The sequence below is a fragment of the Amycolatopsis sp. NPDC114478 genome (genome assembly GCF_055633805.1).
Genome location: NZ_JBVKDO010000024.1, coordinates 54,600 through 109,680 on the forward strand (window position 1 = coordinate 54,600; position 55,081 = coordinate 109,680).

The following is a 55,081-nucleotide window of genomic DNA, read 5'->3' on the forward strand; positions in this document are numbered from 1 at the left end:
ACCCCGAACAGGTGATTCAGCTTCGCCGACAGCGTCCCCACGGCGATCTCCTCCGGCATGGCGCGAGTCTACCGTTGACCGCGTCGGTCACGTCAGTTTACGATCGCGGCCGAGTTCACCAACTGATGTGAATGGGCGAGGGGGCGGTTCACATTCCGAGGAAGCACGCGAAGACGATGACCGGACGGCTGGCCGTGGTGGGGGCCGCCGGACTGCTCTACGTCCACTGCATCGGAGGCGCCGGCTGCCCTGCGGGGCAGCGAACCTGAACTTCCGACGAACCCGTGGCGCTCGCCGCCGTCTCGACGCCGGTCTGCGGAACGCCACCACTCGTGCAGTTGACGCGTATAACGGTCTATACGACGGTGCTCACCGGATCCGGTCCGCCGGTGCCGGTCGCGCTGACGCGCATCGTCGCGATCAAGCGCTTCGGACCGGGCACCTGCGACGGGACCAGCCAATAACCGCCGGTGTTCGCCGCGGCGGATAGTGTGGGCCCGTGGCCGACGCTCCTCGCAGGACCAGTGCCCCGCGGGCGACCGACCGCCCCGGGGACGTCTCGCCGTTCGCGCTCGGCCTGCTGCTGCGCCGGGCGCACTGGCGCGCCGCCGCCGTGATGACCGAGGCGCTGCGGCCGCTCGGGATCGAGCTGCGGCACTTCGCCGTGCTGATCGTGCTGGCCGACCGCGGGCCCACCATGCAGCGGGACCTCGCGGACGCGGCCGGCTCCGACAAGGCCGGGATCATGCGGGTCGTCGACGACCTGGAACGGCTGGGGCTGGCCGTGCGCAAGGCCGTGCCGGGGGACCGGCGGGTGCGGGCCGTCGAGATCACCCCCCGGGGCGTGGAACTCTTCGACGCGGCGCACCTGCGGGCCGAGCCGGTGGCCGACCGGCTGGTCGCCGACCTGGACGCCGAAGAAACCGCCCGGTTGACGGATCTGCTGACCCGGCTCGCCCATCCTGGCCGAGACTGAGAAGTCCCGCACTGAGACTTCGCCGACATTCGTGTGGCCAGGCAACAGTATCGAATGATACGTTCTCACTCGTAACGAAGTGGGGTGAGCACGGTGCTGGACGTCTACGAAGCGGTCATGAGCCGCCGGGCGGTGCGGTCCTTCAGCGACCGGCCGGTGCCGCGGGCGGTGCTGGAGCGCGTGCTGGCCGCGGCCGTCCACGCGCCGTCGGGATCGAACCTCCAGCCCTGGCACGCTTTCGTGGTGACCGGCGCGCCGCTGGCCGACCTCAAGAAGCGGGCCGGTGAGCGCCTGGCCGCCGGCGATCCCTGGGACGAGCCGGAGTACGAGATGTACCCGTCCGCGCTGCGGTCCCCGTACCGCGAGCGCCGAGCCGCTTTCGGTGAACAGCGGTACGGCGCGCTCGGCATCGCGCGTGACGACTTGGAGGCGCGCCAGCGGGCGGCGGCCGGGAACTGGGACGGCTTCGGCGCGCCCGCCGCCTTGTTCTGCTACCTCGACCGCGGCCTGTGCCGGCCCCAGTGGTCCGACGCCGGCATGTTCCTGCAGACCGTCATGCTGCTGCTGCGCGCCGAAGGGCTGCACAGCTGCCCGCAGATGGCGTGGGCCAAGTTCCACCGGACCGTCGCGGAGATCGTGGCGCCGCCGGCGGAGCTCCTGCTCTTCTGCGGCATGTCGATCGGGTACGAGGACCCCGCGGCGGACCGCTCCCGCACCGGCCGCGCGCCGCTCGCGGAAACCGTCACGTTCGTCGATTGCTGAGCTCGCGGTCGCCTGGGCCGGACGGCGGCATAACACCGCCGTGCCGCGGATCGCATACCCGCGCCGACCTGCCGCGATCGCGGGCACCCGCCGAAAGTCGGTGCCAGGCAACGGAAATCGCGGCTTAGCCTCCGGGTCCCGCGGGCGGTCCTCGTCCGCCGAGGACGAGGAGACGCGCCGATGCGGAAACTGCTTGCCGTCCTGTGCTGTGCCGTCGTGACCCTGACCGCGGTGGCGGGGCCGGCGTCCGCGGCGGGGACCGTGCCCGGCCTCACCGGCGCCGCCGCGAAGGCCGCCGCCGGGCCGATGGCCGACCGGTTCCTCCAGCTGCGGCAAGGGAAAGCCGTCGCGCAGCGGCACACCTTCTGGGGTCCCGAACCCCAGCTCGCCACCAGCGCGGACGGGCTGGTCGTCACCCAGAGCGTCACGCCGTCCCTGCGCATCTCGAACAGCGACGACGTCGTCTACGCGCCGACGATGAAACCCACCGGGCACTCGTGCGTCGAGGTCGTCACCGCCTACGGCCTCGGCGAGGCCGCGCAGGTCTGGGCGTGGGACTGGTGCCGTTCGGTGTCACCCGCCAAGGTCGTGCCGATCGACAGCGCTTTCCTCGCCACCTACACCAGCACCGTGGACGGGCATCCCGCCTACACCGTGCGGGAGGTCCGGACCAACGCGACGGCCAACAGCTGGACGGCGTCGCTGCGCAACGTCAAGACCGGCGCGTGGGACACGCTGTTCACCCAGAGCGGCAGCGACCAGAGCTCGCTGGACGAAGGCTGGGACATCTTCGAGCTCTACTCGACGCGCAACCCCGCGACGGGCAACGCGTACTACTGCTCCGACGCCCGCGGCGCGGTGTTCGAGTCCAGCTCGCTGCAGCTGCGCGTCGCCGGGAACTGGGTGAACGCGTCGCCGACCAACTCGCCGCTGAGCCCGACCGCGAACCCGCGGCCGGCCGACTACGACTGCTCGACGCTGCGCTTCGAAGTCCCGGCGCCAAACAGCACCTGGCGGGTCACTGTGTGAGCAGCAGCTCGCGGCCGCGTTCGTGCCACCAGGTGTCGAACGCGGCGCTGCAGCCCCGCCGGCCGGCGTAGCTCGCGACGACGGCGGCGTGGATCTCCTCGGCGTGCGCCGCGACCGGGGTGCCCGGCCGGTAGCAGAGCCGCAGCTCCTGCCACAGCGGCGCGCCTTCGATCGCGCGCACGGCGATGCTCGCCGGGCGGTCTTCGCGCGTCGCGAGCGCCGGCGCGACGGCCATGCCCGCGCGGACGAGGTCCAGCAGCGTCGCCAGGCACTGCGGCCGGTGCGGCTGGTCGAGCGCGACGCCGTGGCGGCGGCAGACGCGCTGCAGGTACGCCGACCAGCGCGTCGTGCCCGGCGCGTCGTCGGCCCACGGGTGCTCGCCGAGGCCGGCGAACGGGACTTCCCGCGCGCCGGCGAGCGGGTGGTCGGGCGCGAGGATCACGAACACCGGTTCGCGCGGGTGCACGACGAGGCTCTCGACGCCCTCCGGCACAACGGGATCGGGGAGCGGCGGCAGGTAGACGAGCGCCAGGTCGAGGGCGCCGGTGGCGAGCCGGTGCAGGGTGGCCGTCTCGTCCTGGTCTTCCTGGACGCTCACGCCGTGGCTCCACGGCCGGTCGCGCAGCCACCGCGACACGGCGAGGTGCAAGAAGCCGCAGTAGCCGCCGACGCGCAGCGGCCCGGTGGGCGCGCGCTGTTCGCCGAGCCGTTCGGTCAGCGCGGACACGCCGGCGAGCACGGTCCGCGCCTCGGCGACGACGTCGGCGCCGAGCCGGGTGGGCACGCACCCGGTGGGGGAGCGGACGAACAGCGCCCCGCCGACGATCCGTTCGACGCGGCGCAGCAGCCCGGACAGCGCGGGTTGCGAGACGTGCAGTACGCGGGCGGCGCGGGTGAGGCTTCGTGTGTCGGCGACGGTCACTAGGGCGCGCAGGTGGCGCAGTTCCAGGTCCACGACGCCTCCCGGTGCCGTTCAGCTGGATCCAGAGTAGGCCTGGTGATCACCGGGGACATCCGACCTGAGTCGGGCGATGGCGGCCAGGGTCGCGCCGGCGAGGGCCAGGCCGGTGCGGACCCAGTTCACCGCGTTCCACGTCGCCAGCGCGGAGGCGACTTCGCCGGGTGGGAACGCGGGGTCGAGCATCGCGGAGTTGGCGGGGACGAAGTAGAGCAGCAGCGCGAAGGTCCCGGCGAGGCACGCGGTCGCCGCCGCCCAGAGACGAGCCGGGCGGTGGTGCTTCGCGGCGCTGTACGTGGTGATGCCCAGGAGGATCAGGGACGCCAGTTCGAACGGGAAGACCGTCAGGCCGGTGATCGGCCCTTCAGTTGCGAAGCGAGCCAGGAACACCTCCGGCGGCGCGGCCCGCCAAGACGGCACGATGACGGTCTGGCTGACCAGCGCACCACCTGCGAACGCGGCGGTGGCGGCCGTCGAGAGGGTCCTCATACCGCTTTGACGGGTCTCCGCCCGCCTCTGTGACGGGAGTCGACAAATCGTCAGCCGAACGCGGTGACGAGCTTGGCCAACGCGCTGCAGGCGGTCGCGGAGGTGTAGGGCCCGAGGGCGGCGACCTCGAACGGCGTGAAGCTCATCGGCGGGAGCCGGGTCGGCATCGTGGGCCGGTAGCCGCCGCCAGTGCCGCGCTTGACCTCGATCGGGATGCCCGCCGCGCGCAGGCGCGTGACGTCGCGCTCGATCGTGCGCACCGTCGTCCCGGTGCGCTCGGCCAGGGCCCGGCCGGTGACGAACCGGGGTGCCCGGGCGCGCATCTCCTCGATCAGCGCGTGCTGGCGCTCGACCAGCGGGACGCCTGGTGGAGCTTGGTCATCCCGGGGTAGCGGCCGGAGCCGACGAGCCGGTCCATGCGGGTCCCCCTGACCGACGTGGCGTTGTCGGAAATCCGATCCTACGGTGACTGCATGCTCTCGATCCGTCCTGCCACGCGCTTCGAAGACGTCGCCGCGATCCTCAACCCCAGCGGGAACGACCGCGCCTGCTGGTGCCTCGCCTACCGGATCACCTCGGCCGAGTACAGCGCGTTGCGCGGCGAGCAACGGGCCGAGCGGGTCCGCGGGCTCTGCGCGGACGAGCCGGCGCCGGGCGTGCTCGCCTACGACGGCGAGACGCCCGCCGGGTGGTGCGGTGTCTCGCCGCGCTCGACCATGGAACGGCTGAAACGGTCGCGGACGATGCCCCCGCTCGACGACCTGCCGGTCTGGAGCGTCGTGTGCTTCGTGGTCCGCGCGCCCTACCGGCGAAGCGGGGTGTCCGCGGCCCTGCTCGCGGGCGCGGTCGACTACGCGCGGGAGTGCGGTGCGCCGGCGGTGGAGGGCTACCCGGTCGACACCGAGGGCGAGCGCATCTCGTCGAGCGCGGCCCACGTCGGCACGACGACGCTGTTCGAGGCGGCGGGCTTCGAGCGCGTCCGCCCGACCGACGCGCGCGCCGACCGCCGGGTCCGCTGGCTCATGCGGCTCGACCTCCGCTGACTTCTACAGGTCCAGGACGACGTCCTCGCGCGGGCGGGAGCAGCAGACGAGCGCTTCGCCCGCCGCCGGGGCTTCGAGGGGCTCGGGGGCGTACGCCACCCGGCCGGACAGCACCGGTGTCACGCACGTGTGACACACGCCGGTGCGGCACGACCAGCGCGTCGGCACGTCGCACGCCTCCGCGAACTCCAGCAGGCTCGGGTACCGCTCGCTCCACGGCACCGTGAGCCCGCTGCGCGCGAACGTCACCGCCGGTCCGGTCCCCGCCGCGCCCGCGGGCACGTGCGGCGTCTTCCGGACGACCCCGGTCAGCCCCGGGTTGATCGCCGACACCCCGCCGAACAGTTCACTGTGGACACGGGCCGCGTCGAAGCCCAGGGACACCAGGGCTTCCCGCATTGCCGTCATGAACGCGTCCGGGCCGCAGAGGTAGGCGGTACCGTCGGCCGGAAGGTCCAATGTGGACAGCTTGTCGGGCGTCAGGCGGCCGCTCTCCGCTGTGTAGAAGACGTGCTCACGGCCGTGGGGCAGGCTGGCCACCAGCCGGTGGGCCTCGGCCGCGAACGCGTGCTCGGCCGCCGTGCGGGTGGTGTGCACCCAGCAGACCTGCCGCGGGCTCCGGCCGGCCGCGAGCGCGTGCAGCATCGCCAGCACCGGCGTCACGCCGATGCCCGCCGACAGCAGGACCACCGGCCGGTCGTCGTCGGCCAGGACGAAGTCGCCGCGCGGCGCCGCGACCTCCACCACCGCGCCCGGCGCCAGCTTCTCGTGGAGGTAGCTGCTGACCACGCCGTCCCGCTTCACGCTGATGCGGTATTCGCGGTCCGACGGCGTCGCCGACAGCGAGTAGCTGCGGACCGGTGCCGGGTCGCCCGCGCCGGGGACGCGCAGCGTGAGGTACTGGCCCGGCTCGGGCCGGGGGAGCGGCTCGCCGTCGTCGGCGGCCAGGTGGATCGACGCGACCGTCGTGCTCTCGGGCACCACCCGGGCCACGCGCAGCTGCCGGAACCCGCGCCACCCGCTCGGTGCGACAGCGGCCCGCTCCGCGAGGAGGTCGCGGAACGACGCCTGCCAGCCGGGGCTCAGCGCGGGGATGTCGACGGCCTTGCGGAGCGCGTCGTGGTCGCGCCCCGGCAGGTAGAGCAGGGCGTCGATGTCCGCGACGCTCAGTTCGTGGCGGCCGGTGCGGGTGCGGACGATCTCGTCGCCCGCCCGGACGTGGCCTTCGGTGATGACGCGCAGGTAGAAGCCGGGCCGGTGGTGCGCGACCAGCAGCGACGGCATCCGCGGCTCGCCCAGGCGCATGCCGACGCGGAAGCACGTGACCCGCGGCTGGGTGACCTCGAACTCGGCTTCGCCGATCCGGTACCGGTCGCCGATGTGCACCTCGTCGTCGGGCAGGCCGTCGACGGTGAAGTTCTCGCCGAACTGGCCGTCCTCGAGGTCGTCGCGGCCGAGGAAGTCCCGCCAGTGTTCGTAGGACTGGCGCTGGTAGACGAGCACCGCGCGGTTCTCGCCGCCGTGGCCGCCCAGGTCGCCCTGGCCGTCGCCGTCGACGTTGAGCCGGCGCACCATCCGGCGCCCCTCGACCGGGTACTTGAAGATTCCCGTGTGGACGGTCCGCCCCTCCCAGGGCACGTCCCGCGGCATCCCGACGTTCAGTGACACCAACCGGGCCATGGTCGTCTCCTTCAGTCCGCCGCGGTGCGGGAGCGCTGGTAGTGGCGCCGGGCCTTCATCCGGTTGCCGCACACGGCCATCGAACACCAGCGGGCGCTGTTGGGCTTGCTGTGGTCGATCAGGAACAGCCGGCACTCCGGGTTGGCGCACGGGCGCAGCCGGCCGGGGCTCGACTTGGCGAGCGCGTCCCACGCGAGGACGGCCCGCGCGGCGGCGGACCTCCCGGCCGGGACGTCGAGGACCCACTCGACGCCGTCGTCACCGAAAGCCGCCCGGTAGGTCACGTCGTCGACGAACCGGGCCGCGGCCGCCGGCGCCTCCTGGCCGCGCACGATCCCCTGCAGCGCGGCCCGCGCGTCGAGCAGCGCGCGGTGCTCGTCGCCGGTGGCCGGCTGCCCGTGGGCGGCGAGCCACTCCCGGGCCGCCGCCGGGTCGGCCAGGTCGTCCTCGGGGACGCCGTCGCGCACCGGGGTCGTGTTGAGCAGGTCCAGGAGCAGCATCTCGTCGGTCATCTTCTGCCTAACCTCCAAACTCACCCTTGACAGGTTACAGCACCGGTGCTTGCATGTCTAACCATCAAAGTCGAGTAGAAAGGTTAGGCAGATGGGACTGGCCTGGCAGCAAGGACCACTGGCCACGCGAGCGGTGGGGCACTTCCTGGTCGAACAGCCGCTGCCCGAGCGGCTGCTCTTCGCCGAACCGCTGCGGCGCCGGATGCGCGTGCGGTTCGGCGACGAGTGGGTGGCCGACAGCGAGGACGTCGTCCTGCTGCACGAGCCCGGCCGCTACCCGGTGGCGTACTTCCCGCTCGCCGACGTCCGCGCCGACGTGCTCGCCGCGGAGAACCGGACGACGACGCACCGCGAGCTCGGGCCGGCCGAGTGGTTCACCGTCCACGCGGGCGACCGGCAGGCGCCGCGCGCGGCGTGGCGGTACACCGGCCTCCCCGGGCACGCGGACGTGCTGCGCGACCGCGTCGCCTTCGCCTGGCGGGCGATGGACGCCTTCTACGAGGAGGACGAGCGGATCGTCGGGCACGCGGCCGACCCGTACCACCGCATCGACATCCGCCAGACCTCGCGCCACCTCGTCGTCCGCGACGGCGACCGCGTCGTCGCCGAGACCCGGCGCCCGGTCGTGCTCTACGAGTCCGGCTTCGCGCCCCGCTGGTACGTGCCGCGCGAGGACATCGACATGACGGCGCTGACGCCGGTCGAGGGCGAGACGTTCTGCCCGTACAAGGGACTGGCCGGCTACTTCGACATCGGCTCCGGCAAGCGCGCGGCCTGGTCGTACCCCGAAGCGTGGCCCGAGGTCGGGCGGGTGTCCGGGTTCGTGTCGTTCGAGCCGGACGTCGTCGACGTGACCCTCGACGGCCGCAAGCTGGCCCTCGAGCCGGGTCAGACCGTCACCCCGCACGGCGTCGACCGCGGCCTGGACCCGGACGAGCTGCTGCTCCGGAAGGGGAACTGAGATGGATGCGTTGAAGGACCGCACGGTGCTGGTCGTCGGCCGAGGCAGCGGCATCGCCCGCGCGGTGACGCTCGCCGTCCGCGAGGCCGGGGCCGCGGTCGTGGTCGCGGGGCGCGACGAGACGGCCCTGGCCGCGGCTTACGACGATCCGGGCGTCACGGCGGCCACCGTCGACCTGACCGACGAAGCTTCGGTCGCCGCGCTGGCCGAGCGGCTCGGCCGGGTCGACCACGTCGTCTCGACGGCGTCGGCCCGGGCCCGCGGCGCGGTGGGCGAGCTCGCCCACGACGTCGTGCTCCGGTCGTTCGACGTCAAGGTGCTCGGTCCGCTGTTGCTGGCCAAGCACTTCGCGCCCCGGCTGCCCGAAGACGGCTCGTTCGTGTTCTTCTCGGGATCGTCGGCGCGCAAGCCCGCCGTCGGCATGCTCGCCGTCGGGGCGACGAACGCCGCGGTCGACGCGCTGACCCGGGGGCTCGCGGTGGAGCTGGCGCCGATCCGGGTGAACGCGGTGTCGCCCGGCACGATCGACACCGGCGCCTACGACGCGCTCGGAGCCGAGAAGAAGGCGGCGTTGTTCGCCGCGCGTGCGGCCACGAGCCCCGCGCGGCGCGTCGGCCGGCCCGAAGAGATCGCCGAAGCCGTCGTCTTCGCGCTCGGCAGTACGTTCTTGACCGGGGTCTCGCTCGGCGTCGACGGGGGTGAGCCCCTTGTCTGAGTTCAGCTTGGAAGTGCTCACGCTGCCGGTCGCCGACGTCGACCGGGCCGTGCGGTTCTACACCGGGCAGGTGGGCTTCGGCCTCGACGTCGACTACGCGCCGCACGCGGGTTTCCGGGTCGTCCAGCTGACCCCGCCGGGGTCGGCGGCGTCGGTCCAGCTCGGCGTCGGCCTGACCGCCGCGGCCCCCGGCTCGGCGCGGGACCACTACCTGGTGGTCGCCGACATCGAGGCGGCCCACGACGAACTGGCCGGTCGCGGCGTGCCGGTGGGCGCGCTGCGGCACAAGAAGTCCGTGGACTGGCAAGGGGATTTCGCGCCCGGCGTCGATCCGGACCGGCGCGACTACGCGAGCTTCTTCGCCTTCGCCGACCCGGACGGCAACACGTGGACCGTCCAGGAACGCGGTCACCTCGCCCGGTAGGCGACGCCGCTCGCGTTCGGTGTCGTCCCCGAGTACAGCCCGGTCGGGGACGTCGACGTCGACAGCGAGAACCACGCGTACCGCTCGACGTACGACTGCCCTTCCAGCATCGCCGTGGAGCGGGTGATGAAGTCCGTCTGCTGCGCCGACGACGGGTAGCGCGGGGCCGAGCCGGAGAAGTCGATCAGCGCGTACTCGGTCAGCCAGATCGGGAGGTGGTAGCGGTCGTGCACCCGCTGCAGGTACGACTGCAGCTGCCCGGTCGCCGCCGTCGAGAAGTCGCCGCCGTACCAGTGCAGCGGGATGAAGTCGACGCGGTAGCCGCGCGCGGCCGCGCCGCTCAGGAAGCGGTCGAGCCAGCCGCCCGCGACGTCGCCGCCGTACGCCACCGCGGGCGCGCCCAGCCTCAGGCCGGTGGACTGCAGCCGCGGCCACAGGTCGAGCGCCGTCTCCACGGACATGCTCGCCTGGCCCGCCAGGTCGGGTTCGTTGAAGGCCAGCAGCGTGCTGCCCGCGGCTTTCGCGCGGTCGAGCTGGTCCTGCGTGACCGAGTCCGGGCCCCAGATCATCGGCACGAACTCGGTGCCGGACGGGACCGCGATGCCCTGCGGGTCGGCGGCCCACGTGTAGAACCAGCGGGCCCCGACGTCCGCGAGCGCGGTGGCGGCACCGGGGTACGGGTTGGCGCTGACGCCCTTCTTGCCGGTGGCCGCGGACGCGGGGACGGCGAGCGCGAGCAGGACGACGGCGACGATGGCGAGCATCTTCTTCACGAGCCGCTCCTCGGTCGACGGGGGACATCCTGGATAACGCCCGGCGCGCCCGGGCGGCAAGATCGCGGCGGCACCGGGGGTGCGCGGGGGAACCGGCCGTGCCCGATCAGCGGGCCAGGTGCTTGCGGACGTCCTCGGCCACGGCGGCGCGGCCGCTCATCCGGTACTTGGCCAGGATGTTGCGCACGTGCGTCTTGACGGTGTGCGGACTGACGCCCAGCTCGCGGGCGATCCGCTCGTTCGGCAGGTCGCTGCCGAGCAGCACCGCGACGCCCTGTTCGGCGGCGGTGAGCGACCGGAACCGTTCCTCGGGCCCGTTGTCGATGTTGAGCGTCAGCTCGACGAGGTCCGACTGCAGCTGCTGGCAGTCGGTGACGATGCGCCGCAAGGCCTCGCGCAGCGCGTCCGCGTCCGGCTTCGCGAGGGCGTCCTGGGCCCGCTGCCGGACGTCGGCCACCCGCGACGACAGGAACTCGACGACGTGGTCGGCGGTGACGAGCGGCGGCACGCCGGCGGCGTCGGCGGGCAGCCGCCGCAGCGCGTCGAGGTTTTCGGCTTCCGTCGTCAGCACGCGGGCGACCAGATCGGCCAGCCATTCGAACGCGCGGACGGAGTTGTCGTCGAAGGTGTCCGGCCGGTAGCTCTGCATGGACATCATGCCGAAGACCACCGGCTCGCCCGTGCGGCCGCGGCGGAACAGCGGCGTGGTGACGGCGTCGGCCGACGCGCGGCTGGTGTCGCCGGACGCGACGCCGGCGTTGAGCGCGGCGCCGTTGTCGTACTGCATCCGGTAGGTCTGGCGGTGCTTGAGGAGCCAGGCGGCCTGGCCGTGCGGGCCGTAGATGTGCGACTCCGGATCGGTGTACATGCCGCCGTCGTAGCCGTACGGGTAGCGGACGCGGTTCGCGCCGTGGAAGAAGCCGACGTAGAAGTGGTCCACCGGAACGATCTTGCTCATCACGGCCCGGGCGTAGTCGTAGAGACCGTAGTGGTCGCCGCGGTAGTTGGCGTCGATCTTGTGGAACGCCTCCCGCAGGATCAGCGTCGTCTCGGCGTCGACCCGCAGCCGGGCCCGCTCGTCCGGGTCGTCAGGTGGCACCCGGCCATCATCCTCCCGGTGCGCCCGCGCGATGAGGCCGCGCGCGGTTTCCGTCACCCCGCGAGCGATGGAACCGCGGCCGGTGCGCTGCCACCGTGGACGGGTTCACCGAACGAGGGAGGAGTGCCGTGGAGACCCATTCAATGCGAATCCCGTCAGCGCCGAGCCGATTCCGTGCGAATTCACCGTGATTCGGCGAAGAACCGCCGGATGATTCGCCGGACCATTCCCGGAAACCACCGTCAGTGCGTGGTCATGTGCGGCAGGAGGTGACGGAGGGACTCCGACGGTTCCAGTCCCAGTTCCTCGCGCAACGTCCCGCGGCACTGCTCGTACTGGTGCTGGGCCGCCGCGCGGTTGCCGGCCGCGAGGTGGGCGTCGATCAGCACGCGGTGCGCGCTCTCCCGCAACGGTTCCGCGCGCACCGCCGCCAGGCCGGCCGCCACCGCCTCGCCGTGGCGGCCCGCCGTGGTGAGCCGCTTCGCCATGGCCTCCAACGCGTACAGCCGCAGCTGGTGGTACTGCTCCTGCTCGATGAGCACCCACTCGTTGTCCGACGGCCGAGTCCGTCTTGCCCTCGCCGACCTGGCCCTGCACCTCGGCCTTGACCTCGGCGGGCTTGCCCGAGTCCGCGAACTCGTCGGCCTCTTCGAGGTTCTTCGGCGCCTTCTCGGCGATGGCCTTCTCGACGGCCTTGACGAACGCGTCCTGCGGCGACGTCGCTTCCTTGCCCGCCGACGGGTGCGACCGCGCGACCGTGTGCTTCTTGTGCGCGACGTCCTTCTTCAGCACCGCGAACTTCGGGTCCGTGGCCGGGCCCCGCGCCAGGCCCGCCGCCACCGCGCCGTTGCCGACCTTGTCCTGCGACTCCTTGCGCGACGGGTCGACCGGCGGCTTCTTGTCACCGGCTCGCAGCGCCGCCAGGGCCGCGGCGTTGGACGGCGGCAGCGGCAGCGGGGGCGGCTTCGGCCGCGAAGGCCGGTCCTTCAGCGCCACCGGCGTAGTCGTGGCCGGCGCCGTCGTCACCGCGGGGAGCTTCGCTCGATCCCTCGGTGGCGGCGGTGGCATGGGCCGGCTCTCCTCCCGCGGCGGGAACCCTCGGACAGCGTCGCAGCCGGCCGTCACCAGGACGTCGCGGGAACGTCAGCGCGGTGGGAGTTTGAGCCGCCGGAGAAGTGGGTAGGCGCAGGGGAAGGCGAGCGACCGGAGGTGAAGGTGACCGCTGACGGAGGCCGGGTCCGGCCCCAGGACCTGCTGCACGTGACGGTGCACCGACCCGACGGCGGGACCGAGGTGCTCGAAGTGGCCGGCGAAGTCGACCTGCTCAGCGTTCAGGTCCTGGACGACGGGCTCGTCGCGGCCGTCGCCCGCGAGCCGGCGCTGCTCGTCATCGACCTGACCGGGGTGTCCTTCCTCGCCTCCGTCGGCATGACGGTCCTGCTCAAGGCGCACCGCGACGCCGGCAGCAGCACCAAGCTGCGGGTCGTGGCGCCCGGGCGCAGCACCGTGGGCCGGGCCCTGGAGCTGACCGGCTTGACCGAGGCACTGGCGGTCACCGGCACCCGCGCGGACGCGCTCTCCGGCTGACGTCCCGACCGCCTGCGAATGGGTCACCGGCCGCGCGGCTCGACTACGCCGGCCGTGTCCTCGGCAGCGGCCAGCCGCAGGACCACCTCACGCTTGGCGCGATGGACAGCCGGCCCACCGCGGTGAACCCGGCCCCGGGCACGAGTGCGTGCCCTGGCGAACGGGGGTGCGTGAGCCCGGTCGTGCGGGTAGTCCGGTGCGCGGTGCTGGAAGGCGAGGATCGCGGGGTTGCGGATCGTGCCGTCCCGGATCTCCACGGCGCGCCGGACGGTTTCGCCATAGTCCTAAGTGGACTGGCCGGAAAGGACCGTCGGCAACAGTGGCAGCAGGGCTTCGCCGATCTCCCAGGTCGCCGAGTTCCATCGGCCGGGCGAACGTCGTGGGCCGGGCCCAGCTGAAGCCCGCGCTGAGGCCGCGCGCGGTGAGGATGTCGACGTCCCCGAAGCCGATCACCACGGCCCGCAGCACGGCGCGGTCTTCGCGAATCGGCTTGGCCGGCAACACGACGTCGTACCCGGCGATGAGCTGCTCGCGCGTGCGCAGTGGCCGCCAAGTGTTCGTCGGCGCCTTTGCCAGGACCCAGTCCTGACACACTCCGCGAGGGCCTCGTGTACGCTGGGTGGTGTCCGAGAGCATTTCGAGCGCGAGTGGTCGAACCTGCGCCGCCCTCGGCCCCAATCCGGCCGATTTCGACAGCCGGGGACGGGAGCACCGACATGTCGTCGGGCTCGAACACCCCATCACTTGCCACCGGACGACGCTTGCGGCTGAAGCCGGCGGGGCCCGCCACGGGACACGTCGACGGCGCGTGGTGGCCCAAGACCCAGGACCTGTCCGCCGAGCTTCCCCCGCTGCTCACGGCGGTGGCGGCCCGGCTGGGACGGATCGACCGGGTCACCTACCACCTCGGTGAATGGCCGGGGGCGCCCCGCCGGATCTCCGTCGACGACCAGGTCGTGCGGCTCGAGGGATTCCGGTCCCAGGCCACCGGCACGCTGACGGTGGTCGGCTGGGACCGCCACCGGTTGACGCTGGTGGTAGTCCCGCCGGAGACCGGCTCCGAGACCGCGGAGCACGTCCTCGCGACCGCCGCGAGCGAAGACAACACCGACGACAGCGCGCACCTGCTCGCCCCACGGGGCGGCCGAGTGCCGCAGCCCACCTGAACCACGCCACCTCCGGTGGCGTCCACGAAGGGATCGCCCGATCACTGCTTCCACTTTGGACAGTTCGCTGTTCAGCCACCCCATCGCCGAAGAGCCCCGGCCCGGCACGCTCACCACACCCCAGGACGTCCGGTACGGCGGCCTGTTCCGCCAGCCCGTGTACACCCCGGCGCCGTCTTCCGACGGTGCGCCCGGCCCGCAACGGCGGTCCGGCTCGGTGGCCCATGATCGTCCGGCCGCCGCTGACACCGGTTTTCGCCGCACTCCCACCCTCACGCACGCCAACCGGTGAAGGAACGACCATGACCACGCAAGCGGCTTTTGTCTCCCGATACGACCTGCGGGTCAAAGCGGTGCGGGACGTGCTGAAGGAGGACACGAAGCTGTCCGACACCGCCTGCGAGGCGCTCGCGGTGCGGCTGCTGAAGACCCTGGACACCACTCCGGAACGCATGCGGTGACCAACCGCCGCGCTCGCCGCCGGTCGGGAGCGCCCCCGGTTCACCGGTAAACCGGTGGTTCCCGCCACCGTCCCGCGCCTATCGTTTCGCCGTCAGCCGAAAGGTGGAGGGGAAACGACATGCGGCTCGCCGGGGTGCGGTGGCGGGCGTCGGTCAGCACAGCGCGGCTGGACGGCGCCGGCTACCGGGTCGTCCGCCCGTGGCGGCCGATCCGGGACGCCCTCCTGGAGGAGCACCGGTTCGGGGCGGAGTTCGCGGTCGGCAAGGCCGCGGCCGTCGACTTCGCCGCCGCCTGGTGGCTGGCCGCGCGGTCGCCGCACAGCCTCGTCCACCTGCCCCTGCGCACGCCCACGCCGGAGGGCCGGCCGCTCGACCTGGTGCTCCTGCACCACCGCCTCGGGTTCCGCGTGGCGAACTGGAAGCGGTTGCGAGCCCGGCTGTCCCCGCCCGCCGCGACCACCGTCACACTGCCGCCGCGGCCGTTCCCCGTCTTCGAGCGTGCGGACCACGACCGGTTCTTCCACCAGGACTTCCACGACCACCTGAGGTACGCCTTCGCCGCGGACACGCTGTTCCTCATCGGCAGCCGGCGCGCCTTCGAGCTCGCCGGCGAACAGGTCCGTTCCCTCGCCGAGGACGGCCCGGCCCAGCTCGACGCGGGTGTCCACTGGTGCGCGGAGATCGGGCTCGGCCCCTGGAAGCCGCACCACCGGCGGAACCCGGGCGCCCTGCTGCACGTCCACCTCCGCGAAGGCCGGTCGGCGCCGCAGGACTGGACCACCCCTTAGATACCCCTGGGGTAGCTCGGAGGACCCGGCGGGCGGAGGTACGATCGGCCGATTCGCAGCTACTTCGAAAGGCCTGTCCGTTGACTGAATCACTAGCGCAGCGGGTGAAAACGATCCGCATCGTCAACGGCCTGCGCCACCCGCTCCTGGCCGTCGTGGCCCGGTGCTCGGCGGAGTTCCTGGTGCGCCCCGGCGGCGAGCTCGAAATCCGCGAGACCGCTCCGCGCGGCGGGTACGTCGAGCTCACCCTCGACAACGAGGAACAGACCGGCCTCCGGATCGACACGGGCGAGACCGCGAAGATGGAGGTCCTCCTGGACGGCGAGCCGCAGCAGCTGCCGTCCGTCGTCTTGGACGGTCCGCGCGAGGCGGTTTGGCCGGACCACGAGGCCGCCTTCGGCAGCCTGCACGTCTTCGACACCCGATCGGGGCCCCGGACGGTGCGGCTCGAGGAGAAGAACGGCACCACTACCCTGGTGGGCGCCGGCCGCGAGCCGATCCGGTTCGCGGGCGTCGGCGTGAACGACTGCCCGACCGAGCTGATCATCGAGGCGGACGGGCTGCGCATCCGCGGCTCCCACGGTTCCGCGCGCTAGCCCGGAAAGGTGAGCGGACTACCGGTGTCGGCCGGGCAGGCGGTCGTGCGGCGGTTCACTGCCGCGGATGTGGCCGATTTCACCGCGTACCGCTCGGATCTCGACGTCGCCCGGTACCAGGGCTGGGACGCGCCGGTGCCGGAAGCGGACGCCCGGCAGCTCGTCGCCGAGTTCGCGGCCGCCGAAGAGGGCGCGCCCGGCTGGTTCCAGTACGCCGTCGAAGCCGGAGGGGTGCTGGTCGGAGACGTCGGCGTCTGCCTGGCGGACAACCGGATGCAGGCCGACCTGGGGTTCACCATCGCCCGCGCGCACCAGCGGCGCGGCTACGCGACCGAAGCCGTGCGGTGCGTGCTGGACCGGGTGTTCGCCGCCGGAGTCCGCCGCGTCTCGGCGGAGTGCGACGCGCGCAACACCGCGTCCGCGCGGCTGCTGGAACGGCTCGGGTTCACCCGGGAAGGCTTCCGCCGCCGGCACACGTGGCTCAAGGGCGAGTGGACCGACGACCTGCTGTTCGGCCTGCTGGCCGAGGACTGGAAAGGCGCCGCGCCCGGGCCGGCGATCTTCGCCTGCCGGCCCAACCTCCTCGTGGCCGACGTCGTCGCCAGCCTCGGCTTCTACGCGGACGCGCTGGGCTTCGATGTGGGCTGGCGCTGGTCGGACCGCCAGGGCCGGTTCCTGCACGATGGCGAGCCGCACGAGCCGGGTACCGCGCTGGTCGCCCGGGACAACGTCCAGCTCATGCTGACCCAGGTCCCGGGCGCGCACACGACCCGCCTGCACCTCGACGTCCACGCGGCCGCGCAGGTCGACCGGCTGTTCCGGGAGTGGCGCGAGCGCGGCGTGACGGTCGCGGAGCCGCCGTTCGTGCGGCCGTGGGGGATGTACGAAATGCGCCTGCTCGACCCGGACGGGAACGTCCTGCGGGTCAGCTCACCGCCGGCGTCCTAGAGCCTGTCCTCGAAGTGGGTGACGGCCACCTGCTTTGATCTTGGGCCGTGGTGCGCAGGCATGAGCTGACTGATGAGCAGTGGCAGGCGAACGAACCGTTACTTCCGGTGTCCGGCACGAAGGGGTGTCGAATCCGCCGGTCGGCCCCAGGTCGTCCGGCGCCGCGCCGCCTACGGACGCCGCGACATCGTCGAACGTTGCTTCAACCGCCTCAGACAGTTCCGCGCCATCGCCGCCCGGTTCGACAAGACCGCGACCTCCGACCGGAGCGTGATGACCTGGCCACCTTGCTCCTCTGACTGTCAGGACAGGCCCCAGCCACCCGGGCCCCTTGACACCCACGCCCACCCATTCATACATTCGTCGTCACTTTGTATGATCCGACGTGGGGAGTTGGTCCGCATGCGGCTCGGCAAGACCGCCGTCGTCCTCGGGGGCAGTGCCGCCGGGCTCTGCTCCGCCGGCGCGCTCGCGCCCTACTTCGACCGCGTGGTCGTCCTGGAACGCGATGAGCTGCCCGCCGGAGCCGAGCACCGCCGCGGGGTGCCGCAGAGCAAGCACCCGCACTTCCTGCTGAACTCGGGCCGCCGCGCGATCGGGGCGCTCTTCCCCGGCTTCGAAGCCGACCTCATCGCCGCCGGCGGGCTGCACCTCATGCCGTCCATGGACGCCGCCTACCTCGACGGCGTCGGCTGGTCCGCCCGCAAGCGCAGCGCGATGACCATGGTCTACAGCTCGCGGATCCTCATCGAACGCGTCCTGCGCGACAAGGTCCGCGAGCTGTCCAACGTCGTCATCCGCGAGGGTGTCGTGGTCACCGGCCTGACCGCGCGGGACGGCGGGATCACCGGCGTCGGCACCGACGGCGGCGACCTCGACGCCGACTTCGTCGTGGACGCCCTGGGCCGCGGCTCCTCCGTCGGTGCCTGGCTGGCGGCGGCCGGCTGGCCCGAACCGGAGACCAGGACGCTCGACGCCAAGGTCACCTACACCTCGCGCTGGTACGACCTCCCGGCGCCGCGGCCGGCGTCCTGGTGGTGGCGGCACCTGGTGATCATGCCCACCCCGGACAAGGGCGAGCACCCCGACGAACACGACTACCTGGTCAACTTCTTCCCGGTCGAGGGCGACCGGGTCATCGCCTGCATGGGGTCGTGGGGCCTGCCGATGCCGCGCACCACCGACGCGTTCGTCGAGACGGCCCGCCGGGTTCGGACGCCGCTGTTCGCGGCCGCGATGGACCGGTGCGAGCCCACTTCGGAAGTCCACCTGACCCGCTCGACGGGCAACAAGTGGCGGCGCTACGACCGCCTGCGCACCCCGCCGAAGGGCTTGGCGTTCGTCGGCGACTCGATCTGCGCGTTCAACCCCTTCTACGCCCAGGGCATCAGCTCCGCCGCCGGTTCGGCCCTGCTGCTGCGCGAACACCTCGCCCGCGCCGACCGGATCGACACCGCGTTCTCCGCGAAGTTCCTTGCCGCGCAACGGAAACTGCTGAACGTGCCCTGGCGCCTCGCGATGGCGCGGGACCAGGGGTACGAATGCGCGGAGGGCACCGAGAAGCCGCCCGAGTGGAAGCGCCGGATCCTCGCCGCCGTCTCCGCCCCGGCGTTCAGCCTCATCGTCGGGGCCGCGCGGGAGGACGAAGTCGTCGACGAGCACTTCGCCAAGGTGTTCAACCTCGACGAGTCGCTGGGGGACATGCTGCGCAACCCGCGTGTGCTCGCCGGGTTGGTGCGCTACCGCGTCCGCGCGGCGCTCGGCCGGCATCGGGTGCCGTTCGGGTTCGACGCCCAGGCCGAGCCGCCCGCCACGGACTATTCGACGGCGACCGCGCGATGAGCACGGCGTGCGGGCCGGACGCCGAAGCCGTCACCCGCGGGCTCGGCTTCGACTGCCACGACGTCTCGCCGGTCGCCTCGGTCCGCTTCCCCTGGGACCTGGCCCACTGGACGATGCCGTTGCTCGAACTGCTCGTCGTCGCCGGTGCCGTCTTCGCGCTGGTGCACGCCGTCCGCCGCTACCGCGCGGGCGACCCGGTCAACCTCGCGCTGTGGTGGGCTTCCCTGGTCTACCTCTTCGTCACCGAGCCACCGCTGTACTTCCCGGAGTGGTTCGGCCTCGACAAGCTGTACGGCTTCATCTTCGCCCACAACGAGTTCACCGTGCAGTTCATGGCGGACCGGCTGCCGCTCTACATCGTGGCGTTCTACCCGGCGTTCAGCCAGCTCGCCTACGAGGTGGTGCGGGCACTCGGGATCTTCCGGGGCCGCGGCCCGCTCGCCGGGTCGGTGGCGGTCGCCTTCGTCTGCCAGGTCTTCTACGAGGTCTTCGACCAGCTCGGCCCGCGGCTGAAGTGGTGGGCGTGGAACCCGGGCAACCGGATCGTCAACCAGCCGGCGCTGGCTTCGGTGCCGATGACCAGCATGCTGCTCTTCGCGTCGGTGTCCTTCGGCGCGCTGACCTACCTGGTGGTGCGGCTCGCCGGTGGTCCGCGACGCGGGTGGTCGCTGGTCTGGCGCACGGTCGTGGCCGGGGTGCTCGCCCCGCCGGCGATGGCGGTCGCCGGGATCCCGTCGAGCCTCTTCGACGGCAACGCAGGCGCGCAGGCCTGGATCCTCGGCGCCGAGCTGGCCCTGGTCTGGGTGGCGGGCGCCTGGCTCATCGCCACGAGCCGGGCGGACCGTCCGCCCGCGTCCGCCTTCGCGCGGGTCTATCCCGCTGCCTACCTGGGCGGGCTCGCGGTGTTCTGGCTCGCGGCGGACGGCGGCGGCCCGGCCGGGAGCGTCCTTTACGTGCTCGCCTGCTTCGCCGCGGCCGGGCTCGTGCTGGTCGCGCTGTACCGGAACGAGCGGGCCCCCGTTCCCGGCTGACGCCGTCCGGTCGGGGAAGATGGGACGCATGGGGCACCACGGCTGGCGGGGCAACCCACCCGGCACCGAAGACGAGGCACGCCGCCGGATCACCGACGCGGCGACGGCGTGCCTCGACCGCGTCGGCCTCGTCAAGACCAGCCTGTCCGACGTCGCCGCCGAGGCCGGGGTGACGCGGCAGACCGTCTACCGCTACTTCCCTAGCCTCAATGACATCCTGCGCGCGGTCGCCCTGGCCGGCGTCGAGGAGTTCGCCGGGCGGATGGAACGCCACCTGACGTCGTTCGGCAGCCCGGTCGAGGTCGCCGTGGAATCGGTGCTGTTCGCGGTCCGGACGCTGCCCGGTGAGCCCCACCTGGGGCTGCTCCTGCAGGCGGGCGCGGCCGAATTCTTCACCGAAGGCGTGCTGTCGCCGATGGCTTTCTCCTACGGCGCAACGATTCTCCGGAACGTGCCGGTCGACTGGACGGCCGCCGGCGTCACCACCGACGAGGACTTCGCGGGGCTGGCCGAAATCCTGATGCGCCTGTTCCTGTCGTACCTGCGGTACCCGTCGACCCCGCCGCTCACCGACGACGGGATCCGGGCGCTCGTCCGGCGGTGGATCGGACCGTCGCTGCGCGGGTGACGCCTCAGGCGTGGGCGGGCAGGGAGACGCCGGTGAGGCGTTCGGACTCGGTCCACAGCCGCTCGGCCACCGCCTTGTCGAGCGCGCGGCGCGTCGGCTTGGCGGTCTTCACCGGGCCGACCAGTCCCCAGCGGGGGCCGTAGTAGCCGCCGGGCACGGCGTCCGGGCTCGTCGCCGCGTACAGCAGGGGTTCCGCGCCCTGCTCGACCCCTTGGGACGGAACGAGTTTGAAGGCCAGCGAGGCGAGCGGGCCGGGGCTGCTGCCGTCCAGCTGCGGGCCCGAAGTCTGCAGGTTGGTGCGCGTGTAGCCGGGGTGCGCGCCGGTCGAGAGGAGCGGCCAGCCGCGCTCGGCCGCGATGTCCGCCAGCCGCAGCGTCAGCATCAGGTCGGCCAGCTTCGACTGGGCGTAGGCCCGGTTCGGGCTGTACTCGCGTTCCCACTGCAGGTCGTCGAAGCCGATCCGGCCGGCGTTGGCCATGCCGCTGCTCATCGTCGCCACCCGCGGGGCCGGTGCGGCGAGCAGCAGCGGGAGCAGGCGCACGGTCAGCGCGAACGGGCCGAGGTAGTTGCTGCCCAGCTGCAGCTCGAAGCCGTCGGCGGTCTCGACCCGCTGGGGCGGCGTCATCACGCCGGCGTTGTTGACGAGTAGGTCGAGGGGCCGGCCGTCGGCGATCAGCCCGTCGGCGAACTCGCGGACCGAGGCCAGGTCGGCGAGGTCGATCCGCCGGACCTCGAGCCGGGCGCCGGGGTGCTCGGCGAGGATGTCGCGGCGGGCCTGCTCGCCTTTCGCGGGCGTCCGGACGGCGAGGATCACGTCCGCGCCGGCCGCGGCCAGGCGCTTGGCGGCTTCCTTGCCGGTCCCGCTGTTGGCGCCGGTGACGACGGCGAGCTTTCCGTGCTGGTCAGGGACCTGGTACATGGCACACCTCTCTAAGTACCGCTGGTACGTTACGACACCCACGATAACGTACCGGCGGTTCGTTGACAACGTACCGGGGGTACGTAAGATGGGAGAGGTGAACTTCAAGCGCGCCCGCACCGACGAGCAACGAGCCGAGCGGCGGCGCGCGATCCTGGCCACCGCCGACGAGATGCTGACCGAGATGCCGGTCGCCAAGCTGAGCTTCAACGAGCTGAGCCGCCGGGTGTGCCTGGCCAAGGCGAACATCGTGCGGTACGTCGAGTCGCGCGAGGCGGTCCTGCTGGAACTGCTCGACCGGCACGTGCGCGACTGGATCGCCGAGCTGGCGGGCTCTTCCGTCGAGGAAGGTTCGCCCCGAGAACGCGGCGACCGGCTGGCGGCGGTGCTGGCCGAGTCGCTGGCGCGGCGGCCGGTGCTGTGCGACCTTTTCAGTTCCCAGGCGGCGGTGCTGGAGCACAACGTCTCGACCGAGGTGGCGCTCGAGCACAAGCGCGCGCTCCTGCGGGCGGTGGAGTCGCTGACCGCGGTGGTCCGCCGCCACCTGCCCGAGTTCGACGACCGGGCCGCGTACGAGCTGGTGGCGACGGCCAGCCTGGTCACGGCGGCGGCATGGCCGCACAGCCGGCCGTCGGAGGCATTGAAGGCGGCCTACGCGCTGGATCCGGCGGTGGCGGCTATGCGGGTCGACTTCACCGAGCTGGTGAGTAGGACCCTGGAAGTCACGATTTCAGGCTTGCTGGCGCGCGCAGAGTCGCGGCCCGCTGTCGCGGGCTGAGGTCGGGGAGCCGGGCGGCGCGCGAGCGCGACCGGCCCGCCGCGCCTGGGGAGTGGTGTGGTCGTGCCGCGCACGCGAGCGGCCCGCCGTGCCCGGCTGAGGCCGGGGAACAGTGGTCGGGCCGGCCCCCCGAGCGCCTCGCCGTACCCGGGTGAAGGCACGGCGGACCGCTCGGCTCAGGCGACCGGCGCCGTAGTGCGGTGCCCGAGGGTGCGCAACGAGTCCGGGTGGTCGGCCGGGACCACGCCCGAGTACACCGCCGTCCAGCAGGATGGGCAGCAGTACTGGCGGAACACTACTTCCGCGTCCACGTAGTCGGCCGCCGTCGCGATGATCTGGGGGCCCGCGTCCGTCGGCGGGCCCTCGTACACCGCCACCGCCGGTTCGCCCTCCACCGTGCGCAGGACTTCGCCGCAGTGGCCGCAGGCCAGGCCGCCGCCGGAAGGCTCGACCAGGTTGTCGTCGAGGCGGCGGGCGCCGGACAAGCTCGCCTTGCCGAGGGAAGATCCCGGCACCGCCGAGCGCGAGCGACGCGCCGAACGCTGCCGGGAACGCTCGGCCGAAGTCTCGGCCGGATCCACCACGCCGTCGCGGACCACCACGCCGTAGACCTCGAGCGCCGCCTCCGGGGTGACCTTGGCTTCGCGCAGGTCCCGTGCCACGGCCGCGGGATCCCGCAGCAGCGGATCGCCGTAGCCGCCGCCACCCTGCCACGTCATCGCGAACACCTCGCCCGGCGCGAGGTAGCTCGACGCGTAGTTCTGCCCGGGCTCCAAAGCGGACCCCAGTTCGTCCATTGTGGACGGCATCCGCCCGGACGCGAGCAGCGAAGCCACCGGGCTCTGCCGCGCCACGACGTCGAGGCCGCTGTTGCCCGGGTGCCCGCCCGCGAGCCCGCCGTTCTGCGCGATCGCCTTGCCCGCCGACGCCAGCACCAGCCCCATCGGGACGCTCGTGCCGTGCGGCGTCATCGCGATCGACGCGCCGAGCCCGCCGCGGTGGCGTCCCGGCCCGCCCGAATCGGGGACTTCCCGCCGCCACAACGTCAGGACCGGGTAGAGGAACTCCGTCATCTCGACGTCCGGAACGCGGCCCATCGGGATGCAGAACAGCCCGCCGGTGTCGATGCCGTCCGCGTCGGGACGCGCGCCGTAGCCGCCGGCCATCGGTTCCATGATGATGCTGAGGAACGGCGCCGGCGCCTCGCCGCGTTCGTCGAGACCCGCGATCACCGCGGTGTCCCAGGTGCCGCAGCACGTCGCCTGGACGCTCTTCCCGAGCTCGAGGTCCCGGTCGAGCATCTGCGCCAGGCACTCGGCGATGAGGTTGCCGGTGAGCCAGGCCGGGCCGATCGGGCCGCGGCCGACCGCCGCCGGGAACGTCGCGTTGTTGAGCGTCCCCTCCTCGGTGACGAGGTCGAAGCAGCGCATCAGCCCGCCCGCCGACCACGGGATGTCGCCCGCGAGGATCGGCAGCAGCGCCAGCATCACGCCGCCGCGCATGCCCGCGTACGTGCAGTTGATGACGCCGGCCTGCGGGTCGGTGCCGGTGAAGTCGAACGTCAGGTGGTCGCCGGTCTTGGTGGTGGTGACCGTGATCTTGTGCAGGTTCCGGTCGCCCTCGTGGGACTGGTCCTGGTAGCCGGTCGCCGTCCAGGTGCCGTCCGGGAGCGCGGAAAGCTTGTCCCGCAACCGGCTTTCGGCGTCGGACATCATCCGCTTCATGACGGCCTTGACGGTGTCCGGGCCGTACTGCTCGATCAGCGCGTGCAGGCGTTCGGCGCCGACGTTGTTCGCGCCGATCTTCGCGCGCAGGTCGAGTCCGACGAGCATCGGGACGCGCGAGCGGCGCACCCACAGGTCGGCGACGTCACGCTGCAGCCGCCCGTCGCGGACGACCTTCACCGGCGGCGTCGGCAGCGACTCGGAGAAGACGTCTTCGGCGGCGGGGGAGAAAGAGCCGAGGCCGACGCCGCCGAGATCGGGCTGGTGGGCGATGGCGCTGGTCCAGGCGAACAGCTCGCCGTCGTGGAACACCGGCTGGTAGACGATGACGTCGTTCTGGTGCAGCCCGCCGCCGACCCACGGGTCGTTGCAGAGGAACATGTCGCCGGCTTCGATGCCCGGGTTGGCCGCGCGGTTGCGCAGCGTCCAGTAGATCGCGAGGTCGACCGCGCCGACGAGCATCGTGTTGTAGAGCCCGACCTGGACCTCCTGGCCGAGCTCGTCGGAGATGGCGAAGTCGAAGTCGTTGGCGTCGGTGACGATCGGCGAGCCGGACATGCGCTTGAGCGCCTCGCCCATCTCGTCGGTCACCGACCACAGCCGGTGCCGGATGACCTCGTAGGTCAGCGGGTCGAGGGCGTCGATCTGCTCCTCGGTGACACTGTGGACGGCCAAAGTGGACGGCAGCGACCGCCGGAGCTCACCGAGGTCGACGGGACGGCTCGAGAACTGCTCCGAGCCCGGGATGGGCATGCTCATGCGGCGCTCCTGATCGTGAGGTTGCCGAGGTGGTCGACGGTGCCGGTGGAGCCGGCGGGCACCACGACCGTCGTGGTCGGGACTTCGACGATGGCCGGACCGGTCAGCACGTGGCCGCTGCGCAGCTCGCGGTAGTCGTAGACGGCGGTGTCGACGTAACCGAGCGCCGCGTTCAGGCAGACGGGCCGGGTGCCGGCCCGCGCGGCGGGGGAGTCCGCGACCGGGACTTCCGGCAGTTCCGGGCTGAACGGCAGGATGCCGACGCCGCGCACGCGGAACGTGATGGCCTGGATCCCGGCTTCGCGGAACCCGGCGTCCTTGCCGTAGAGGGCGGCATAACGCTCTTCGAACCCGGCGGCGGCCTCTTCGATCGCCGCCGTGTCCAGAGGTCCCTGGACGACGGGGGTCGTGACTTCGGCGAGCTGCATCGAGTAGCGCATGTCGATTTCCCGGTACAGCTCGACCTTTTCGAACTTCAGGCCCTGCCGATCCAGACCTTCCTGGACGCGCTGTTCCAACTGGGCGAAGTTGCGTTCGGCGCGCTGGGGATCGAAGGGGACGTTCAGCGGATCGGACAGCTCGGCCGCCAGCACGATGTCCGACGACGCGAGCCCGAAGGCGGAGAACGCCGACGCGACCGGCCCGAGCGGGACGACGACCTCGGTGCACCCGACTTCGGCCGCGTAGCCCGCGCAGTGCGCCGGACCGGCGCCGCCGAACGCGTAGAGCACGAACCCGCGCGGGTCGTGCCCGGCCTCGACGACGGTCTTGCGCAGCAGGTCGCCGGTCTGCGCGTTCTGCACGGTGTAGATCGCGGCCGCGGCTTGCTCGACGGTGAGGCCCAGCGGCTTGGCGATGTGCGTGTCGATGGCTTCGCGCGCCAGTTCCAGCGACAGCGGCTTGCGGCCGCCGAGCAGGCCGCGCTCGGGCAGGATGCCGAGGACCAGGTTGGCGTCGGTGTTGGTCGGCTCGGTGCCGCCGTTGCCGTAGCAGGCGGGGCCGGGCACGGCCTGGGCGCTGTGCGGCCCGATGCGCAGGTTGCCGCCGGCGTCGAGCCAGGCGATCGCGCCGCCGCCGGAGCCGATCGCGTCGACCCGCAGCGTCGGCACGTTGATGGGGTGGTGGTTGATGACGGTCGTGGTGTCGCGCACCGGTTCGCCGTCGACCACCAGCCCGGCGAGGAACGTCGTGCCGCCGACGTCGGTGGAGATGATGTTGCGGTGCCCGAGCTGGCGCCCCAGCGCGACCGAGCCGATCACCCCGCCGGTGAGCACGGACCCGACGGTGCTGATCGCCGCGGCCGGCGCCTCCTTCGCGGCCACCGCGCCGCCGTTGCTCTGCATCACCAGCAGTGGCCCGGAAAGCCGGTTCTCGCGCAGGGTGTCCTCGAGCGTGCTGAGGTAGTCGCGCAGGCCGGGGCCGATCTGCGTGCTCATGATCGTGGTGGCGTTGCGGGCGAACTCGCGGATGCGCGGGCTCACCTCCGACGACAGCGCCACGAAGACGTCCGGGTCCTCTTCGGCGATCAGTTCGCGGATCCGCTGCTCGTGCGCCGGGTTGCGGAACGACCACAGCAGCGAGACGGCGATCGCGCGGACGCCGTCGGCCAGTAGCCCGCGGATCTTCGCGCGAGCCTCGTCCTCGTCGAGCCGGACGACGACGGTGCCGTCGCGGTCGACGCGTTCGGTCACCTCCTGGGCGAGCCGTTTCGGCAGCAGCCCGTGGTCCTTCTTCTGCCCCAGCACGTTCTGCAGCTCGTGCGGCGAGCGCCCGAGGTAGCGGCCCTCGACGTTCATGATGAAGATCGAGTCGCGGTGGCCCTTGGTGGTGAGGAAGCCGACCGGCGGCACGTTGCCGGTCACCAGCGCGTTGAGCGACGACGTCGTCCCGTGGGCGATGTGGTGGGTGTCGGCCAGCAGCTCCGGCAGCGTCTTGCCCAGCTGCTCGGCGAGCAGCCGGAGCACGTCGAGCACGCCCTGGGAGTAGTCGGGCGGGGTCGAGGGGGACTTCGCGGCGAGCACGGTCCCGGCGTCGTCGTCGAGAACGGCGTCGGTGAACGTGCCGCCCACGTCCACGCCGATGACATAGGCCATGACTCACGCTCCTTTGCGCGGAGAAAGCTGCTAACTGCGGCGTAGACTATTCAACGCATGTGACAAGAGTCAACCCTCTTGACGGTGACTGGTCGTTGACGTCAAATAGTCGACGTAGTTGTCAAACAAGGAGGTCGGAGATGCAGCCACGTCGGGTCGCGGTGCTGGGCGGCGGGCCGGGCGGGCTCTACGCCGCCCGTCTGCTCAAGCTCGCGTTTCCGTCCTGCGAAGTCGCGGTGCACGAGCAGGGCGAGCCGGACACGACCTTCGGGTTCGGTGTCGGGCTGGCCGCGGGCACCCAGCGCAAGCTGGCCGCGGCCGACCCCGACACCCTGCGCGACGTCGTCGCCGCGGGCTGCCGGCACGACATGACCCTGCGGGTCGACGGGCGCGTCGCCCGGGTCCGCAACGACCGCCTGGTCGGCGTCGCCCGCACCGAACTGCTGGCCATCCTGCAGCGCCACGCGGAAAAGGCCGGGGTGGAGCTGAACTTCGGCGTCCGCCGCGTGGCCGACGACCTCGACGCCGACCTGGTGATCGCCGCCGACGGCGTCGGCAGCGCGACGCGCGAGCAGGGACCTTTCGGGGCGCGAATCGGCACCGGACGAGGGCTGTACCTGTGGTGCGGCGCGGACTTCGCGCTGGACGACGCCCTGTTCGAGCCGGTGCGCACCGAGCACGGCGTCTTCGTCACGCACGCCTACCCGTACGGCAGCGGCCGCAGCACGTTCCTCATCGAAACCGACGAGGCGACGTGGCGGCGGGCGGGATTCGACCGGGCCGGCGACGAGACGGTGTCCGACGAGATGTCCTTGCGTTACCTGCAGGACGCCTTCGCTGAACCGCTGCGCGGACACCGGCTGATCGGCAACCGCACGCGCTGGCTGCGGTTCCGGACCGTCCACTGTGCCCGGTGGGCGGCCGGTAACACCGTCCTGCTGGGCGACGCCGCGCACACCGCGCACTTCTCCATCGGCTCCGGCACGAAGCTCGCCATGGAGGACGCGATCGGCCTGGTCGAGGCGCTGCGGTCCGCGCCTGACACGGCCGAGGCGTTCGCGCGGTACGAGGCGGAGCGGCGGCCGGCCGTCGAACGGCTGCAGGAGCTGGCCCGGCGCAGCCAGTTGTGGTGGGAGTCGTTCCCCGCGCGGCTGCACCTGCCCGTCGAGCGGCTGATGGTCGCCTACATGACCCGTGCCGGGAACGTCCCCCTGGATCGGTTCGCCGCCACCAGCCCGGACGTCGTCGGCGCCGCGCTCACCCAGTACGCCGGGACGCCCCCACCCGCGGACGGGCTCGTCGACTGGGTCCTCGACCGGCAGCCGACGCGGCCCGCCGGCCTCGTCACGATCGACGACGTCGTCGAAGATCCGTGGAATCCCGCCGGGGACGCGGTCGTGGCTCGCGCCCGGGAGGCCCGGGAGCGGGGCGCGGCGGGGTTCTGGTTCACCGGACCGGGTGACCGCGGCGCGCTGCTCACCCGGCTGGACCTCGCCGAGCGCGTCCGGCTCGAAACCGGTGGCATCGTGCTGGTGGCAGGGCCCGCGGCGCTGCGCGGCGACCTGGCCGCCGGCCTGGTCGGCGCCCGCACCGACCTGATCGAGGAGACCGCATGAGCCGGGGTGACAAGGTCGTCCCCTACCCGGAGGACGTCGTGCGCGCCTACCGGGACCGCGGGCTGTGGGGGACCCGCACGATCGCCACGCAGCTGCACGACATCGCGCTGGCCCACCCGGACCGCGACGCCGTCGTCGCGCTCGACGGCCGCGTCACCTTCCGCGAACTGGACGAGCGCACCGACCTGCTGGCCGCCGGCTTGGCCGGGCTCGGGCTCGAACCCGGCGACCCGGTGCTGTTCCAGGCGACCAACCGGCTCGGCACGGTGCTCGCCTGGTACGGCGTGCTCAAGGCCGGCCTGGTGCCGGTGTGCACTCTCGCGGCGCACCGCGGGCACGAGATCGGCGAGGTCAGCCGCCGCGTCGGCGCCGTCGCACACCTCGTCGAGACCGGCAGGTTCGACCTCGTCGGCTTCGCGGTCGAGCAGGCCGCCGGGCACCCGACGCTGCGGCACGTGCTGGTGCTCGGCGACGACCCGCGCGGCATCGCCGTCGACGCGCTCGGGCGGGACCTCGACGCCGGGGCCGCGCGCAAGACCGTCGAGGAGATCCAGGCGGGCATCGGCCCGGACGACGTCGCGGTCTTCCAGCTGTCCGGCGGCACCACCGGCGTGCCGAAGGTGATCCCGCGGCTGCACGCCGAGTACTGGTACAACGCCCTCGCCTACGCCCGGTCCTGGGGATGGACCGCCGAGACGCGCGTCGCCCACTTGATCCCGATCGTGCACAACGCGGGAATCGTGTGCGCCCTGCACGGCCCGCACAGCGTCGGCGCGTCGCTGATCCTCGGCACCGCCGACCTGGACGCGTCGCTCCCGTTGCTGGCGCGGGAAGCGGCCACGCACGTCCTGCTGGGACACGGTCACTTCCGGGCCGTCGCCCACCCGGGGTTCACCGCCGCTTCGGCCGCGCTGACGCAGGTGGTGCTGTCGGGCAGCAAGGTCCCGCCCGCGCTGTTCGACGACCTCGAGCGGCGCGGGCTGTGGTCGGGGCAGCTGTTCGGCATGGGGGAGGGCCTGTTCCTCACCACCCGACCGGGCGCGCCCCGGACCGCGCGTGCCACGACCGTCGGGACGCCACTGTCCGAAATGGACGAGGTACGCGTGCTCGAACCGGGCACCGAAGACGAAGTCCCGGACGGCGAGATCGGCGAGCTGTGCTGCCGCGGCCCGTACACGCTGCGCGGCTACTTCGACGCCGAGGAGCACAACGCGCGCGCGTTCACCACCGACGGCTTCTACCGCACCGGCGACCTCGCGGCGATCCGCGTCCTCGACGGCGAGCGGTACGTGACGATCGAAGGCCGGATCAAGGACGTGATCAACCGCGGCGGCGAGAAGATCAACGCCGAAGAGGTCGAGCTGCTCCTGCTGCGCCACCCGGGCGTCAGCGCGGCCGCCGTCGTGGCCATGCCCGACCTGCGCCTGGGGGAGCGCTCGTGCGCGTTCGTGGTCGGCGGGCCGCTGGACCTGCCCGAAGTCCAGCGGCACTTCGCCGAGCTGGGCGTGGCCAAGTTCAAGTGGCCGGAACGCGTCGAAGTCGTCGAGGAGATCCCGCGCACCCTCGTCGGGAAGCTGGACAAGAAGCGCCTGCAGGCCGAAATCGCCGCGAAGATCGCCACCGAGCAAGGAGAAACCCCGTGACCCCGCACCGCATCGGCCTCGTCGTCCCCAGCTCGAACGTCACCGTCGAGACGGAGGTCCCGGCGCTGCTGGCGCGTCACCCCTCCGCCGCGTTTTCCTTCCACAGCAGCCGGATGCGCATGCACCGGGTGTCGCCGGAGGAGCTGCGCGCGATGAACGCCCAGCGCGAACGCTGCGTGGACGAGCTGGCCGACGCCGGCGTCGACGCGCTGCTCTACGCGTGCCTCGTCGCGGTGATGGCGCAGGGCCCCGGCGAGCACGTGCGAACGGAGAAGGCAGTCGTGGGACAGCTGGCGGCGCGCGACGCCCACCCGGCGGTGCTGTCCAGCGCCGGAGCGCTCGTCGAAGGGCTGCGCGCGCTCGGCGCCCGGCGGATCGCCCTCGTGACGCCGTACCTGCGTCCACTCGCCGAAGAAGTGGTCGCCTACCTGCGCGCGGAGGGCTTCGACGTCGTGGACTGGGCCGCCTTGGAGGTCGGGGACAACGCGGAGGTGGGCTGCATCCCCGGCTCGCGTGTCCTGGCCGCCGCGCGCGGGCTGGACCTCTCCCGCGCCGACGCCTTGGTGATCTCCGCCTGCGTCCAGATGCCGTCGCTCGACCTGGTCGAACCCGCGGAAAAGGAGTTCGGGCTGCCGGTGCTGTCGGCCGCCACGGCCGGTGCGTACGCGCTCTTGAAGGGCTTGAACCTGGCGCCGCGGCTGTCGGGAGCCGGTCGGCTGCTCGCGGGACCTCTACCATCACGAGGATGAGCGGCAGCACACCGCGGGGCGGGTCCCGCGAAAAGGGGACCACCGCCCGGCGGGAACTGGTGGAGAACGAGCTCTACGAGCACGCCACCCGGCTCTTCGCCGAGCGCGGCTTCGCCGGCACGAGCCTGCAGGACATCGCGGACGCTTTGGGGATCACGCGGCCGGCGCTCTACTACTACGTCAAGAGCAAGGAAGAGCTGCTGGCCAAGCTCGTCACGGAGGTCACCAACGGGCCGCTGGAGGAGCTGACCGAGTTGGTGGCGCGCGACCTGAACCCGGTGGCGAAGCTGCGCGGGATCGTGGAGATCATCGTCGGCCGCCGCGCGCGGCAGCCGGAGCGGTTCCGGCTGCTGATCCGGTCGGAGGCCGAGCTGCCGGCCGAGCTGACGGAGGCGTACGACGAGGGCCGCCGGGCGGTGCTGAAGACGATCGCGGGGGTCATCGACGAGGGCGTGCGAGCGGGCCGGTTCCGGCCGGTCGACGGTCGTGTCGCGGCGCTGGGTGTGCTGGGTATGTGCAACTGGGTGGCGTGGTGGTTCCACCCGGGGGGCCGGGATACCGCTGAGGCGGTTGTCGAACAGCTGGCTGATATGGCTGTGGGTGCTTTGCAGCGGGCTGACCAGCACGTTCTCGATGGTGAAGGGCCGGCTGCGGCGTTGAAGATGCTGCGTCAGGACCTCGATCACTTGGAACGCATCCTCGACGTCTGAGTGGCGTTCACGACCCGCCGAGGTCCGTTGTGGCGGGCCGAACGCCCGGACTTCGAAACCGGCGGCTTCGATGGTCTTCCGGGCCTGTTCGGCCGAACCGGGTTGCTTGGGCCGGGCCACCTTTGTCCGGTGTCAGCGACCAGCTCGACACGCCCGGCCATCCGCCCGCTCAAGGCCGGTCTCGTTCCTCGCGTCGGACGGATGCGCCGGCGCGGTACCCACCGTCGTGCACACCGGTCACCCTCGCGATGTCCGCAGATTCCCTCAGCCTCGTGTCGTTCAGCACAGGCGTCAGAATATTGACGCACTCGTCGACTCCCGCGTACCGTGAAGCTCACGAGATCACGCGGGAGGCAACCATGACCGAGCTGGACCACCGGGTGCGGGGCGTCGACCACGTCGCCTTCCCCACCTTCGACCCCGCCGCCACCGTGCGGTTCTACCGGGATGTGCTCGGGTTCCCCGTCGTGCACTCGATCTGCGCGGCGGGCTGGGGTCCGGAGAACCACCCCGACTTCATCCACTTCTTCTTCGACATCGGCAACGACGACCGGATCGCGTTCTTCTACTACTTCGGCGCCGGCCCCGAAGTCGGCGGTCCCGAAGGCGTCAAGGGCGATGTCTACGCGCGGTTCGGCGCGGACGTCCCCGAGTACTTCGTGCGGTCGCGGCACCTCGCGATCCACGTGAACGACGAAGCCGACCTGCTGGAGTACCGCCGCCGGCTCGATGCGAGCGACTGGCCCGTCGAAATGCAGATCCAGCACGAGACCATCGAGTCGATCTACACCCACGACCCCAACGGCTACATGTTCGAGATCACCCGCGCGATGCGGCCCGTCACGCCGCAGGAGGATCTCGACGCCACCCTGACGATCGACGCGCTCCTCGACGTCGTCGGCGAGCCGGAGCCGACCTTCGGGAAGCTCCTCGCGCGCAAGGCGGAGCTGATCGTCGAGCGCGCGGCGGACTGGGAACCGGTGCGATGACGGCCTTCTACGTCCTCGACGTCCCGGAAAACACCGCGGTCGCGAAGATCGCCGCCGAGGACTCCGCGGTGACCGTCGGGCGGATCGGGCCGTACTTCGAGATCAGCGCCGCCGGGCCGATCGTGGTCGACCGCCGCGCGACCGGCTGCCGGCACGCCGTCTGGTACTCGTGCGTCGGCGGCGTGGCGCGCGACAGCCTGATCACCCAGCACGACAAGGACGCCCTGCGCGTGGAGCCGGTGTGAGCGGCCGCCTGGGCGCCGGCCGGTACCTCGCCGCGGGGGAGCGGCCCGCGTCCACCGTGCACGAGCTGACCACTGTGGACGGTGCCACCGTGCGCGGCGTACTGTCCACTGTGGCCGGTGCGCGGACCGTCGTGGCACTGATGCACCCGCGGCAGGACCTGACGCACCACCCGCTCGTCCCGCTGCTGCTGCGGGCCGGGTTCGCGGTCTGGACCCAGCACACCCGCTCGGTCAACAACGACCTGAACCTCGTCCACGAACAAGCGCTCCTCGACGTCGCCGCCGGGCAGGTTTTCCTGCGGCAGCAGGGGTTCGACGCGGTCGTCGTGCTCGGGCACTCGGGCGGCGGCACGCTCTTCGCGTACTACTGCGAGCAGGCCGCGCTCACCGACCGCGTCGAGACCACGCCGGGCGGGCGCCCGACGCGGCTGGCCGAAGCGGACATGCCGGTGCCCGACGGCGTCGTCTTCCTGGCGCCGCACCCCGGCCAGGGCAAGCTGCTGCTCGCGTGCATCGACCCGTCCGTGGCCGACGAGACGGACCCGATGTCGGTGGTCCCTGAACTCGACCCGTTCTCCCCGGCCAACGGCTTCGCCGAACCGCCGGAAAGTTCCTGCTATACAAGGGAATTCCTGGACCGCTACCGCGCGGCGCAACGTGCCCGCGTCGCCCGCATCGACGCGGTGGCCCGCGCGCACCTGGCCGACACCGCGGCGGCGCGTACAGCGTTCAAAACGAGCGGCCGAGCCGAGGACCGCCGCCGTTCGCTGGCGCCGCGCGTGCTCACGGTGTTCCGCACCGACGCCGACCCGCGCACGGTCGACCTGAGCCTCGACCCCAGTGAACGCCCGTACGGCTCGCTGTTCGGCAAGCGCCCCGACCTGATCGACTACGGGCTGGTCGGGTTCGGCCGGCTCGCGACGCCGGAAGCGTGGCTGTCGACGTGGTCCGGCCTTAGTTCCCGCGCCGACTTCGTCCGGTGTGGACCGGGTGTCACGATCCCGACGTTGTTCATCGAGCTGACGGGCGACCAAGCGGCGTTCCCGGCGGACTCCCGCCGCATGATCGCCTCGCTCGGCGCCGCGGACCTGACCGCGACGACAGTGCGAGGCCTGCACTTCGGCGGCGCCATCGCCGAGGGCGAGCCCACGGGGAACGAACTCGCGGCCGCCGAGATCGTCGAGTGGCTGGGCAAGCGCTACGGCTGATCGACCTTCAGCACCGACGTCGTGGCGCAGGTCAGCGGTGCGCCGTCGGGTGCGGTGGGCACTAGAGGCGGGACGACCGCGCCGTGCTCGTCCACCAGGACCGAATGCGGCTCGCCCGCTTCGAACGCGTGCCGCTCACCCCACTGGCGCAGCGTCACGATCACGGCGAACAGGTCCTGGCCCGCCTCGGTGAGCGCGTACTGCCGCCGCTTGCCCGACGGAGCCTCCACCTGGACGAGCAGGCCGTGCCCGGTGAGCTTGCGCAGCCGGTCGGTGAGGATGTTGCGGGCGATGCCCGTGCGCTGCTGGAAGTCGGTGAACGAGCGGGCGCCGTCCATCGCGTCGCGGATGATCAGCAGGCTCCACCGGTCGCCGATCACGTCCGCCGCCCGCGCGACCGGGCAGGTTGGGTCCGTCCACATCGCGTCTCCCATGAGTTGCGTAATGAAACCATTCTCGCCTACTCTCCGAAGAGTTGCAAATCGCAACCAATTGGAGGTGCCGTGGGACGCGGGACGAGGCTGCTCCTGGCCGTTGTGTGCGGCGTCGCGGTCGCCGGGGTGTACGCCGGGCAGCCGGTGCTGGGCCCGATGGGCGACGACCTCGGCGTGCCTCGGGACTCCGTCGGCTGGTTCGTGGCCGCCGGGCAGCTCGGCTACCTCGCCGGGCTGGTGCTGCTGGTGCCGCTCGGCGACCGGCTCGACCGGCGTCGCCTGATCGCGGCCCACCTCGCCCTGGTGGCGGCCGGTCTGGCGGGCACCGCGGCCGCGCCGGTCGCCTGGGTGGCGTTCGGCGGTCTCGCCGTCGCGGGGCTCTTCGCGGTGGTGGTGCAGACTACGGTCGCGTATGCCGCGTCGATCGCGCCGCCCGCCGAACGCGGGCGCACGCTGGGCGTCGTCACGTCCGGCGTGGTAACCGGCATCCTCGGCGCCCGCGTGCTCACCGGCGCCTTGGCCGACGTGGGTGGCTGGCGCGGCAGCTACCTGGCGCTGGCGGTTCTCGCCGCCGCTCTCGGCGTGACGTGCCTCGTGGCGCTGCCCGCGGACGTCCGGACCGGTACGGAGTCCTACGGGCGGATACTCCGTTCGCTGGCCGGGCTTTTCACTCGGCCGCTGTTCCTCCGCCGGGGTCTGATCGGGTTCTTCCTCTTCGCGTCCTTCGGTACATTGTGGAGCGGAATGGCGCTGCCCCTGGCCGGCGAACCGTGGCGGTTGAGCGAGACGCAGATCGGGCTGTTCGGCGTCGCCGGGCTCGCGGGCGCCCTGGGCGCCGCCCGGGCCGGCCGCTGGGGCGACGCGGGACACGCCGGCCGCGTCACCGGCGTCGCGCTCTTGCTGCTGCTCGGGTCGTGGCTCGCCATCGGGCAGCTGGGCTGGTCGTTGCCGCTGCTGGGTTTCGGTGTGCTGCTGCTCGACTTCGCCGTCCAGGTCGTGCACGTCGCCAACCAGCACGTGCTGACGACCGCGTTCCCCGGCCGCACCAGCACGGTGATCGGCGAGTACATGGTCTTCTACTCCCTCGGCTCGGCGACCGGCGCCGCCGCGACGACGGCGGTGTACGACGTGGCGGGCTGGCCGGCCTCGGCCGTTCTCGGCGCGGCAGCGGCCTTCGGCGCCCTGGTCACGTGGATGGCGGGACTCACGGGCCGAGCGCCGCGGCGTAGTCGAACAGGGTGACGCGGTCGGGCAGCTTCGTCTTCACCATCAGGCTGGACACGTGCTTTTCCACGGTCTTCGGGGAAATCAGCAGGCGCCGGGCGATGTCGGTGTTGCCGAGGCGGTGGGCCAGCAGCCGGAAGACGTCGTACTCGCGGACGGTGACCCCGGCGTCCCGCAGCTTCGACGAAGGCGGGTGCGCTGGCGTTCCGCCGGGCCGGGTTCGCGTTCTTCGCGGCGTGCGTGGCGATCGCGGCGATGGCGGGCGCGCCGACGTGGCTGGCGCTGGTGCTGCTGCTGGCGGCGGTGGTGGTGCACACGATCGGCGAGATCTGGCAGGCGGCGGGCGGGTTCGAGCTGTCGTTCACGCTCGCCCCACCGCACGCGGTCGGGCAGTACCAGGGGTTGTTCGGCATGGGGCTCGGCCTGGGCGTGACGCTCGGGCCGGCGGTGCTGATCGCGCTGTGCATCACGTGGGGGACCCCGGGCCGGTGGGTGGTCGGTGGTCTGTTCGCGGTGACGGGGTTGGCGGTGCCGGCGGTGGTGCGGTGGGCGGAGCGCGAACGGGTTCAGGTGGGCGGGACGGGGGCGGAACTCTCGAACCGGTAGCCGGAACGGCGAAATCCGCCCGGCCGGTGGAACGACTTGACGACGTCGCCGGGGCGCCGGTGTACTCGGGATCATGAACGGCGGTGCTCCGCCGGACCATCCTCGCCCGAAGCAGCCCCGCACCGGGGCTGCTTCGGCATGCCCGCGCAGCGAAAGGGAAACCCGTGACGACCACCGAGAACTGGATCGCGACCGCGCAGGACGTCGCCGCGAAGCTCGCCGTCGACGCCGTCGAGCGCGACCGCCGCAATACCACGCCGTACGAAGAGATCCGGCTGCTCAAGGAAGCCGGCCTGGTGACCCTCCTCGGGCCGCCCGAGCACGGCGGGGGCGGGCAGACGTGGGAGACCGCCTACCGCGTCACCCGCGAGATCGCCCGCGCCGACGGTTCGATCGGCCAGCTGCTCGGCTACCACTACCTGTGGGCGTGGGCCGCGCGGCTCGTCGCGACGGACGAGCAGATCGCCGCCGTCGAAGAGCTCTACACCACCAACAACTTCTTCTTCGGCGGCGCGGTCAACCCCCGCGACTCCGATCTGACCATCACCGAGGACGGTGACGAGCTCGTCTACAATGGACATAAGTCGTTCTCGACGGGGAGCAAGGTGTCCGACCTGACCGTCCTCGAAGGCGTCCTCGCGGGCACCGAAGAACACATCTTCGCGATCGTGCCCTCGGCCCAGGAAGGCATCGTCTTCCATGACGACTGGGACAACATCGGCCAGCGGCTCACCGAATCCGGCAGCGTGACGATCACCGACGTGCGGGTGCCGTGGGCGAGCGCCGCCGGCTACGTCGACCGCAAGTTCCGCCCGCTCACCTACAACACGCTCAACGTCCCGGCGATCCAGCTGGTGTTCACGAACTTCTACCTCGGCATCGCGCAAGGTGCCCTCGACGCCGGCCTGGCGTACACGCGCGAGCGCACCCGCCCGTGGCCCTACGGTGGCGACGACAAGGAAGCCGCCGCGGAGGAGTGGTACATCCTCGACGGCTACGGCGACCTGCAAGCGAAGCTGTGGGCGGCCGAGGCGCTCACCGACAAGGCGGGCACGGCGATTTCCCGGGTGCTGCACGCCCCGCGCGAGGAGCTGACGCCGGAGGTCCGCGGTGAGCTGGCGGTGCTGATCGCCGCGGCCAAGCAGCGGGTGATCGACACGGGCTTGGAGATCGGCACGAAGATCTTCGAGCTGACCGGCGCCCGGGCGAGCGCGTCGAAGCACGGCCTGGACCGGTTCTGGCGCAACCTGCGGACGCATTCGCTGCACGACCCGGTGGCGTACAAGCGCCGCGAGGTGGGTGTTCACGCACTGCGCGGCGAGCTGCCGGAGCCGACCTGGTACACGTGATCCCGCCCCGGGCGCTCGAGGCCGTGCCGCCGGCGGCCTCGAGCGCCCGCGCCCGCGGAAGCTGCTCGTGCCCGCCGAAGCTGCTCGTGGCCGCCGTAACCGCCCGCGCCCGCCGAAGCCGCTCGTGGCCGCGGAAGCCGCTCGCGCCCGCCGAAGCCCGCCCCGCGCCCACTGTCGCTTGCCCGCGTGTGCCTTGGCCGCCCGGCCGCGCTCGCCCTCCCGGTGCCCGCCCCCCGGCGGCCGCCTCCCACTCGTGCTCGCCCTCTGTCGGCCGCCTGCCCGCGCCCGCCCCGCGCCCACCCTCGGCGCCCCGCCTGCCTGCACCCACGCCCGCGCCCGCCGCTCGCCCGCCCGCACCCGCGGTACCCGCTCGTCCCCCCTCGCGGCTCCCGAACCGTCCGCATCGTGCGAACAAACCCCCACAACTCGGACCAAACACCCGTGCGCGCGTTACTTCCCGTCCGCATACTGGGACAGTTGAATGATCACCGGCACCTCCATAGAGTTCCCGATCGTCACTCGATCGGCTGAATTCCGACTCTTGAAGGTGCCGTGCCCGCCTCCTCCCTCCCGCCGCTCGCGGCGCGCTCCCTGCCCGCCGCGGTGTGGCGTGCCGTCCGGACCGGGCGGTGGACGCCCCTCTGCGCGGTGCTGGTCGCCGGCATCCTGCTGCTCGCCGCCGGGGCCGATCTGTTCGTCCTGGCCGAAGGGCAGAGCCTCGCCCCCGACATCACCACCCTCGGCCCGACCGGGCTGCCCGCCGGCGCGCTCGGCGGCGTGAGCGGCGCGCACTGGTTCGGCGTCGAGCCGCTCACCGGCGTCGACCTCTTCGCGCTCGTCGCCCACGGCGCCCGGACCTCGCTGCTCGTCGGACTGGGCGCCACCGTGCTGGGGACCGTGCTCGGTGTCGTGATCGGAGTCAGCGCCGGCTACCTCGGCGGCTGGTGGGACCGGCTGGTCACCTGGACCGCCGACGTCATCCTCGGCTTCCCCTACCTGATCTTCATGATCGCGCTCGGCGCGGTGCTGCCGGTGGACTTCCCCCGGCAGCTCACGCTCGTCGTCGTCCTCGGGCTCTTCGGCTGGCCGCGCATCGCGCGCATCGTGCGGGCCCAGACGCTGACGCTCGCGAAGCGCGACTTCGTCGCCGCGGCCCGGGTCGTCGGCGGCGGCCCGTGGCACGTCTTCACCAAAGAACTGCTGCCGAACCTCTGGGCGCCGATCATCGTCGTCGCCAGCCTGTCCATCCCGTCGATGATCGGCAACGAGGCCGCGCTCTCGTTCCTCGGCGTCGGCGTCCTGCCGCCGACCCCCAGCTGGGGCCGCACCATCAGCGCGGCCATCGACTTCTTCGAGACGGACCCCATGTACCTGGTCTTCCCCGGCGCGATGCTGTTCCTGATCACGCTGGCGTTCAACGTCGTCGGCGACGCGATCCGCGACGCGCTCGACCCGCGGACCGGCGGTGCCGCCTGATGCGCACCGCGCGGTTCGTCGCCACCCGCTTCGCCGGGATGCTGCTGGTCCTGTTCGTCGTCGCCTTCGTGACGTTCGTGGTGTTCTACGTCCTGCCCGCCGACCCGGCGCGGCTGGCCTGCGGCCGCCCGTGCTCGCCCGAGGGCCTGCAGCTCGCGCGGGAGTTCATGGGCTACGACGTCCCGTGGTACCGCCAGTTCCTCGACTTCCTCGGCGGCATCTTCGGCGGCCGCACGTTCGGCACCGGTGCCGCCGCGGTCCACTGCACCGCGCCCTGCTTCGGCTGGGACTTCCAGAACAACGTCGACGTGCTCGCCGAAATCGGCGGCCGGATCGAGGTCAGCTTCTCGGTCGCGCTGGGCGCGGCCGCGATCTGGATCGTCCTCGGCGTCGGCCTCGGCGTGCTTTCGGCGCTGCGGCGCGGAACCGCCGTCGACCGGATCACCATGGCCGCCGCGATGACCGGGGTGTCCATGCCCGCCTACCTGGCCGGGATGATCGGCATCACGATCTTCGCGTTCGCGCTCGACGTCGTCCCGAAGTCCGGGTACGTGCCGCTGACCGAGGACCCGGCGCAGTGGGCGTGGCACCTCGTCCTGCCGTGGTTCGTGCTGGCGTTCCTGCACGCCGCGATCTACGCGCGGCTGACCCGCGGCCAGATGCTCGAAACCCTCGGCGAGGACTACATCCGCACCGCGCGGGCGAAGGGCCTCACCGAGCGGAAGGTCGTGGGCCGGCACGCGCTGCGCAACGTCCTGCTGCCGGTCATCACGGTCTTCGGCGTCGACCTCGGCGGCCTGCTGGCCGGGACGGTGATCACCGAGCGGATCTTCGGCATGGCCGGCGTCGGGCGGTTGCTCGTCGACGCGATCGCGTCGCTCAACCTGCCGGTCCTGCTGGGCGTGACGCTGTTCTCGGCCCTGCTGGTCACGGTCCTGAACTTCCTGGTCGATCTCTGCTACGGCGCGCTCGATCCGCGGGCCCGCCTCGTCTGAAGGGGAAACGATGAAGAAGCTGCGGTTCGCCGCGGGGGTGCTGGCCGCCCTCACGCTGCTGACGGCGTGCGGGGCCAACGACACACCGGCCGGGCAGGGCGGCACCGTCAAGCCAGGCGGGAACCTCGTCCTGCTCAACGACGCGCCGTCGATCACCTGGGACCCGGCTAAGAGCTCGAACCTCGTCATCACGACGCTCGGGCTGATCCACCGGCGGCTGACGTCGTGGGACGTCGCGCCGGGCAAGGACACCACGATCGTGCCCGACCTGGCCACCGACACCGGGAAGGCCACCGACGGCGGCAAGACGTGGACGTTCACCCTCAAGGACGGCCTGAAGTACGCCGACGGCACCGCCATCACCGCGGCGGACGTCAAGTGGGGCCTGGAACGCTCGTTCGCGCCCGCGTTCTCCGGCGGCCTGGCCTACCACAAGGACCTGCTCTCGCCGGGGCTGGCGTACAAGGGCCCGTTCGACGGCAAGGAGCTCGACACCATCCAGACGCCGGATCCGAAGACCATCGTCTTCCACCTCGCCCGCGCCTACGGCGACTTCAACTGGGTCGCGAGCACGCCGGCGTTCTCGCCGGTGCCGAAGGGCAAGGGCGCCGAGGCGAACTACGGTGACCACCCGGTCGCGTCGGGGCCGTACCAGCTGGCGAGCTACGAACGCGGCAAGTCGGCGAAGCTGACGCGCAACCCGAACTGGAGCCGGGACGAGGACAAGACGCGCCTCGCCAACCCCGACACCATCGAGTTCGAGCTCGGCCAGGACACCGGCGTGATCTCCAAGCGCCTGGTCGACGACACGGGCAAGGACCGCGCCGCCTTCGGCATGTCGTTCGCCTCGCCCGCCCAGCTGGCCCAGATCCAGGGCAACGCGTCGGCCCAGTCGCGGCTGGTGACGTCGGAATCCGGGGCGCTGGCCTACCTTTCGCTCAACACCCAGCGCGGCAACCTCACCAACCCCAAGGTGCGCCAGGCGTTCCAGTACGCCGTGGACAAGGCCGCCTACCAGGTCGCGAGCGCGGGCAGCGCCCAGCTGGCCGGGGACGTCGCCACCACGCTCATCACCCCGGGTCTGCAGGGCCGCGAGCAGTACGACCTGTACCCGGCGCCGCCGTCCGGTGACGTGGCGAAGGCCAAGCAGCTGCTCGCCGAGGCGGGCTTCCCGAACGGGCTCGACGGTCTGGTCCTGGCCACCCACAACGAACGCGGCTTCCCGGAGAAGGCCGCGGCGATCCAGGCGTCGCTCGCGCGGGCGAACATCAAGGTCACCATCAAGCCGCTCGACGAGGACACCTACACGTCCGAAGTGGACACCAAGGGCCTGTCGGACTACGACCTGACGCTCACCTCGTGGCAGCCGGACATCCCGTCGGCCAACGCGAACATCCAGCCGCTGTTCCAGTCCACCGAGATCGGCAACGGCGGGTACAACGAGTCGCGGTACAACAACCCCGAGGTCGACAAGCTGATCGGGGAGGCACAGGCCACTGTGGACCCGGCCGAGGCTGGCAAGAAGTGGGCGGCGCTGGACAAGAAGATCCTCGCCGACTCGCCGGTCGTGCCGCTGATCTACACCCGCAACTCGTTCCTGCACGGGTCGCAGGTCGGCGGCGTCGAGATCGGGCGCTTCCCGGCCTACGTCGACTACCGCAAGTTCGGGATCATCCAGTGACCGGGGCCGGACTCCTGCGGCTGCACGACGTCGCGGTCTCGTTCGGGGACGTCGAAGCCGTCCGCGGGGTCGGCTACGAGGTCCACGCGGGCGAAGTCGTCGCGGTGGTCGGGGAGTCCGGCTCGGGCAAGACGGTCACCGCGATGTCCCTGCTCGGCCTGCTCCCGCCCACGGCCCGCGTGACGGGCCGCGCGGAGCTGGCCGGGCGGGACCTCTACGCGATGACCCCGGCCGAGCTGCGCGCGGTGCGCGGCGGCGAGGTCGGCATGGTGTTCCAGGAGCCGATGAGCGCGCTGAACCCGGTGTTCACCGTCGGCGACCAGCTCGTCGAGGCGATCCGGACCCACCGGGACCTGACCGCCTCGGCGGCGCGCGACCGCGCGGTCGAACTGCTCGACCTGGTCGGGTTGCCCGCTCCCCGCGAACGGTTCCGGTCCTACCCGCACGAGCTGTCCGGCGGGCAGCTGCAGCGTGTCGTGATCGCCATGGCGGTGGGGAACGAGCCGAAGCTGCTGATCGCCGACGAGCCGACGACCGCGTTGGACGTCACCGTCCAGGCCGAGATCCTGGAGCTGCTGCGGGACCTGCGCTCGCGGCTGGGGACGGCGATCCTGCTGATCACGCACGACATGGGCGTGGTCGCCGACCTGGCCGACCGCGTGGTGGTGATGCACGACGGCCGGGTCGTCGAGCAGGGGGCCGCGGGCGCGATCTTCACCGCGCCAGCGGAGGAGTACACGCGCCAGCTGCTCGGCTCGGTCGTCTCGCTGTCGGCGACGGCCACGACGGGGCTCGAACGCGCGTTGACGGCGGACCTTTCGGTCGGCCCGGGCCACGTCGCCGCGGCGGAGCACCCGGCGGTGGCGTCGGTCCCGGACGTGCCCGCCCAGGCGCCGCTGCTGCGGGTGACGGACCTGTCGGTGACCTACCGCGGCCGGTTCCGCGCGATCGCCGTCCGCGCCGCGTCAGGGGTGAACCTGCACGTGGAGCCGGGGGAGGTGCTCGGCCTGGTCGGCGAATCCGGCTCCGGCAAGAGCACGGTCGCGCGCGCCGTCACGGGGCTGCTCGCGCCGACCGGCGGGTCCGTCCACATCGGAGACACCGACATCAGCCGGGTGCGCGGCCGGGCCGCGAAGGCGTTGCGGCGCCGGATCGGCATGGTGTTCCAGGACCCGTTGTCCTCGTTGAACCCCCGCACGACGGTGGGGGAGAGCGTCGCGACCCCGGTGCGGCTGCACAAGGCGGTCCGGCCGTCCGAAGTGGACGGACGGGTGGCGGAGCTGCTGGACTCGGTCCAGCTTTCGCCGTCGCTGGCCGGGCGCTACCCGCACGAGCTGTCGGGCGGGCAGCGCCAGCGGGCGTGCATCGCCCGCGCCCTGGCGCTGAACCCGGACCTGCTGGTGGCCGACGAGCCGACGAGCGCGCTCGACGTCACGATCCAGGCGAAGGTCCTCGACCTCCTGCGCGACCTGCGCCACGAGTTCGGCTTCGCGTGCCTGTTCATCAGCCATGACCTGGCGGTGATCGAGCAGCTGGCCGACCGGGTGGCGGTGATGCACCGCGGGCACGTCGTCGAGCAGGGCCCGACGAAGGACGTCCTCACGGCCCCGGCGCACCCGTACACGCAGCGCCTGCTGTCGGCCGCGCCGGTGGCGGACCCCGAGGCGCAGCGCCGCCGCAGGGAGGCCTGGCGGCAGCTGCGCTGAGCCGGATGCTTACCTCGGAGGGAATTGTTTCCGTGTCCCGGCCGGGCCATGCTTCCGTCATGACCAGTTATCCGATGCACACCCTCGACACCGCACCGGCCGAGGCGAAGGCGCCGCTGGGCGTTCTGCGCGAGACGTTCGGGTTCGTTCCCGGCGCGGCCGCCGTGATGGCGAACTCGCCGGCGCTGCTCGACTCGTTCTTCTCGGCCTTCGGCCACTTCCGCGGCGGCGGCACGTTCACCCCGGCGGAGCGCCAGGTGCTGCTGCTCTCCAACGCCGTCGCGAACACCAGCGAATGGGCGGTCGCCTTCCACACCCTCGAAGCGCTGGCCGACGGCGTCCCGCCCGAAGCGGTCGAGGCGGTGCGCCGCGGCGAGCTGCCCGGCGATCCGCGGCTGGCGGCGTTGTCCGGTCTGACCATCGCCTACATCGAGAAGCGCGGGCACCTCGACGAGAAGGACGTGCACGCGTTCACTTCGGCGGGCTTCGGCGAGGAGCAGCTGTTCGAGGTCGTCACCGGGGTGGCCATCTCGGCGATGACGAACTACTCCGCGAACGTCGCCCGTCCGCCGCTGGAACCGGCGGTCGAACCGCACGCGTGGACCGCGAGTGCCTGACGTCGGCCCGCTGCTGAAGCACTGGCGCGCCGCCCGGCGGCTGAGCCAGGTGTCGCTCGCCGCGGAGGCAGATGTTTCGTTGCGGCACTTGAGCTTCCTCGAGACCGGGCGTGCGAAGCCGAGCCGCGCCATGGTGCTGAAGCTCGCCGACGTCCTCGACGTGCCGTTGCGGGACCGCAACACCCTGCTGCTCAGCGCCGGGTTCGCGCCCGAGTACGCCGAGTCCCCTTTGGACGCTCCGGCGCTGGCGGCGGTGCGGGCCGCGCTCGACGCGATCCTCGCGCAGCAGGAACCGTATCCGGCGCTGGTGATGGACCGCGGCTGGGACATCCGCCACGCCAACGGCGCCGCGCGGCGGTTCTTCGCCTTCCTCCACAGTGGACGCCCGACGGAGCCGCCCGGACCGCCGAACGTGCTCCGGCGGATGTTCCACCCGGACGGCGTCCGCCCGCACGTGACGAACTGGCCGGAGGTGGCCGAAGCCCTGGTCGGGCGCGTGCGCCGGGAAGCGCTGGGTGGCGTGACCGACGAACGCGCCCGGGAGATCCTCGACGAGGTGCTCGGCTACCCCGGCGTGCCGGCCGGCTTGCGGACCCTGGACGTGACGGGCCCGCAGCTGCCGATCGTCCCGATCCGCTACACCCGCGACGGCGTGCGGTTCGCCTTCTTCTCGACGGTGACGACGCTGGGCACGCCCCAGGACGTGACGCTCCAGGAGCTGCGCATCGAGTGCTTCCACCCGATGGACGACGAAACCCGGGAGAACATCCGGACGCACGTGACGGAGACGATCGCCGGGTAGCGCACTTGTCCACTGTGGACGATTTGCCGGTCACTCCCAGGGTGTGCCGGCGGTCGCCCGCTCCAGCCCGGTGACGCCGGCTTCCCGGCGCTCGCGCAGCAGTTCGCCCGCGATCGAATAGCGTGGTGCCGTGGCTTCTTCCGCGCGGGCCGCGTGCTCGACGATCGCGTCGACCAGCGACGGGACCATCGACAGCCGCGGGTGCTCTTCGTGGATGCGCTCGTGCCGGCCGGTGACGACGTGGGCGTTGCGGCCGAAGTCGGTGCCGACCCCTTCGCGGGTCAGGTAGGCCAGCAGGCCGCGGCGTTCGGCGATGCCGGGCGAGGTGTGCAGCGCGATCGCCTCCCACACGAGGTCGACCTGCGGCGCGCCCACGCCGTTCTCGGTCAGCAGCTCGGCGGCGAGATCGGCGCCTTCGACCTCGAAGCGCGTCTTGCCGGGCGCCAGCGTGCCCACGCCGAGGTCGTGCAGGACGGTGGCCGCGAAGAGCAGCCCGGCGTCGTAGGCCGCGTCGTCCAGGAAGGCTTCGTGCTCGGCGAGCAGGCGCGCGAACAGGAAGCTCCGGACGCTGTGGTTGGCCACCGCCGGGCTTTCCGTACTCCGCACGGTGGCGAGGATCGTGTCGGCGAGCGGCCCGGTGGGCAGGGCGAGGAAGTCGGTCACCCCGTCGACGCTAGAAGCCGTCGACGCCCGGCGACAGTGGCCCCGAGACCCTTCACCGCTAGGATCGTGCCATGGAACGCCACGGTGTCACGGTGCTGGCGCTCCCGGGCGTGCTCGCTCTGGACGTCGGGATCCCGGTGCAGGTCTTCGGCTCGGACCCGCACTACGAGCTGACGGTGTGCGCGGACCGGCGCCCCGTCCCGGTCTCCGGCGGCGGCCTGACGATCGCCGCGGACGCCGGGCTCGAGGCCCTGGACGGTGCCGGCACGGTGATCGTCCCCGGCTACGACGACATCGACACGCCGCCGCCCGCCGCGGTCCTGGACGCGCTTCGGGCCGCGCACGCGCGAGGCGCGAGGATCGTCTCGATCTGCACGGGGGCGTTCGCCCTCGCCGAGGCCGGTCTGCTGGACGAGCGGCCGGCGACCACGCACTGGCGGTTCACCGCCGACCTGCGCACCCGCTTCCCGCGCGTGCGGGTGCTGCCCAACCGGCTCTACGTCGACGACGGCGACATCCTGACGTCGGCGGGCGTGACCGCGGGGATCGACCTGTGCCTGCACCTGATCCGCACCGACGCCGGCGCCGCGGCGGCCAACGCCCAGGCCCGCCAGCTGGTCGCCCCGCCGCACCGCGCGGGCGGCCAGGCGCAGTACATCGAGCGCCTGCGCCCGGAGGCGACGGGCGACCGGCTCGGCCCGCTGCGCGACTGGCTGCTGGCCGACCTCACGCGCCAGGTGGACGTCGACGCGCTCGCCGCCCGCGTCCACCTGTCGCGGCGCACGTTCCTGCGGCGGTTCCGCGAGGAGACGGGCACGTCCCCGATGGCCTGGCTGACCGGCGCGCGGCTGGACCGGGCGCGCGAGCTGCTGGAGACGACGGACCTCCCGGTGGAGCACCTCGGCCGGCACACGGGCCTGGGCAGCACGGCGACCGTGCGGGCGGCGTTCCACCGGCACCTCGGCACGTCACCGCGGGAGTACCGGGCGGTGTTCCGCCACCGGCGCGACCCGGACTGAGCCGGCGCGACCTTCCGACTCCGGCGGGCCTCGGATCAGCTGTCCTCGGGGTGCAGGCTGATGGTCGGCCAGGTGCTGAGCGTGGCGAGGCCGTCCTTGCGGGCGTGGTGGCCGGTCAGTGCCTGGTTGCGGGCGGAGACGTGCGGCGCCGCCCGGTCGAGCAGCGGCGGGCCGAGCGGGTCTTCCGGCAGGGTGTCCATGCGAATCCTCTTCCGGTAGGCGGTGCGGACGTCCCTCTCACGCCCGAACACCGCCGCCGGTTGAGGGTCAGCGCTTGTTCTTGTCCCAGATGACCACCGGCGGCGCGTCCGGGTAGTCGGTGTCGTGGGCGATGACCTTGTCCACGTTCGGGTTGTGGCGCAGGATCGGGAACTCGTCCATGTCGAACACGTTGTTCGGCCGCCGGGAACCCAGCTCGTCGCCTTGACCGGGCCAGCCGCTCGACTTGCCCGGGGTGTTCGGCAGGGCGATGTGGACGTCGCCCTCCGCGTTGTGCGCCAGGGCCTTCGACGCGTCCTTCCACACCTTCTCGCCGTTCGGGTGGTTGTCCGAGAACTTCGGCATCTCGACGCCGTTGTCCTTCAGGAGGCCTTCGAGGGTGTTGCCGCCGTTCTTCTTGGCCAGGTCGATCGCCGGGTTCTCGATCGAGCCGTGGTACTTCGACTCGGAGAGGGGCTTGCCGGTCGCGGGGTCGACGACCGAGTCCTTGATGTGGCCGCCCGACCAGAACCACGACTTGTCCTTGCCCGGCGCCATCATCTCGTCCCACTTCTTCGAGAACTTGGCGTACTGCTCGTCGGTCATGTTGTGCGGCCGGATCTTGCCGTCCGGGTCGCGGAACTCGTCGAGGCCGTCCGGTTTCTTCGACCCCGGCGGGAGCTTCGCCGCGTCGCCGCCGCCCGCCGGGTTGTCCGGGGCCTTCGGGCCGCCCGTCTTGCCGCACGGGCTCTGCACCAGGCCGAGCGGGTCGCTCTGCAGGTGCGGCTGCTCGACGTAGCCCACCGGGTCGGGCGCCGCGGCCAGGCCGAGCGGGTCCTGGCTCAGGTACCGGCCCGTCTGCGGGTCGTAGTAGCGGTAGACGTTGTAGTGCAGCCCGGTCTCGGCGTCGCGGTACTGGCCCGGGAAGGCCAGCGGCATCGGCGCGGTGCCGGACGTCGACGGCAGCAGCTCGCCCCAGAAGCTCGTGCGCGCCTGCCAGCCGATCGTCCCGTCCGCGCCGACGAGCTCGGTCGGCGTGCCCGCCGGGGACGTCACCACCGTGTGGAACCGCACCTCGGCTCCCCGCTGCTCGACCTGCACCACCGGCCGACCGTCGTCGGGATGACGCTCCCAGGTCAGCACGCGCGAGCGCCCGTCGTCGGTCAGCTCGATCTCCTCGACGAGCTCGGCGCCGCTCCAGACGAACCACGTCTCGGCGGTCTGCCGCGGCGCGCCGTCGTCGCCGAGCTCCCAGCGCCGCTTGGCGAACCGCCGGCCGAGCGCGTCGTAGAGGTACGTCCAGAACGACTCGTCCGGGGCGATGACGGTGATCAGCCGGTCCAGCTCGTCCCAGACGAACCGCCACTCGGCGCCCGCGTGCACCCGGCTGGTCACCCGGCCCTGCGGGTCGTGGCCGTACCGCGTCCCGGCGGACGTGAGCCGGCCCGCCGCGTCGTAGGCGAAGCGTTCGACGCCGTCGGGCGTGAGCACTTCCGCGACCCGCCCGGCAGGGTCGAACCCGAACCGGACCGGCCGCGCGTCGCCGATCGCGGCGAGCCGGCCGTCCGGCGTGTAGGTGTAGGTGCGCCGGCCCAGTCCGGTGATCACCTGCTCGCCGAGCCGGTCCGCGGCGTCGAAGACCTGACGCTGGACCTCCGCGCCGTCGACCGCGCGGCGGACTTCGCGACCGGCTTCGTCGTACTCGAACGCGATTTCGCGGCCCGCGACGCGCAGCGACACCGGCAGTTCGCCGTGGTAACGCCACTCACTGTCCACACCGGACAGTGTGGTGCGGTGGACGCCCGCGGCGTCGTACGTCCAGCGCACGCCGACCCCGTTGACGGTCTCCTCGCGCACCCGTCCGCGCTCGTCGCGCACGATCTGCAAGACCGAGTCGGCGTTGATCGCGTACTCGAGCCGGCCCAGCGCGTCGTAGGCGTACCCGGTGACGCCGGTGGCCGTGCGGCGTTCGACGACGTTGCCGAGCTGGTCGTAGGCGTACTCGGTGACCTCGTCGAGGCCGTTGGTCATCCTCCGCAGCTGCCCGGCTTCGTCGTAGGCGTAGGTCAGCTGGCGGCCGTCGAAGTCGGTCTCCTCGACGAGCCGCCCGGCCGGGTCGTAGGTGTAGTGCCAGGTCTGGCCGCGCGGGTTGGTCACCGCGACCAGGCGCAGCTCGGCGTCGTAGCCGTACGCCGTGCGCGCGCCGGCGGCGTCGAACTCCTCGACCGGCAGGCCGAACGGGCCGTACGCGCGCCGCGTCGTCCGCCCGGCGGCGTCGCGGTGCTCGACGACGCGCCCTTCGCCGTCGTGGCGCCAGCTCTCCCGCTCACCGTGGGGGCCGACCCGCCAGGAGCACTGCCCTTCGGCCGTCCAGCCCAGCCGGGCCGCGCCGCCGGACGCGGTGTGCACCAGCCGCGGCCGGCCGAACGGGTCGCGGTCACCCGGCCGCACCGCCGCGGTGAGCACGGGTTCGTCGCCGAGGACGTCGGCCGGGCCGTCGACGCGCAACCGGGTGGAGACGCCCGGCAGGGCGGCGTACGGATCGGCCGCCGCGGCCACCACCCGCGCGTCGCCGGCCCGCAGCTCCACCTCGCCCGTCTCGGCCGGCGTCAGCCGCACGACGGAACCGTCCGGCCGCGTCACGGTCGCCAGTACGCCGTTTTCGTAGCCGTAGAACGTGATCCGCCCGAGCTCGTCGGCTTGCGACAGCAGGTCGTCGTAGCGGGTCCACGAGTAGCGGCGCGTGTGGCCGAGCGGGTCGGTCCGCTCGACGAGCTGCCCGGCCTCGTTCATCCGGTAGGTCCAGGTGTGGCCCAGGGCGTCGGTGTGCCGGGTGGTCCGGGTTTCGGTGTCGTAGGCGAAGGTGCCGTTGAGGTAGCGCTCGGCGCCGACGCTGCGGACGCAGCGGCCCGCGGCGTCGTAGACGTACCGGTACCAGGTGCCGGTGCGGTCCTGCCAGCCGACGATCCGGTCGTCGACGTCGTAGTCGAGGTTCACCGGGCGCCCGGTGAACCCGGCGATCTGGGTCAGCTGGCCGAGCCGGTTGTAGCCGTACCGGACGACCGGCGCGCCGCCGGGCACGCCGAGCGCGGTGACCCGGCCGCCGCCCGACTCGACGTTGATTTCGGTGCCGTCGTCCCGGCGCAGCAGCCGCGGGGCGCCGCTGCCGTCGTGGTCGATCGTGGTGCGGGAGCCGCCCTGCTCGATCAGCGTCAGCGGCCGCACCGGGCCCGGCCCGTCGGCGAACCCGAGGTCGCTGGTGCCGGTCGAGAGCCGGTAACCCTCGGCGGTCCGGCGCAGCGGGTGGCGCGGTCCTTCGATCGGCAGCACGGGCCGGTCGCCGCCGGGCAGCGGGTACACCAGGACCATGCCGTCCTCGGCGTAGAACCGCACCTGGTCGCGGCCGACCTCCAGCCGCTGGTCCAAAGTGGACGCCCAGGAGCGGCCGAACCACCGGCCCGCGCGGTAGGCCGACAGGTGCGTGCGCGACAGCACGAGGTCGCCCGCGTCGCCGGGCAGGGTCAGGTCGACCTGCGTCAGCACCACTTCGCCGGTGGCGACGTCGACCGGGTCGGAGACGCAGACCTTCTTGTCGTCCGGCACCGCGCGGTCGCGCGGGCCGTCGCCCTTGGGGTCGCCCTTCGGCTTGCCACCGCCGTCCGGGCTGCCTTTCGGAGTGCCCCCGGGCGGGTCGGCCTTCGGCGGCGGGCCCTCGGCCGGCGGGTCGCTCTTCGGTGGCGGGTCGGTCTTGGGTGGCGGATCGCTCTTCGGTGGCGGGTCGCCCTTCGCGCCCGACGTGCTGGTGCTGTCGTCGCCCTTGGGCGGCGGGTCGGTCTTCGGCGGCGGCGCGTCGGGGTCGCCCTTGCCCTTGGGGCCGCCGAGGTCCTTGGGGTTGCCGTTGATGTCGGCGTGCTTCGGCGGGGGTGCGGCTTTGCCGGGCTTGATGTTCTTCAGCGCCTTCGCGGCGTCGCCGAACAAGTCGCCGGCGCGCTTGAGCAGCGGGATGAGCGCCTGCAGTGCTTTGACGAGGCGCTTGGTGAGATCGGCGATCTTCGAGGTGGTCTTCGCGACCGCGGTGATCACCTGCGGGACGACCCACGTCATCCCGATGCCGAGCGTGAACACCACTTGTAGCGCCCAGCTGATGAGGTGGCCGACGAGTTCGGCGATGATGTCGCGGACGAGGGCACGCACCGCGGCGACGACTTCGCCGGCGGTCTTGACACCGCTGGAGGCGCCCTCGCATCCCTTTTGCGCCGTTTCGAGCAGGGTGACCGTGTCCTGGGCGCGCTGCCGGTAGGCGTCCCCGGCATTGCCCGTCCACGACGAGATGTCCGTCTTGACCATGCCGGTGAGGTCTTGGCCGACGCTGCCGAGTTCGGTGGCGACGTTCTTCCAGGTCTCGGACTGGGCGGCGATCTCATCGGCGTTGCCGGTCAAAGCGTTGAGCGCTTCTTTGAGCGGGCCGACGTGTTCGATGAGCCAGCCGACGCCGGCGGCGAGGATGGCGCCGAAGGGGTCCATGGCCATGGAGAGGGCGTCGAGGGCGGTGCCGACGGCGCCGAGGGCGACCGACGCCCAGTCGCCGCTTTCGATCGCGGACTTCAGGTCGTTCGCCGACTCCAGCAGCGAAATGCCCGAGTACGCCTTGGTGGAGTCTTTGGTCTCCGCGACCAGCGGGTTGCCCACAACGCGACCTTCCTGACGTCACGGCGAACATTCGTCAAACTTTCAAAGAGCTTCCGGTGAACGTAGCAGCGCCACCACGGCGAAGGTTCGGGTTGCCCGAAAATCCGGTGATCCCTGGCTCGGGCGGGCAACGGGGGGACGAGCCGCCGCGGCTGCTGCAGGCGGACGGCCCGGCCACCGCGACCGGGCTGGGCAAGCGGGTCGGGGAGAGCTCCGGCACGACCAGCTGGCACCTGCGGCTGCTCGCCGAGGCCGGTCTGGTCGAAGAGGACAGCGAACGCGGCAACAAGCGCGAACGGTGGTGGAAGTCCGTCCAGAAGTCGACGCGGATGCGGGCCGCCGACTTCATCGGCGACCCGGACCTCGCGGCGCCGCTGGACATCTACCTGCGCTCGGTGATCGAGCACCGGTACGAAGCCGAGTCGCGGTTCGTCAGTGAACTGCCGCGGTGGATCGACCAGTGGCACGACAAGGCCGTTTTCAGCGACGTCCGGCTGAGCCTGACGCCCGAGGAAGCGGCCGCGATGAGCGCCGAGGTCGACGCCGTGATCGACCGCTACCGCCGGGACGCGCGAGCGGGCGACCACGACGTGCTCGCGCACTGGTCGGCGTTCCCGCGGCAAGCGCGGCCCGAAGAATCCGACTGAAGAATCCGACTGAGGGGGAATTGATGGTGCACTTCTTGCTGGCCGAGGACCTCGTCCGCGAGCGCGAAGCGGACCTGAGGCGGGCGGCGGTCCGCGTCCGGCGCGAGGGAACGCGACGGCAGCGCCTCGGGTGGGTCCTCGTGGAAACCGGGCTGAGACTGGCTCAGGCGCCCAGTTCCACCGCCCGCCGCACGTCGCCCGCGTAGGCCTCGGGGCGTTCCCAGGCCGCGAAGTGGCCGCCGGCCGGGTGTTCCACGTACTCGCGGATGTTCAGGAACGCCTCGGCGTAGCTGCGCGGCTCCGGCTTGGTGTCGCGGGGGAACACCGACAGCACGGTCGGCGTCTCGACCCGGCCGGGCAGCGTGACCGGTTCGGCGTACGTGGCGAACGACGTGCCGATCGTGCCGGTGACCCAATACGCCGTGATCCACGTGAGGAGCTCGTCCGGGGTGAAAGCCGAGGCGTCCGACCAGGAATCGAGCTTCTCGGCGAGCCAGGCGGCGAGCCCGGCGGGGGAGTCGCCGAGGGCGACGGCGAGGGTGTTCGGCCGCGTCGACTGCTCGGCGATGTACCCGCCCTCGCTGCGGAACCACCGCGCCGCCCGGCCGAGGTAGGCCGCCGCGTCCGGGGCCAGCGTCGCCGGGTCGGCGGTGAGTGCGCGCTGCGGAGCGACGTTCGTCAGGTGCAGGGCGGTCACCCGGTCCGGGTGTTCGCTCGCGAGGATCTCCGCGACGGTTCCGCCGATGTCGCCGCCGGACACCGTGTAGCGCGGGTAGCCGAGTTCGGCGAGGGCATCCGCGACGAGGCCCGCGATCCGGCCGGCGGACATGCCGGGCTCGGTGAGCGGAGCCGCGAACGGGAAGCCCGGCAGCGCGGGAACCACCACGTGCAGGTCCTCGAGCAGGGGCAGGACGCGTTCGAACCGCAGCACGGAGTCCGGCCAGCCGTGCAGCAGCACGACGACGGGGGCGGCCGGATCCGCGGCTCGCTGGTGGATCACCCGCAGCGCCCCCGCGGTCGTCCACGGAAGCGCGTCGATGCGGCGCTCGTGCACGGCCCAGTCGTAGCCGTTCGCCCAGTGGTCGAGCAGCTCGTCGAGGCGGGCGCGGCCGATGCCGCGGGCCGGGTCGTCGCTCCACGGGGTGGGGACGCGCCGCGTGCGCCGGAGTCTGTCGCGTAGTTCGTCGCTCATGTGTATCACCGTACACATGATGTGTATGCTCGTACACATGACTTCGCGCAACGCGGCGGCCACCCGGCAACGGATCCTGGAGCACGCGAAACGCCAGTTCGCCCGGCACGGGTACACGGCGATCACGGTCAAGGGCGTGGCCGACGCGGCCGGCGTGTCGCCCAACCTCATCACGCGCTACTTCGGCGGCAAGGACGGCCTGTTCCTCGCCGCGACGCGGGTGGAGATCCCGGTCGCGGACTCGTTCGACGGCGACCGTGCCACGCTGGGGTCGCGGCTGGCGGCGAGCATCGTCCGCCGCTGGTTCGGCGACCCGGGGGAGGACCCGCTGCTGGTGCTGCAACGCGCGTCCGGCGAACGCCCCGAGGCGGCGGAGGCGCTCGCCGCGTTCCTCGACGCGAACTCCCTGGAGCCGTTGCACGGCTACCTGCGCGACAGTGGTCTGGACGACGCGCAAGCCCGCGCCCGGGCCGCCGCGATCGACGCGTTCGTGCTCGGCGTCTCGACCCGGCGCCGCGTCCTGCGCGCCGAACTCGGCGACCCGGCCGAGCTCGAGACGTGGCTGGGCGAGACGATCCAGCGACTGGCCGACGGGTGAGGCCGAAGCCCGGGAGTACGCGGCCGCCGTCCGGCTAGCCGGGAACCACCCGGTGGCGCAGCTGTTCGAGCGTTTTCGCCAGCAGCCGGGACACCTGCATCTGGGACACCCCGATCCGCTCGGCGATCTGGCTCTGGGTCAGCTCCTCCACGAACCGCATCTCGATGATCGCGCGCTCGCGGGGCGGGAGGTCGGCCATCGCCGCTTCCAGCGTGAGGTGGTCGTCGGCCTTGGCGTACGGGGATTCGCGGTCGGCCAGCTGGTCGCCGATCGTGCCGGTGTCGCCGCCGCCGCGGGCCGGGGCGTCCAATGAGGCCGGCTTGTACGCCTCCGCCGCCAACAGTCCTTCCCGGACGGTCTCGACGTCGATGTCCATGTGTGCCGCGAGCTCGCTCGGCGTGGGGGAGCGGCCCAGGTCGTGGGCCAGCTCGCCGGTCGCCTTGACGAGGTTTTGCTGCAGCTCCTTCAACGCCCGGGGCACGCGCATCGACCACGCGCTGTCGCGGAAGTGGCGGCGGACCTCGCCCATGATCGTCGGCACCGCGAAGGACAGGAAGTCCCGGCCGCGGCCCGGGTCGAAGCGGTCGACCGCGTGGATCAGGCCGGTCCGCGCGACCTGCACGAGGTCGTCGAAGGACTCGCCGCGGCCGCCGAAGCGCTTGGCGATGTTCTCGGCCAGGGCGAGGTGCTCGGTGATCAGTCGGGCACGCAGTTCGGCGTGCCGGGGATCCCCGGGGGTGAGCTCGCTGCGTTCGTCGAACAGCGGAGCGCAATGGGCGAACTGGTTGGTCCGCCGAGGCGCGGGGGTGAGCGTCGCGGTGGGTCGCTCCAAGGCTCTGACAACCATGGTGACCACTTACCCAAAGCCGTCGCAAACCACACGACCTGGTGTTTCGTTGGTACATCCGGAGCAACCGGGCTCAGCAGGACAGCGTCCCCGCGCGCAGGGCGTGGCCGCCGTCGTCGGAGTCGTCGGCCCACACGACAGCCTTGCGGCCCGACGAGCACGTCGACTGCGGGGCGATCGCGAAGCCTTCGTTGTTGTAGTTCGGCATCTTCGACGGCCGCGCGTAGGTCGCCGACACTGGACGGCACCCGGCTGTGGCGGATCGACCTGGGCCGCAACATCCGCGCCGGCGCGCACTACACGCAGTTCCAGGTCTTCGACTACGACGGCGACGGCCGCGCCGAGGTTGCGATGAAGACCGCGGACGGCACGCGCTCCGGCACCGGCCAGGTCATCGGCAGCTCCGGCGTCGACTACCGCAACTCGAGCGGTTACAT

General features: G+C 72.2%; 58 protein-coding genes and 2 pseudogenes (2 of these 60 only partly in view). 40 read left to right on the top strand and 20 right to left on the bottom strand.

Features of this window, described 5'->3' with window-relative positions; translation table 11 throughout:
• On the bottom strand, nt 1-59 hold the 5' portion of the coding sequence (locus ACZ7OH_RS42900; RefSeq protein WP_400891959.1) for a helix-turn-helix domain-containing protein. 379 nt of this gene lie to the left of the window's left edge; only the first 59 of its 438 coding nucleotides appear in the window; it begins with the start codon at nt 57-59; the stop codon falls past the left edge of the window.
• 225 nt (nt 60-284) lie between these two features.
• Here ACZ7OH_RS42900 and ACZ7OH_RS42905 point away from each other — a divergent pair, with 225 nt between their 5' ends.
• The 4 genes from ACZ7OH_RS42905 (at nt 285) to ACZ7OH_RS42920 (ending at nt 2,767) form a co-directional block, all read left to right on the top strand.
• On the top strand, nt 285-464 hold the full coding sequence (locus ACZ7OH_RS42905; protein WP_470286165.1) for a hypothetical protein: 180 nt from the start codon (nt 285-287) through the stop codon (nt 462-464).
• Between the two features lie 35 nt (nt 465-499).
• Nucleotides 500-976 (top strand): MarR family winged helix-turn-helix transcriptional regulator, encoded by a 477-nt coding sequence (locus ACZ7OH_RS42910; RefSeq protein WP_470286166.1) that lies wholly within the window; start codon nt 500-502, stop codon nt 974-976.
• A 96-nt stretch (nt 977-1,072) separates the two neighbouring features.
• Complete coding sequence (locus ACZ7OH_RS42915; RefSeq protein WP_470286241.1) at nt 1,073-1,738, top strand: nitroreductase; 666 nt, start codon at nt 1,073-1,075, stop codon at nt 1,736-1,738.
• 180 nt (nt 1,739-1,918) lie between these two features.
• Nucleotides 1,919-2,767 (top strand): carbohydrate-binding protein, encoded by an 849-nt coding sequence (locus ACZ7OH_RS42920; RefSeq protein WP_470286167.1) that lies wholly within the window; start codon nt 1,919-1,921, stop codon nt 2,765-2,767.
• On the opposite strand, the gene ACZ7OH_RS42925 is transcribed toward ACZ7OH_RS42920, so the two are convergent.
• The 3 genes from ACZ7OH_RS42925 to ACZ7OH_RS42935 are packed head-to-tail and all read right to left on the bottom strand — an operon-like array spanning nt 2,757 to nt 4,537.
• Complete coding sequence (locus ACZ7OH_RS42925; protein WP_470286168.1) at nt 2,757-3,722, bottom strand: LysR family transcriptional regulator; 966 nt, start codon at nt 3,720-3,722, stop codon at nt 2,757-2,759. The two genes, ACZ7OH_RS42920 and ACZ7OH_RS42925, sit on opposite strands and share 11 nt — an antisense overlap.
• Before the next feature lie 18 nt (nt 3,723-3,740).
• On the bottom strand, nt 3,741-4,214 hold the full coding sequence (locus tag ACZ7OH_RS42930) for an anthrone oxygenase family protein (protein ID WP_470286169.1): 474 nt from the start codon (nt 4,212-4,214) through the stop codon (nt 3,741-3,743).
• A gap of 50 nt (nt 4,215-4,264) precedes the next feature.
• Nucleotides 4,265-4,537 (bottom strand): helix-turn-helix transcriptional regulator, encoded by a 273-nt coding sequence (locus tag ACZ7OH_RS42935; protein WP_470286170.1) that lies wholly within the window; start codon nt 4,535-4,537, stop codon nt 4,265-4,267.
• Between the two features lie 150 nt (nt 4,538-4,687).
• On the opposite strand from ACZ7OH_RS42935, the gene ACZ7OH_RS42940 reads away from it, so the two are divergent.
• Nucleotides 4,688-5,257 carry a GNAT family N-acetyltransferase gene (locus tag ACZ7OH_RS42940; RefSeq protein WP_470286171.1) on the top strand — a complete coding sequence of 190 codons (570 nt, stop codon included), beginning with the start codon at nt 4,688-4,690 and terminating at the stop codon, nt 5,255-5,257.
• Between the two features lie 3 nt (nt 5,258-5,260).
• On the opposite strand, the gene ACZ7OH_RS42945 is transcribed toward ACZ7OH_RS42940, so the two are convergent.
• Both ACZ7OH_RS42945 and ACZ7OH_RS42950 read right to left on the bottom strand, forming a co-directional pair.
• Entirely contained in the window at nt 5,261-6,937 is a 1,677-nt protein-coding gene (locus ACZ7OH_RS42945) for an MOSC domain-containing protein (protein WP_470286172.1), read from the bottom strand.
• Between the two features lie 11 nt (nt 6,938-6,948).
• Nucleotides 6,949-7,473: a CGNR zinc finger domain-containing protein gene (locus tag ACZ7OH_RS42950; RefSeq protein WP_470286173.1), complete on the bottom strand. Its 525-nt coding sequence runs from the start codon at nt 7,471-7,473 to the stop codon at nt 6,949-6,951.
• A 67-nt stretch (nt 7,474-7,540) separates the two neighbouring features.
• Between ACZ7OH_RS42950 and ACZ7OH_RS42955 the strand changes: the two genes are divergently transcribed.
• From ACZ7OH_RS42955 to ACZ7OH_RS42965, 3 genes are read left to right on the top strand one after another with little or no spacing between them, the layout of a single operon-like run.
• The gene (locus ACZ7OH_RS42955) at nt 7,541-8,410 is read left to right on the top strand and encodes a DUF427 domain-containing protein (protein ID WP_470286174.1); all 870 of its coding nucleotides are present in this window, start codon (nt 7,541-7,543) and stop codon (nt 8,408-8,410) included.
• Nucleotide 8,411: 1 nt separating this feature from the next.
• Entirely contained in the window at nt 8,412-9,125 is a 714-nt protein-coding gene (locus ACZ7OH_RS42960) for an SDR family oxidoreductase (protein WP_470286175.1), read from the top strand.
• Nucleotides 9,109-9,549, top strand: coding sequence for a VOC family protein (locus tag ACZ7OH_RS42965; protein ID WP_470286176.1), 441 nt, complete (start codon nt 9,109-9,111; stop codon nt 9,547-9,549). Before ACZ7OH_RS42960 ends, ACZ7OH_RS42965 begins: the two co-directional genes overlap by 17 nt.
• On the opposite strand, the gene ACZ7OH_RS42970 is transcribed toward ACZ7OH_RS42965, so the two are convergent.
• The 3 genes from ACZ7OH_RS42970 to ACZ7OH_RS42980 form a co-directional block, all read right to left on the bottom strand.
• Nucleotides 9,534-10,313 carry a glycoside hydrolase family protein gene (locus ACZ7OH_RS42970; protein WP_470286242.1) on the bottom strand — a complete coding sequence of 260 codons (780 nt, stop codon included), beginning with the start codon at nt 10,311-10,313 and terminating at the stop codon, nt 9,534-9,536. The genes ACZ7OH_RS42965 and ACZ7OH_RS42970 overlap by 16 nt on opposite strands.
• A gap of 115 nt (nt 10,314-10,428) precedes the next feature.
• A complete protein-coding gene (locus ACZ7OH_RS42975; protein WP_470286177.1) occupies nt 10,429-11,421 on the bottom strand; it encodes a LuxR C-terminal-related transcriptional regulator in 993 nt (330 codons plus the stop codon).
• A 242-nt stretch (nt 11,422-11,663) separates the two neighbouring features.
• On the bottom strand, nt 11,664-11,963 hold the full coding sequence (locus ACZ7OH_RS42980) for an AfsR/SARP family transcriptional regulator (RefSeq protein WP_470286178.1): 300 nt from the start codon (nt 11,961-11,963) through the stop codon (nt 11,664-11,666).
• A 77-nt stretch (nt 11,964-12,040) separates the two neighbouring features.
• Here ACZ7OH_RS42980 and ACZ7OH_RS42985 point away from each other — a divergent pair, with 77 nt between their 5' ends.
• The 11 genes and pseudogenes from ACZ7OH_RS42985 to ACZ7OH_RS43035 all read left to right on the top strand — a co-directional run bounded on the left by ACZ7OH_RS42985 (nt 12,041) and on the right by ACZ7OH_RS43035 (nt 20,468).
• Nucleotides 12,041-12,604 carry a hypothetical protein gene (locus tag ACZ7OH_RS42985; protein ID WP_470286179.1) on the top strand — a complete coding sequence of 188 codons (564 nt, stop codon included), beginning with the start codon at nt 12,041-12,043 and terminating at the stop codon, nt 12,602-12,604.
• 32 nt (nt 12,605-12,636) lie between these two features.
• On the top strand, nt 12,637-13,008 hold the full coding sequence (locus tag ACZ7OH_RS42990) for an STAS domain-containing protein (RefSeq protein WP_470286180.1): 372 nt from the start codon (nt 12,637-12,639) through the stop codon (nt 13,006-13,008).
• 761 nt (nt 13,009-13,769) lie between these two features.
• Complete coding sequence (locus ACZ7OH_RS42995) at nt 13,770-14,174, top strand: DUF5994 family protein (RefSeq protein ID WP_470286181.1); 405 nt, start codon at nt 13,770-13,772, stop codon at nt 14,172-14,174.
• 302 nt (nt 14,175-14,476) lie between these two features.
• A complete protein-coding gene (locus ACZ7OH_RS43000) occupies nt 14,477-14,635 on the top strand; it encodes a DUF6307 family protein (RefSeq protein WP_400892064.1) in 159 nt (52 codons plus the stop codon).
• A gap of 119 nt (nt 14,636-14,754) precedes the next feature.
• Entirely contained in the window at nt 14,755-15,423 is a 669-nt protein-coding gene (locus ACZ7OH_RS43005; protein ID WP_470286182.1) for a hypothetical protein, read from the top strand.
• Nucleotides 15,424-15,527: 104 nt separating this feature from the next.
• A complete protein-coding gene (locus ACZ7OH_RS43010; protein ID WP_470286183.1) occupies nt 15,528-16,019 on the top strand; it encodes a hypothetical protein in 492 nt (163 codons plus the stop codon).
• A 9-nt stretch (nt 16,020-16,028) separates the two neighbouring features.
• Entirely contained in the window at nt 16,029-16,967 is a 939-nt protein-coding gene (locus tag ACZ7OH_RS43015; protein ID WP_470286184.1) for a GNAT family N-acetyltransferase, read from the top strand.
• 162 nt (nt 16,968-17,129) lie between these two features.
• Nucleotides 17,130-17,222: pseudogene (locus ACZ7OH_RS43020) on the top strand (IS5/IS1182 family transposase); the annotation flags it as partial.
• A gap of 147 nt (nt 17,223-17,369) precedes the next feature.
• Nucleotides 17,370-18,809, top strand: a complete 1,440-nt coding sequence (locus tag ACZ7OH_RS43025; protein ID WP_470286243.1) for an FAD-dependent oxidoreductase — start codon at nt 17,370-17,372, stop codon at nt 18,807-18,809.
• Nucleotides 18,806-19,840 carry a hypothetical protein gene (locus ACZ7OH_RS43030; RefSeq protein WP_470286185.1) on the top strand — a complete coding sequence of 345 codons (1,035 nt, stop codon included), beginning with the start codon at nt 18,806-18,808 and terminating at the stop codon, nt 19,838-19,840. Before ACZ7OH_RS43025 ends, ACZ7OH_RS43030 begins: the two co-directional genes overlap by 4 nt.
• A 28-nt stretch (nt 19,841-19,868) precedes the next feature.
• The gene (locus tag ACZ7OH_RS43035) at nt 19,869-20,468 is read left to right on the top strand and encodes a TetR/AcrR family transcriptional regulator (protein WP_470286186.1); all 600 of its coding nucleotides are present in this window, start codon (nt 19,869-19,871) and stop codon (nt 20,466-20,468) included.
• 4 nt (nt 20,469-20,472) lie between these two features.
• Here the strand turns inward: ACZ7OH_RS43035 and ACZ7OH_RS43040 are convergent, their stop codons facing one another.
• Entirely contained in the window at nt 20,473-21,387 is a 915-nt protein-coding gene (locus tag ACZ7OH_RS43040; protein ID WP_470286187.1) for an SDR family oxidoreductase, read from the bottom strand.
• A 97-nt stretch (nt 21,388-21,484) separates the two neighbouring features.
• On the opposite strand from ACZ7OH_RS43040, the gene ACZ7OH_RS43045 reads away from it, so the two are divergent.
• Nucleotides 21,485-22,165, top strand: coding sequence for a TetR/AcrR family transcriptional regulator (locus ACZ7OH_RS43045; protein ID WP_470286188.1), 681 nt, complete (start codon nt 21,485-21,487; stop codon nt 22,163-22,165).
• Nucleotides 22,166-22,341: 176 nt separating this feature from the next.
• Here the strand turns inward: ACZ7OH_RS43045 and ACZ7OH_RS43050 are convergent, their stop codons facing one another.
• Both ACZ7OH_RS43050 and ACZ7OH_RS43055 read right to left on the bottom strand, forming a co-directional pair.
• On the bottom strand, nt 22,342-24,648 hold the full coding sequence (locus tag ACZ7OH_RS43050) for a hydantoinase B/oxoprolinase family protein (protein ID WP_470286189.1): 2,307 nt from the start codon (nt 24,646-24,648) through the stop codon (nt 22,342-22,344).
• Nucleotides 24,645-26,741 carry a hydantoinase/oxoprolinase family protein gene (locus tag ACZ7OH_RS43055; RefSeq protein ID WP_470286190.1) on the bottom strand — a complete coding sequence of 699 codons (2,097 nt, stop codon included), beginning with the start codon at nt 26,739-26,741 and terminating at the stop codon, nt 24,645-24,647. Before ACZ7OH_RS43055 ends, ACZ7OH_RS43050 begins: the two co-directional genes overlap by 4 nt.
• A gap of 140 nt (nt 26,742-26,881) precedes the next feature.
• On the opposite strand from ACZ7OH_RS43055, the gene ACZ7OH_RS43060 reads away from it, so the two are divergent.
• The 7 genes from ACZ7OH_RS43060 to ACZ7OH_RS43090 all read left to right on the top strand — a co-directional run bounded on the left by ACZ7OH_RS43060 (nt 26,882) and on the right by ACZ7OH_RS43090 (nt 33,901).
• Complete coding sequence (locus tag ACZ7OH_RS43060) at nt 26,882-28,357, top strand: FAD-dependent monooxygenase (RefSeq protein WP_470286191.1); 1,476 nt, start codon at nt 26,882-26,884, stop codon at nt 28,355-28,357.
• Complete coding sequence (locus ACZ7OH_RS43065; RefSeq protein WP_470286192.1) at nt 28,354-30,000, top strand: (2,3-dihydroxybenzoyl)adenylate synthase; 1,647 nt, start codon at nt 28,354-28,356, stop codon at nt 29,998-30,000. Before ACZ7OH_RS43060 ends, ACZ7OH_RS43065 begins: the two co-directional genes overlap by 4 nt.
• On the top strand, nt 29,997-30,749 hold the full coding sequence (locus ACZ7OH_RS43070; protein WP_470286193.1) for a maleate cis-trans isomerase family protein: 753 nt from the start codon (nt 29,997-29,999) through the stop codon (nt 30,747-30,749). Before ACZ7OH_RS43065 ends, ACZ7OH_RS43070 begins: the two co-directional genes overlap by 4 nt.
• On the top strand, nt 30,746-31,459 hold the full coding sequence (locus ACZ7OH_RS43075) for a TetR/AcrR family transcriptional regulator (RefSeq protein ID WP_470286194.1): 714 nt from the start codon (nt 30,746-30,748) through the stop codon (nt 31,457-31,459). Before ACZ7OH_RS43070 ends, ACZ7OH_RS43075 begins: the two co-directional genes overlap by 4 nt.
• Nucleotides 31,460-31,818: 359 nt before the next feature.
• Nucleotides 31,819-32,448: a VOC family protein gene (locus ACZ7OH_RS43080; RefSeq protein ID WP_470286195.1), complete on the top strand. Its 630-nt coding sequence runs from the start codon at nt 31,819-31,821 to the stop codon at nt 32,446-32,448.
• Nucleotides 32,445-32,693 (top strand): hypothetical protein, encoded by a 249-nt coding sequence (locus tag ACZ7OH_RS43085; RefSeq protein ID WP_470286196.1) that lies wholly within the window; start codon nt 32,445-32,447, stop codon nt 32,691-32,693. The genes ACZ7OH_RS43080 and ACZ7OH_RS43085 overlap by 4 nt, the downstream gene beginning before the upstream one ends.
• The gene (locus ACZ7OH_RS43090; RefSeq protein WP_470286197.1) at nt 32,690-33,901 is read left to right on the top strand and encodes an alpha/beta fold hydrolase; all 1,212 of its coding nucleotides are present in this window, start codon (nt 32,690-32,692) and stop codon (nt 33,899-33,901) included. The genes ACZ7OH_RS43085 and ACZ7OH_RS43090 overlap by 4 nt, the downstream gene beginning before the upstream one ends.
• On the opposite strand, the gene ACZ7OH_RS43095 is transcribed toward ACZ7OH_RS43090, so the two are convergent.
• Complete coding sequence (locus ACZ7OH_RS43095; protein WP_470286198.1) at nt 33,892-34,335, bottom strand: winged helix-turn-helix transcriptional regulator; 444 nt, start codon at nt 34,333-34,335, stop codon at nt 33,892-33,894. The two genes, ACZ7OH_RS43090 and ACZ7OH_RS43095, sit on opposite strands and share 10 nt — an antisense overlap.
• A gap of 69 nt (nt 34,336-34,404) precedes the next feature.
• Between ACZ7OH_RS43095 and ACZ7OH_RS43100 the strand changes: the two genes are divergently transcribed.
• Nucleotides 34,405-35,577, top strand: coding sequence for an MFS transporter (locus ACZ7OH_RS43100; RefSeq protein ID WP_470286199.1), 1,173 nt, complete (start codon nt 34,405-34,407; stop codon nt 35,575-35,577).
• Here the strand turns inward: ACZ7OH_RS43100 and ACZ7OH_RS43105 are convergent.
• The gene (locus ACZ7OH_RS43105) at nt 35,540-35,737 is read right to left on the bottom strand and encodes a response regulator transcription factor (RefSeq protein ID WP_470286244.1); all 198 of its coding nucleotides are present in this window, start codon (nt 35,735-35,737) and stop codon (nt 35,540-35,542) included. The two genes, ACZ7OH_RS43100 and ACZ7OH_RS43105, sit on opposite strands and share 38 nt — an antisense overlap.
• Before the next feature lie 62 nt (nt 35,738-35,799).
• On the opposite strand from ACZ7OH_RS43105, the gene ACZ7OH_RS43110 reads away from it, so the two are divergent.
• From ACZ7OH_RS43110 to ACZ7OH_RS43145, 8 genes are all read left to right on the top strand, one after another.
• On the top strand, nt 35,800-36,165 hold the full coding sequence (locus tag ACZ7OH_RS43110) for a hypothetical protein (RefSeq protein ID WP_470286200.1): 366 nt from the start codon (nt 35,800-35,802) through the stop codon (nt 36,163-36,165).
• Between the two features lie 164 nt (nt 36,166-36,329).
• Nucleotides 36,330-37,514 carry an acyl-CoA dehydrogenase family protein gene (locus ACZ7OH_RS43115; protein ID WP_470286201.1) on the top strand — a complete coding sequence of 395 codons (1,185 nt, stop codon included), beginning with the start codon at nt 36,330-36,332 and terminating at the stop codon, nt 37,512-37,514.
• Nucleotides 37,515-38,066: 552 nt separating this feature from the next.
• Entirely contained in the window at nt 38,067-38,990 is a 924-nt protein-coding gene (locus tag ACZ7OH_RS43120; protein WP_470286202.1) for an ABC transporter permease, read from the top strand.
• On the top strand, nt 38,990-39,985 hold the full coding sequence (locus ACZ7OH_RS43125; RefSeq protein WP_470286203.1) for an ABC transporter permease: 996 nt from the start codon (nt 38,990-38,992) through the stop codon (nt 39,983-39,985). The genes ACZ7OH_RS43120 and ACZ7OH_RS43125 overlap by 1 nt, the downstream gene beginning before the upstream one ends.
• A 10-nt stretch (nt 39,986-39,995) precedes the next feature.
• Nucleotides 39,996-41,666 carry an ABC transporter substrate-binding protein gene (locus ACZ7OH_RS43130; protein WP_470286204.1) on the top strand — a complete coding sequence of 557 codons (1,671 nt, stop codon included), beginning with the start codon at nt 39,996-39,998 and terminating at the stop codon, nt 41,664-41,666.
• Nucleotides 41,663-43,372 (top strand): ABC transporter ATP-binding protein, encoded by a 1,710-nt coding sequence (locus tag ACZ7OH_RS43135; RefSeq protein ID WP_470286205.1) that lies wholly within the window; start codon nt 41,663-41,665, stop codon nt 43,370-43,372. The genes ACZ7OH_RS43130 and ACZ7OH_RS43135 overlap by 4 nt, the downstream gene beginning before the upstream one ends.
• Before the next feature lie 59 nt (nt 43,373-43,431).
• A complete protein-coding gene (locus tag ACZ7OH_RS43140; RefSeq protein ID WP_470286206.1) occupies nt 43,432-43,989 on the top strand; it encodes a carboxymuconolactone decarboxylase family protein in 558 nt (185 codons plus the stop codon).
• Nucleotides 43,982-44,791, top strand: coding sequence for a helix-turn-helix domain-containing protein (locus ACZ7OH_RS43145; protein WP_470286207.1), 810 nt, complete (start codon nt 43,982-43,984; stop codon nt 44,789-44,791). The genes ACZ7OH_RS43140 and ACZ7OH_RS43145 overlap by 8 nt, the downstream gene beginning before the upstream one ends.
• A 30-nt stretch (nt 44,792-44,821) precedes the next feature.
• On the opposite strand, the gene ACZ7OH_RS43150 is transcribed toward ACZ7OH_RS43145, so the two are convergent.
• Nucleotides 44,822-45,454 carry an HD domain-containing protein gene (locus tag ACZ7OH_RS43150; RefSeq protein ID WP_470286208.1) on the bottom strand — a complete coding sequence of 211 codons (633 nt, stop codon included), beginning with the start codon at nt 45,452-45,454 and terminating at the stop codon, nt 44,822-44,824.
• Between the two features lie 71 nt (nt 45,455-45,525).
• Here ACZ7OH_RS43150 and ACZ7OH_RS43155 point away from each other — a divergent pair, with 71 nt between their 5' ends.
• Nucleotides 45,526-46,473 carry a GlxA family transcriptional regulator gene (locus ACZ7OH_RS43155; RefSeq protein WP_470286209.1) on the top strand — a complete coding sequence of 316 codons (948 nt, stop codon included), beginning with the start codon at nt 45,526-45,528 and terminating at the stop codon, nt 46,471-46,473.
• A gap of 35 nt (nt 46,474-46,508) precedes the next feature.
• On the opposite strand, the gene ACZ7OH_RS43160 is transcribed toward ACZ7OH_RS43155, so the two are convergent.
• On the bottom strand, nt 46,509-46,673 hold the full coding sequence (locus ACZ7OH_RS43160) for a hypothetical protein (protein ID WP_470286210.1): 165 nt from the start codon (nt 46,671-46,673) through the stop codon (nt 46,509-46,511).
• Between the two features lie 67 nt (nt 46,674-46,740).
• Entirely contained in the window at nt 46,741-51,360 is a 4,620-nt protein-coding gene (locus ACZ7OH_RS43165; protein ID WP_470286211.1) for a DUF6531 domain-containing protein, read from the bottom strand.
• Nucleotides 51,361-51,452: 92 nt separating this feature from the next.
• Between ACZ7OH_RS43165 and ACZ7OH_RS43170 the strand changes: the two genes are divergently transcribed.
• Nucleotides 51,453-52,007: a helix-turn-helix domain-containing protein gene (locus tag ACZ7OH_RS43170; RefSeq protein WP_470286212.1), complete on the top strand. Its 555-nt coding sequence runs from the start codon at nt 51,453-51,455 to the stop codon at nt 52,005-52,007.
• Between the two features lie 163 nt (nt 52,008-52,170).
• Here ACZ7OH_RS43170 and ACZ7OH_RS43175 read toward each other — a convergent pair whose 3' ends face one another.
• Nucleotides 52,171-53,199, bottom strand: coding sequence for an epoxide hydrolase family protein (locus ACZ7OH_RS43175; protein ID WP_470286213.1), 1,029 nt, complete (start codon nt 53,197-53,199; stop codon nt 52,171-52,173).
• A 37-nt stretch (nt 53,200-53,236) separates the two neighbouring features.
• On the opposite strand from ACZ7OH_RS43175, the gene ACZ7OH_RS43180 reads away from it, so the two are divergent.
• A complete protein-coding gene (locus tag ACZ7OH_RS43180) occupies nt 53,237-53,797 on the top strand; it encodes a TetR/AcrR family transcriptional regulator (RefSeq protein WP_470286214.1) in 561 nt (186 codons plus the stop codon).
• Between the two features lie 34 nt (nt 53,798-53,831).
• Here ACZ7OH_RS43180 and ACZ7OH_RS43185 read toward each other — a convergent pair whose 3' ends face one another.
• Complete coding sequence (locus tag ACZ7OH_RS43185; RefSeq protein ID WP_470286215.1) at nt 53,832-54,629, bottom strand: SigB/SigF/SigG family RNA polymerase sigma factor; 798 nt, start codon at nt 54,627-54,629, stop codon at nt 53,832-53,834.
• A gap of 88 nt (nt 54,630-54,717) precedes the next feature.
• On the bottom strand, nt 54,718-54,882 hold the full coding sequence (locus tag ACZ7OH_RS43190; RefSeq protein WP_470286246.1) for a hypothetical protein: 165 nt from the start codon (nt 54,880-54,882) through the stop codon (nt 54,718-54,720).
• 41 nt (nt 54,883-54,923) lie between these two features.
• Between ACZ7OH_RS43190 and ACZ7OH_RS43195 the strand changes: the two are divergent.
• Nucleotides 54,924-55,081: pseudogene (locus tag ACZ7OH_RS43195) on the top strand (rhamnogalacturonan lyase family protein) (it continues 570 nt past the right edge of the window).

Bases quoted from the DNA above. Each gene is read 5' to 3' on its own strand.
- ACZ7OH_RS42920 (WP_470286167.1), top strand. From the start codon at position 1,919: ATGCGGAAACTGCTTGCCGTCCTGTGCTGTGCCGTCGTGACCCTGACC.
- ACZ7OH_RS42930 (WP_470286169.1), bottom strand. From the start codon at position 4,214: ATGAGGACCCTCTCGACGGCCGCCACCGCCGCGTTCGCAGGTGGTGCG.
- ACZ7OH_RS42935 (WP_470286170.1), bottom strand. From the start codon at position 4,537: ATGCGCGCCCGGGCACCCCGGTTCGTCACCGGCCGGGCCCTGGCCGAG.
- ACZ7OH_RS42940 (WP_470286171.1), top strand. From the start codon at position 4,688: ATGCTCTCGATCCGTCCTGCCACGCGCTTCGAAGACGTCGCCGCGATC.
- ACZ7OH_RS42945 (WP_470286172.1), bottom strand. From the start codon at position 6,937: ATGGCCCGGTTGGTGTCACTGAACGTCGGGATGCCGCGGGACGTGCCC.
- ACZ7OH_RS42955 (WP_470286174.1), top strand. From the start codon at position 7,541: ATGGGACTGGCCTGGCAGCAAGGACCACTGGCCACGCGAGCGGTGGGG.
- ACZ7OH_RS42960 (WP_470286175.1), top strand. From the start codon at position 8,412: ATGGATGCGTTGAAGGACCGCACGGTGCTGGTCGTCGGCCGAGGCAGC.
- ACZ7OH_RS42970 (WP_470286242.1), bottom strand. From the start codon at position 10,313: ATGCTCGCCATCGTCGCCGTCGTCCTGCTCGCGCTCGCCGTCCCCGCG.
- ACZ7OH_RS43000 (WP_400892064.1), top strand. From the start codon at position 14,477: ATGACCACGCAAGCGGCTTTTGTCTCCCGATACGACCTGCGGGTCAAA.
- ACZ7OH_RS43005 (WP_470286182.1), top strand. From the start codon at position 14,755: ATGCGGCTCGCCGGGGTGCGGTGGCGGGCGTCGGTCAGCACAGCGCGG.
- ACZ7OH_RS43025 (WP_470286243.1), top strand. From the start codon at position 17,370: ATGCGGCTCGGCAAGACCGCCGTCGTCCTCGGGGGCAGTGCCGCCGGG.
- ACZ7OH_RS43030 (WP_470286185.1), top strand. From the start codon at position 18,806: ATGAGCACGGCGTGCGGGCCGGACGCCGAAGCCGTCACCCGCGGGCTC.
- ACZ7OH_RS43035 (WP_470286186.1), top strand. From the start codon at position 19,869: ATGGGGCACCACGGCTGGCGGGGCAACCCACCCGGCACCGAAGACGAG.
- ACZ7OH_RS43040 (WP_470286187.1), bottom strand. From the start codon at position 21,387: ATGTACCAGGTCCCTGACCAGCACGGAAAGCTCGCCGTCGTCACCGGC.
- ACZ7OH_RS43050 (WP_470286189.1), bottom strand. From the start codon at position 24,648: ATGAGCATGCCCATCCCGGGCTCGGAGCAGTTCTCGAGCCGTCCCGTC.
- ACZ7OH_RS43055 (WP_470286190.1), bottom strand. From the start codon at position 26,741: ATGGCCTATGTCATCGGCGTGGACGTGGGCGGCACGTTCACCGACGCC.
- ACZ7OH_RS43060 (WP_470286191.1), top strand. From the start codon at position 26,882: ATGCAGCCACGTCGGGTCGCGGTGCTGGGCGGCGGGCCGGGCGGGCTC.
- ACZ7OH_RS43065 (WP_470286192.1), top strand. From the start codon at position 28,354: ATGAGCCGGGGTGACAAGGTCGTCCCCTACCCGGAGGACGTCGTGCGC.
- ACZ7OH_RS43075 (WP_470286194.1), top strand. From the start codon at position 30,746: ATGAGCGGCAGCACACCGCGGGGCGGGTCCCGCGAAAAGGGGACCACC.
- ACZ7OH_RS43080 (WP_470286195.1), top strand. From the start codon at position 31,819: ATGACCGAGCTGGACCACCGGGTGCGGGGCGTCGACCACGTCGCCTTC.
- ACZ7OH_RS43085 (WP_470286196.1), top strand. From the start codon at position 32,445: ATGACGGCCTTCTACGTCCTCGACGTCCCGGAAAACACCGCGGTCGCG.
- ACZ7OH_RS43095 (WP_470286198.1), bottom strand. From the start codon at position 34,335: ATGGGAGACGCGATGTGGACGGACCCAACCTGCCCGGTCGCGCGGGCG.
- ACZ7OH_RS43125 (WP_470286203.1), top strand. From the start codon at position 38,990: ATGCGCACCGCGCGGTTCGTCGCCACCCGCTTCGCCGGGATGCTGCTG.
- ACZ7OH_RS43130 (WP_470286204.1), top strand. From the start codon at position 39,996: ATGAAGAAGCTGCGGTTCGCCGCGGGGGTGCTGGCCGCCCTCACGCTG.
- ACZ7OH_RS43140 (WP_470286206.1), top strand. From the start codon at position 43,432: ATGACCAGTTATCCGATGCACACCCTCGACACCGCACCGGCCGAGGCG.
- ACZ7OH_RS43155 (WP_470286209.1), top strand. From the start codon at position 45,526: ATGGAACGCCACGGTGTCACGGTGCTGGCGCTCCCGGGCGTGCTCGCT.
- ACZ7OH_RS43160 (WP_470286210.1), bottom strand. From the start codon at position 46,673: ATGGACACCCTGCCGGAAGACCCGCTCGGCCCGCCGCTGCTCGACCGG.
- ACZ7OH_RS43175 (WP_470286213.1), bottom strand. From the start codon at position 53,199: ATGAGCGACGAACTACGCGACAGACTCCGGCGCACGCGGCGCGTCCCC.
- ACZ7OH_RS43180 (WP_470286214.1), top strand. From the start codon at position 53,237: ATGACTTCGCGCAACGCGGCGGCCACCCGGCAACGGATCCTGGAGCAC.